The organism is Rhizobium sp. SVR5-2C (assembly GCF_056755115.1).
Map to the genome: position 1 here is coordinate 1 of NZ_JBNDHT010000014.1, position 56,806 is coordinate 56,806.

Consider the following 56,806-nt stretch of genomic DNA (forward strand, 5'->3'; position numbering starts at 1 on the left):
ATCCAGCTCATCATGCGAGGTCGCGTATGGCTTCCAGTATCCGATGTAGCGGTCAAGCTCGGCGAGCGGTCCGGCGGAGAGCAGGACGCGATGAGCCGATTCCGCCATAAGCTCTGCTAGCGCATCGCCCCGATGAGCCGCTTGAATTCGCGCTCCGGAGCGCCATAGGCGTCACCGGCAAACGCCTCCAGACCGGCCCGGTCGCGGACTGTAACCAGCCCTCTTTCAGCGACGATGAAGCGGTAACCCTCCAGCATGTGGAGTGCTGTCGTAACGCTCGGGCGCCGGACATTGAGCACCTCCGCCAGAAAATCATGCGTAAGCAGAAGACGATCCCCCACCGTGCGGTCATGCACCATCAGTATCCATCGCGCGAGGCGCTCGTCGATCCGATGCGTCGCGTTCGAAAGAGCGGTGTAGGCGGTTTGCACGAACAAGGTTTGCGCATAGCGGCTCAAAAGCTTGCGCATGGAATGGCTCTGTTTAAGCGCCTCGAACAGGTCATCATTTCTGATCCTATGGCCATATCCTGCGATTTGCATGAATACCTTGAAGGGTGCCTGGTTATCCTCAAAAAGGCTATTGGGCGGTGACATTCCCTCGGCTCCGAAAATCCCGACTTCGGCGGTTTGCCCGGAAGGAGACATACTGATGATTGAGCCTATGCCCGCCTCCAGAAAGAAGCTGTATTCTTGAGGTTGGTTGGGCTCGGAGAGGATGAAAAGGCGTGGCAGATCGACGGGCTCCAGCTTTGCCAGCAATGGTTCGCGGTCCTTCTTCTCGAGAAGACTGAGGATCCTGTTGAACATCGCCTTCCCCTCCCTGAGACTGAACAGTAAACAACTCCCTCCCGCAGGATTGAACTGCAGGAAAACCGGAAAGTTCCGCCTTCGCCGACCTGTCGATGGTACCAAAGGTTCGACAGTCCTTTCTGAGGCAGGGCCGTTCCCAGCAACAACCGCGTGAGCCGCCCCACATAAACTCGAGTAAATCCTATCGCTCCGACTACAGATGTCGTATTACTATAGTCTTTTTCACTATAAGAAAGAACGTTCGATGCGTTAAAGGCATTTGTTTCGATCGATCTCTGTGCAAAAATCGAAAACCGGGTAAAGATGCGTCGCATCTCCTTGTCCAAATATTTCTAGGATTAAGAGCGGACGATGAAAATCGGCGTGTTGATTCCGGAGTTTCCGGCGCAGACACATATCTTCTTCCGGCGCGAACTCGACGCGCTGCGCGAATTTGGGATCGATACCGAAACCATCTCCACCCGCCTGCCGCCGGCGGTCCTCATGTCGCATAGCTGGGCGAAAGAGACCGCGGAGCGTACGACATACCTCACGCCGCGCGGCATTCCGGACATCGCATCGGCCATTGCCGAGCTCGCTGCAGCCGGGCCCGTCGGGCTTGCCCGCGCCGCCGCTTCCATCGCGCGCGCGGATGGGCTCGGGCTCATGGGCAAGGCCCGCCTGATGGCGCTCGCGGCCATGGGGGCGCGGCTCAAGCGCGTCGCACACGACCGCGGCATTTCGCACGTACATGTCCACTCCTGTGCCGACTCGGCGCACCTCGCGATGTTCGCGCACCTCCTGGGCGGACCTTCGTACAGCATCACACTGCACGGCTCGCTTAGCGACTACGGTCCCAACCAGCGCGAAAAGTGGCGCCACGCTGCCTTTGCCGTGGTCATCACCGAGCGCCTTCTTGGGGAAGTTCGGCAAGAGCTCGCAGGTAGCCTGCCGCCTACCATCGAGATCGCACCGATGGGTGTAGAAACGGAACGATTCGTACGCTCCACCCCCTATCGCGCATTTTCGGGAGACAGTCCGTTGCGCGTGTTCTCATGCGGCCGGCTCAATCCGTGCAAGGGCCACAGCGATCTTATCCGCGCGATCGCTGAACTGCGCGCGCGCGGTTTCGACGCCCGTCTCGATATCGCGGGCGAAGACGAGCTTGGTGGAGGAGGCTATCACCAGGAACTCGCCGCCGAGATAAAGCGGGCGGGACTGGACCACGCCGTCACGCTGCTTGGCGCCGTGTCGGAGCAGCGCGTGCTGAAGGGGCTTGAGGAGGCGCATGTTTTCGCGCTCGCAAGCCTGGCCGAACCCTTGGGCGTCGCTATCATGGAAGCGATGGCCCTTGGCACACCCGTCGCCGTTACCGGCGCAGGCGGCGTGCCCGAGCTCGTGCGCGACGGTCAAGATGGGCTGCTCGTGCCGCCTGCTGACGCCACAGCCATGGCCGACGCCATCGAACGGATTGCACGGGACGTGAATTTGGCCTCAAGGCTTGCAAACTCGGCGAGAGCGCGCGTCGTTGGCAGCTTCGACAGCAAGCGCAGCGCGTCCCTGATCGCGACGTACGTTCACCGGCGGCCGTCCGCGAATTCTGTTTAAGCCGCTCGATGCCGACATTTGCCGCGAGCCTTATGGCGCCCAGTCCTCTGCCAGAGGTTCAGCGCGTCCTCTGTTGCGGGAGCGCCCTCCCCATCAGCCGCGCCAGCCGCTCGGCAAAAGCGCGAGGATCGATCGGCTTATCGCCGTCCAGTACGCGTGCCTGGTCGAGCAGGAGAAAGGCCGCATCTTCGCGAAGAGATGAATCGATCGTGTTCGCCGCGAGAGCTTTGATCATTGGATGATCAGGATTGATTTCCAGGATCGGCTTCGCAGCGGACTGCAATCGGCCAGCGCCCTGGAGGATTTTCTCAAGCTGGCGGTCGTAACCCTGCTCGGAGGCGACCAGACAGACAGCACTTTCCGTCAAACGATCCGATGCGCGAACATCGGAAATCTCCTGCCCCAGCTTATCCTTGGCAAAAGCGATGAAGTCCCTGATGTCGGACGGCGTTTCCTCGCTCGCAGCTGCTTCTCCATCGACCTTTTTGAATTGGGAGAGATCGGCAGAGCCTTGAGTGATCGACTTGAAGGCCTTCCCCTCGAACTCCGGCGCGTTTGTAACCCAAAAGCTGTCGACGGAGTCCGTCAGGAGCAAAACTTCGATGCCACGAGCCCTGAAGCCTTCGAGCTGCGGCGATGCCTTCAGCTGCTCAGGGCTGCTGCCCGTCCAATAATAGATAACGGTCTGGCCTTCCTTGGCATTCTTCACATAATCCGCAAGCGACCGATAACCCTCGCCGGATGCGGTGGTGCGGAAGCGAGAGAGCGCCATCAGCTGCGTACGCCGTTCGTAATCCTCGTAGATGCCTTCCTTGATAACACTGCCAAAGGCTTCCCAGAGCTTGATGAACGCGTCGCCATTGCTTTCGGCAAGCTTTTCCATGGCGGTGATGACCCGGCTGGTCACGCCCTTTCGGATGGCCGACAGGATCGGGCTTTCCTGGATCATCTCGCGAGAGACGTTGAGCGGCAAATCGGCGCTATCAACCAAGCCGCGGACGAAGCGGAGATATCGTGGCAGAAGCTCGGCCTCATCGGTGATAAAGACGCGCTTGACGTAGAGCTTCATCCGGCCCTTGCGGTCGGGATCGAAGAGATCGAAGGGTGGGGAGCCGGGAACGAAGGCAAGTGCAGTATATTCGTGCCTGCCTTCGGCACGAAAATGCACGTTAAGCGCTGGTTCATCGTATTGACCGGAGATGCCGCGATAGAAGTCCGTATACTCCTCGGGCGTGATATCGGTTTTTGACTTTGCCCAGAGGGCTGTCCCGTCGGTCAGTTGCGCCGGCTCGTCACCCGGCTTCACGACGATGCCGATGGGCACCGGCACATGACCGGACTGCTCCTTGACGATGCGCTCGACGCTCCAGCGGGACGTATAGCTCTTGGCCTCCTCCATCAGATGCAGGGTGATGCGTGTCCCCCGGGCGGGAGCATCGCCCGCATCCACGGGAGCGATCCGATAATTCCCCTTGCCTTCCGACGACCAGAGCCAGGCCTCGTCTGCGCCAGCGCGACGGGAGACGACGTCGACGTGATCAGCCACCATGAAGCAGGAATAAAAACCCACGCCGAACTGCCCGATCAGCTGAGCCCCTTCGCCAGCCCTGTCAGCTTCGATGCGCTCCATGAAGGCACGGGTCCCGGACCGAGCGATGGTGCCGAGTGCTTCGATCAGCTCGTCGCGGCTCATGCCGATGCCGTTGTCTTCGACAGTGAACTTACGGCCTTCCTCATCGAGCGAGATCGTAATCCTGCTGTCGGTATCACCGGCAAGAAGTGCCGGATTTGCAATCGCCTCGTAACGCAGCTTCTCGCAGGCATCGGCGGCGTTTGAGATCAGTTCGCGCAGAAAGACGTCCTTATCCGAATAAACGGAATGAACCATCATGTGCAGAAGGCGAGCGACGTCGGCCTCAAAGATGTGGCTCTCAGCTGGCTTTTCTGCGGTAGTCGTCATGTTTCGGAGCTCTCCTGAAGAGTGTGAAATCGCACGAAAAATGGCAAACGACGGCCCGAAATTCAAGACGACCGTCCCGGCCCTCAACAATCGTGCCCTTCACGATCTTCTGCGGCGAGCGAATGCGCCCTCTCTTCGCTACGAGGCAGAGAGATCCCCAGCGACCTAGACGGTGATGATCGCGACAGACCGCTCCATCTATCGAAGCATACGCAGATCGGCCAATCTCTCCGGCAGTTCATCGACCAAACGGCGATAGCGGCTGCGGCGAGGTACGGCTGTTGCCCGACTAACGAGAAGGGCCACTACCGAGGCGGCTGCGGCCGCAATCAGAAGCGCCGGTACCGGACGGAGTCTAACCGTTGCTTCAGTTTGCTGTGGAATTTCGGCCGCCCGCCTTGTCACCTTCTTTGCAATTTCGACAACCTTAGCCTTCAAGCTGTCGATTTCCTTGCGAAGAGCGCCTATGTCCCCCTCCGAGTCGCTTTCAGGCTGCGGAGCGCTGACAACCTTCTTGTGCTTGTCGATGATCCGCGCTCCCATCGCAGCGGTCTCGCCGGTTTTCCCCTTGCGCACTGGCATGAATTTCTCTCCTTCGCATATCTATCTGCTTCTGCGTTGGGATGCGATCAGGGCAACTGCAGCGGTGGCTATCCCGCTCAGCGAAGCATGGCGAAGCATCCGGGCAACGATCGACGTCACCGCCATCGCGCCAAAGAGCTTCAGCCAAGGATATTGGCCTAGCTGCGCATGTGCACTGTCATCGATCCATTTGGCTTCTGCCCGGACGGCGTTTTGGGACGCTTGAGCCGCCGCAGTGGCGTGCCGCCGCAGGTCTGCTACCCGCTGTCGCAGAAGCGCGACTTCCACCCTCAGATGCTTCCGCGATTGAGCAGCCGCACGACGAGCGGTCTCGAAGTCGTTTGCGCCCGTTTCCTCGACTCCGAAGACAGCCTCCCCGACCAGACCGGAGCTTGCTGCTTCCTCCGCCGACGAACGCTGCGTCCACGATTCAGGTCCGTGTCCCATTTCGTCCTCCCCTTGTATTCCTGCAAGTGTCGCGGTTCTGGCGCGACACACTTCAATTCAAACCGCGATGCCGAAACCACTCACACGGACGAAATCACCCGGCATCGCGTTGGTTGAAACCCCTTTGAAAGATAGTTGTTCCCTGTCTCGGGAAGAGCGAAATGCGATGCAGGTTACGCCAAAACTCTCGTTGTCAGCCCGCTCTGATGCTGAATTCCGACGGCGCCTCGTCAATCGCGATCGGCTGCACCTCGACGTTGGACACTGCGGCGCCGCGGGGGCCTTTCCGAAACTCGCCCAGCATGGCGGAAACCGCAGGGGTCTCGCCCGCAATCAAGGCTCTGACGGAGCCATCAGCCTCGTTGCGAACCCAACCTGTCAATCCGAGACGCCGAGCCTGGTCGCGCGCCCAGAGGCGGAAGCCTACGCCTTGTACCCTTCCGGTTATTCGCACCAACGCTGCCTGGCGATCATCCGTCATAGCCCTCTCCCTCGGCTCGTGTCCGCGTGAGTGCGGAAAGGTCGCTTCCGCCGTCCAAGCTTACGCTATTTTGGGTGGCGGATCAGCCGCCGATGAGCGCTGGCCGCGACGCACGGGCTGCCCTTCGTTGTCAGCAGTGCTCGTTGCTCAGCTCGAAGGCGGCCGAGAGCCGCGTGCCGCTTGAATTGCAGCATGGCCGCAATAGGTGTTGCTTGAGGAGGGATGTTCATGAACATCGTGACATCGGCGCTGCCATCTCGGATGAAGGCTGCGGTGGTTACGGGCGCTGGCCAGATGAGAGTCGACACCCTGCCGCTTCCCGAACCGGCCGCCGGCCAGGTGCGCGTCGCACTCGAAGGCTGCGGTGTCTGCGCTTCGAGCCTCACACCGTGGGCCGGGGCCGAATGGATGAAGTTTCCGACAGAACCTGGCGGCCTGGGACACGAAGGCTGGGGCGTCATCGACGCCGTCGGGGCAGAGGTCGAAGATCTTTTCGTCGGGGATCGCGTTGCAGCGCTGAGCGATCACGCCTATGCGACCCACGACATTGCCGATAAGAATGCCGTCATCCGACTGCCAGACCAACTGGCCGGCCAACCCTTTCCGGGAAAGCCGCTTGGCCGCTCGATGAACATCTTCAAACGCAGCCTGATCCGAACCGGCCACACCGTCGCGGTCGTCGGCATCGGCTTCCTCGGCGCACTGCTGATGCAGCTTGCGGTCTCGGCCGGGGCACGGGTGATCGCCATTTCCCCTCACCAGTTCTCGCTGGCACTGGCAAGGCGCGCGGGTGCATCCGAAACCATCCCCATGCATGACCACTCCCGGATCATCGACGAGGTCAAAGCGCTCACCGATGGCCGCTTCTGCGACTGCGTTATCGAGGCCGACGGCGGGCAGTGGCCGCTCGATCTCGCCGGCGAACTTACGAAAGAACGCGGACAGCTCATTGTTGCCGGCTATCATCAGGGCGATGCACGGCAGGGTAACATGCGGCTTTGGAACCAGCGGGGATTCGATGTCATCAATGCCCATGAACGCGACCCTGCCGTTGGTGTGCAGGACGTTCGCGATGCCGTCGAAGCCGTTCAGGAAGGGCAGCTCGATCCCTCAGGTCTTTATACGCACCACTTTCCACTGGAGCGGCTCGACGAGGCGCTCGACATGACGCGTGACCGGCCTCACGGATTTCTCAAGGCATTGATGATCTACCTCTGAGTGAGGGTTTCAAGCGCGAGAGGCCTAGTAGCCGTATTCCGGCCGCTGCAGATCAGGATCAAGCCGTCAGCTCTTCCACGCGCTTCAGGTTGAGAACCGCCTTGATGGGCAGGTGGTCGGAGGCAACGCGGGCGAGCGGAGTATCGTGTGCCTCGACCGCGGTGAGCACGCCTTTGCGATTTGACATGATGCGATCGAGTGCCAATACAGGCAGGCGTGCCGGAAAACTCGGAACGGCAGCGGGTTGCGAGTGGAAAGCGGATTGAAGCGTGTTCAGCGACGAGCGGTCGCCCAGCCGCCATTCGTTGAGGTCACCGAGCAGAACCGTCGTCACCTCCGTACGATCCGCCATCAGCTCGACCAGCATTTGCGCCTGTCGTGCACGCGAATGGTGCAAAAGCCCGAAGTGCGCGGCAATGATGCGAAGCTCTCCGCCGTTCTCCAAAACCAGTTCCGCGACCAACGCACCACGAGGCTCAAGACCGGGCAGTTTGATCTGGTGCACGTCGCGCACCAAACCTTTCTTGAAAAGCACGACATTTCCGTGCCAGCCGTGCGCCTTTGACATGCCAGAAATCGGAACCGGAATAAGCCCTGTCTCGCGCTCAAGCCGCGCCAGGTCAAGGATACCGGTGCGTTCGCCGAAACGTGTATCGGCCTCCTGGAGAGCGATCACATCCGCGCCGATCTCGTGGATTACGCGGCTTGTCCTCTCAGGATCGCGGCGCCTGTCGGCGCCTACGCATTTATGAACGTTGTACGAGGCGATCAGTGTGCCCTCGGATCGAGGCTTTGCCTCTGCAAGCACGGCATCAAGCCGCTTTTTCCGATTGCGGATCGACGTCAGAATGCTGGCGGGGAGATTGTCTTTTCGGGCATGCATCGGAGATTGCGTGTGCTCCGTTGATCCAAAATGGCTAAGCCGGGGAGTATAGGCCGAACAGAGAAACTTGCCACGGTTTAGGCTGACAAAAAATCAGAGGTAAGGCGATCCCAGCCACAGAATCTTTTCAACAAGGCGCACCGGGAAAGGCCGCGCCCGCAGGCCTTTCAAGGTGACCGGCACCGCCGATTTGAGCATCTCGTCTATATGCTCGTCGATTTCCGTCGCAAAGCCTTCGTTCAGCACTTCGAGATCCACTTCGAAATTCAGCCGAAGCGAGCGAGGGTCGAGATTGGACGAACCGACATAGGCCCAGACGCCGTCAACCGTCAAAAGCTTCGAATGGTTGAAGCTGCCGGTAGCGCGCCAAATGCGGCAGTAATTCTTGAGGATCTGGTCGAATTGCGCCGTCATCGCCCGATCGACCAGCAGGAGATTGTTGACCGCCGGCACGACGATATCGACCTCGACGCCGCGTCTGGCGGCCGTCGTCAGCGCGCTGATCAGTTCGCGGTCCGGCAGGAAATAGGGCGACATGACGCGGATCGATTTCCGCGCAACGGAAAACGCACCCATGAGCATCTTATGGTTGGTCTCCAGGCTGCGGTCCGGTCCGGACGCCACGACGCGCATGAAGACGGGATCACCCGGCCGGCGTTCCGGCGTCTCGACTCGCCACGCCTCCTCGTTCAGAACCTCGCCCGTGGTAAACCGCCAGTCTTCAGCCGCGACGTCGAAGAGATCGGCAACCGCAGAACCCGTAACCGCGAAATGCGTGTCGTGCGCAAAATCGTCACCGACAAACGCCTGAGAGAATCCTTCGCGGATATTCATGCCGCCCGTAAGCGCCAGGCGTCCATCGACGATCAGAATTTTGCGGTGGGTCCGGAGATTCGCATAGGGCAGCCGCAAGCCCATGATGACATTGCCATTGAAGACGGAAACTCTCACGCCGCCGTCGCCGAGATAGCCGAGAATGCTCGGCACGGAATATCGCGCACCGACCGCATCAATCAGCACGCGCACCTCCACTCCCCGTTTCACCGCCGTAATCAGCGCGTCGGCGATTTCGATGCCGACTTTGTCACGGTCGAAGATATAGGTCTCGAGCAGAATGCTGCGCTCGGCTGTGTCGATCGCGGCCTTCATTGCCGCGTAGGCATCGTCCCCGGTTTCCAGGACGTCGATCGTATTGCCAGTCGTCAGCGGATTGTTGGTGATGCGATCGCCGAGCGTTTGCAAGGCCGCAAAGCGCCGCCCGTAGCCGCTGATGACGGTCTCCGGCTCGGCATCGAAACTCTCAAGCTCATCGAGAGTCTCTGAAGGTAGGAGAGCATCGCGGCGCAGGCTGAGCGATTTCCGGCGAATGCGGTTGATACCGGCGATGGCGTAAAGCACCGCTCCAACAATGGGAGACAGGATGATGACGCCGACCCAGCCGATGGCCGCGCGCACCTCCTCCTTCGTCATGGCGGCATGGATCGCCGCGGCGGCGCCCATAGCAAGCGATATGACGAATAGAATATGCGGCCAGTAGGTCGATATGAGATAAAACATTGGAAGAAGATATAACGGCAAAGCGGTGGCGTTCAAATCGCCACGGCTCGACTGAAACGCGAAATTTTTTGCATCGTTATTTCCAGCAGATCAGGATCCAGGTGCCGGCTTGTTCCTGTGCCGGAACAAACCTCTTCCGGATTGGTTCAGGCCAAAGACAAAAGGAGGAAGCCTGATGAATGTCGCGCCGAAGCTCGGGCCGGCTTTCGCACTGGAGAACGCAGACGCCAAAGACCTCGACGAGCTGAAGGCCCAGGCCAAGCACTGTACTCGCTGCGACCTCTACAAGTACGCGACCCAACTCGTCTTCGGCGAAGGTCCGGCCACAGCAGAGATCGTGCTGGTGGGGGAGCAGCCCGGTGACAAGGAAGACCTCGCCGGCAAGCCTTTCGTCGGGCCAGCCGGACTTCTGCTCGACAGGTGCCTCGACGAGGCGGGGGTCGATCGGTCCCGCTGTTACGTCACCAATGCCGTCAAGCACTTCAAGTTCGAGCAGCGCGGCAAGCGGCGCCTGCATTCCAAGCCCAATGCCGGGGAGATCCAGCGATGCGCCTGGTGGCTCGGCGCAGAACTCGAGATCCTGCAGCCAAAACTTGTCGTCGCGTTGGGCGCCACGGCGCTTTATTCGCTCCTCGGTCCCAAAGTGAAGCTCACCCCCGAGCGGGGGCATGTTCTTCGGCTGGCGAACCATCCACCGGTTCTTGTGACCATCCACCCGTCCTATCTCTTGCGTATCCGCGATGAGGACGATGCCCTCGCCAACCGGAAGAAATTCGTGCTCGATTTAGAGCAGGCTGCCGCATTTCAGAGCACCTGACTGCCTATTTATGCTGCAGCGCAAAAATATACCATGCAGCGTGTCAAATTCCTCTTGAATATCACCCTTTCCTCTGGAACCATCGCAACCAGTCTAGCGTTTGATGGCAGGATGGGACTGGAGATCAGCGATGACCGAAACTCGAGAAGAGTGGATTAAAAAGCGCGCATATTCCCTCTGGGAAGAAGAGGGACATCCTACCGGGCGCGATTCAATACATTGGGAAAAAGCGAGGAAAGAGCGTGAAACGCTCGAACGCTCTGCCGCGTCCAAGGATGGGTCAGAAGTCAAGAGCAAGGCAAAGCGCAATCCGACAGCTGGCGCAAAGAACAGCGCGACAGCAGCCGCAAAGGCCAAGAGCGTTGCCACCAAGAGCGGCGAAAAGCCGGCTCCAAAACGGGCCGTCAGCCCTAAATCGGCCTGAACACATTCGATGCTGAATTCTACCCGCGCGGACGCTGCGAAGGCGGCGTCCGAGAGAGTGTCATACATTTGAATTACTTGTACTTTATGGTCGTACAACAGATGACTCAGGGGGATTGGTCAGCTGAATGAAGACGACTGCGTGGGACCTCCCGAAAAATATCGGTACATGGCGGCAAATCGTGGAACCAATTTTTGCCTCGGCGGTTGATGGCAAAAATGGGAGGCATGCCGTGAACAGAGGCTATTTCAACGCCATTCTCCTGTCCCTGATCGTAGCGGGTTGCTACATGTTTATAGCGCCGGTTTAAGAGATGCTGATCCTGTCCTTCGCTGCCTTTCTTTATCTGGCTCTCGCGCTGGGTCTCGTGCTGGCAATCGACAATCTGGTCGGCTTCGTATTTCCTGAAAACTCTGCCAAGCCAGGCCGGCTCGTTGATCTCAGCAAGTCATTCGCTATCCTGCATCGGCGCTCTGGCCGCTAGCCTCTAAGGCAACCCTCCAACGTCTCAAACTCCCTTTTCGGCATACCCGGCATTTGCGGCTGCTTCTGTTCGCCGGAACTTTTCCCGGTTTTGCAGGGTTGATCCTCTTGGCAGCCAAGAGGAGTGAGATCATGCCAAGAGGTGACAAATCAGCCTATTCGGACAAGCAGAAGCGTAAGGCCGAACACATAGAGGAAGGTTACGAGTCGCGCGGAGTTTCCGAAAAGGAAGCGGAGCGTCGAGCCTGGGCCACGGTGAACAAGGAAAGTGGCGGCGGGAACAAGTCCGGTTCGGGCCGCGGCAAGAAGGATACACACGAATCCTCTGAAAAAGGCGGCCGCAAGGGCGGCGCTGCATCCGCGTCCCGCTCGGCAACGGAACGGTCCGCATCCGCGAAAAAGGCTGCGGCAACGCGCAAGCGCCACGAGCAGCATACCCATCACTGAAACGGCATGCCGTTCTTCGATCAAGGAGTTTTTTCCATGACCAAGGCGACGAAAAAGAAATGGTCGCAAGATGTGACCGAACACAGCAACGCCATGGACCTCAAGGAAGGCGTCTTCAAGTCTAGCGATCCCAAGAAGATCGCTCACTCCGTCAAGCAATCGGCGGAAGAGAGCCACCGCCGCAAGTCGAGCCCCTTTCGCTCCGCCATGTCGATGCTGAGTTTCTACATCAATCGCGCCGGCGACCAGTTGACGAAGAAACAAAAGGGCACACTTGAAAAGGCAAAGGACGAATTGCGGAAGGATTTCGGCCGCGAGCCCAGACACTGAGGGGATGGATGGCATTCGAGCTTTATTATTGGAACGGCATCCAGGGCCGCGGCGAATTCGTCCGCCTGGCACTGGAGGAGGTCGGCGCAGCCTATATCGACGTCACGCGCGAATCCGGCCCCGGCCGCGGAACCGGCGCGATGATGCGGCTGATGCGCAGCAGCAGCGAGTCCCACATTCCATTTGCTCCGCCGTTCCTGAAGGACGGCGAGCTGATCATCTCGCATGTCGCCAATATCCTCTTCTATCTCGGCCCGAAGCTGAACCTCGCGCCGAAGGACGAGGGGCTCCGCTACGTGCTGAATGGTTTGCAGCTGACGATCACGGACTTCGTCGCCGAAGTGCATGATACGCACCACCCGATCGCCACCTCGCTCTACTACGAGGATCAGAAAGAGGAGGCAAAAGCCCGTTCTGCCGAGTTCATCAAGGAGCGCATCCCGAAATTCCTCGGCTACTTTGAACGCGTGCTGCAACAGAATCCGAAGGGCGCGAAACACGTCCTCGGTGACGCCCTCACCTATGCCGATCTCTCCCTCTTTCAGATCATCGAAGGCCTGAACTACGCCTTCCCGAAGGCGATGGACGGCTATCAGGAGAAATATCCGGTGCTGTCTGCCTTGCATGATGCCGTGGCCGCGCGCCCGAACATCGCCGCCTATCTGAAATCCGAGCGCCGCATTCCCTTTAACGAAGACGGTATTTTCCGGTACTATCCCGAACTCGACAAGGCGGCTTGAGGAGACTAGTCATGGCGCGGCAAGCATTCTGGAAAGGCTATCTCAAGCTCTCGCTCGTCACCGCGTCGGTCTCGCTGACGCCGGCTACCACGGAGAGCAACAAGGTTCGCTTCCATGTTCTGAACCGCCAGACCAGGAACCGGGTCGAGAGCCGGTATGTGGACAGCGTCACCCATCGCGCAGTCTCCGACAAGGAGCAGGCCAAGGGCTATCCGAAGGGAGAGGATGATTATGTCATCCTCGAAGACAAGGAACTCGACGAGGTCGGGCTTGAAAGCACCCGCACGATCGATATCGACACCTTTGTGCCAAGCGGCTCGATCGACTGGATCTGGTACGACAAGCCGCATTTCCTGGCGCCGGAAGACAAGGTCGGCACGGAAGCCTTCTGTGTCATTCGCGAGGCGATGAAGGCCAACAATGTCGTCGGCATCGCGAGGCTGGTTCTCTACCGTCGCGAGCGAGCCGTGCTGCTTGAGCCTCAGGGCAAGGGTATCATTCTGTGGACGCTGCACTACGGCAATGAAGTCCGGGAGCCGGCTTGGAATGTCGACCTCGACACCAAGGTCGACAGCAAAGTGCTCGCCATGATGAAAAAGCTTGTGAAGGAAGAAACCAAGGAATGGAGCCCTTCCTTGGTCCAGGATCCGATCCAGAAGCAGCTCCAGATGATGATCCGCAACAAGCTGAAGGATATGAAGAAGGTTGCACCGGCGAAGAAGCAGCCCGCCATCAAGTCCACCGGCAATGTCATCAACATCATGGATGCCTTGCAGAAGAGTTTGGCCGCGGAAAACGAAAAACCAAGGTCGCCTAAATCGCACTGAGCGCGGCGGCCGTTTCCAACCCCAAACCGTCGTAAACGGAACGGCGCGCCCTTCATTCTGCACTAATCTGTTCGAGGCAGCTCGCATCGGGAGGATGCCGTGCGCGGCTGGCAACATTTTCAATGGAGGAGATGAAAATGAGCAAGAACCGAGGCGTCGTTTATTTGGGGCCTGGCAAGGTCGATGTCCGCGACATCGACGATCCGAAAATGGAGGCACCGGATGGCCGCCGCATCGAACACGGCGTCATCCTGAAGGTAGTTTCAACGAACATCTGCGGCTCCGACCAGCATATGGTCCGCGGACGCACGACTGCCATGCCGGGCCTTGTTCTCGGCCACGAAATCACCGGCGAAATCATCGAGAAGGGCGTCGACGTCGAGATGCTTGATGTCGGCGATATTGTTTCCGTGCCGTTCAACGTCGCCTGCGGCCGCTGCCGCTGCTGCAAATCGCAGGACACCGGGGTCTGCCTGACGGTCAACCCGTCGCGCGCCGGCGGCGCCTACGGTTATGTGGACATGGGCGGCTGGGTCGGCGGACAGGCGCGCTACGTCATGATCCCTTACGCCGATTTCAATCTGCTGAAACTTCCCGATCGTGACCAGGCGATGGCGAAGATCCGCGATCTCACGATGCTCTCCGATATCCTCCCGACGGGCTTCCATGGCGCGGTGCGCGCCGGCGTCGGCGTCGGCTCGACGGTCTATGTCGCAGGCGCCGGTCCGGTCGGCTTGGCCGCTGCCGCTTCAGCCCGCATCCTCGGTGCTGCTGTCGTGATGATCGGCGATTTCAACAAGGATCGCCTGGCGCATGCCGCCAAGGTGGGCTTCGAGCCCATCGACCTTTCGAAGAGCGACCGCCTCGGCGACATGATCGCCCAGGTCGTCGGCACCAATGAGGTCGACAGCGCGATTGATGCCGTCGGCTTCGAGGCCCGCGGTCATTCCGGCGGCGAGCAGCCGGCGATCGTTCTCAACCAGATGATGGAGATAACCCGCGCCGCCGGCTCGATCGGCATTCCGGGCCTTTACGTCACCGAAGACCCCGGCGCTGTCGACAATGCCGCCAAGCACGGCAACCTGTCGCTCCGTTTCGGCCTCGGCTGGGCAAAGGCGCAGTCCTTCCACACCGGCCAGACGCCTGTCCTGAAGTACAATCGCCAGCTCATGCAGGCAATCCTCCACGACCGCCTGCCGATCGCCGACATCGTCAACGCCAAGGTGATCTCGCTCGAGGATGCCCCGCAGGGTTACGAGAGCTTCGACCACGGAGCCGCCATGAAGTTCGTGCTCGACCCGCATGGCGATGTGGCGAAGGCTGCTTGATGATCGGAGGGGGCGGATCTGATCCGCCCCTCTCTCAGAAAATCACTCAATCGCCAGTTGACCCCCTGCACGTTTGCCGGTAGCTCTAGGGCATGACAATCGCGATGTTTCTCGCAGTGGTGATAGGGCGCATGGGCACGATGGCATAGCTATCTGGCGAAAGCACCCATGCGCGGTAAGCAGGCTCCTGACGGGGCCTTTTTTATTGCCCGGATTTCAGGCCGGCCCCGTTGGAACTTTCACCCTCCTGGCAAACGAGAAACGAAACGATGACCGGCGAAACCGAATCCGAACCGTCGGCTGCACGCGCAAACGAGGCAGCCACACCACCCCGACTGGGCACCCTTATACTGCTCACGGCGCTATCCGTTCTACCCGTGAATATGATTCTGCCGTCCCTGCCCGAGATTGCCTCGGCCTTTGAGGCCGACGCTGCTTTGGTCAACCTGACGGTGGCGGCCTATGCGGCCCTCACCGCGCTGGCGGAAATCGTCGGCGGTACCCTTTCCGACCGGTATGGCCGTAGGCCGGTCGTCTTGGCGGCGTTATCCGCCTTCGTCCTGGCATCGCTCGGCTGCGCCATGGCGAACGACATATACGTCTTTCTGCTTTTTCGGACGCTGCAAGCCTCGATCGCGACATGTTTCTCGATCGCACTGGTCATCATCAAGGAAACGTCCGGCGGGCACAAAGCCGCTAGCAAATTCGGATATCTCGCCATGGGCTGGGCTATTGCGCCGATGATCGGGCCCACGATTGGCGGATCGGTGGAGGAGTTATTCGGATGGCGGGCGAACTTCGTTCTCCTTGCGGTTTTCGGCATCGCGGCACTGGCATTGGCCATCAGCGAGATAAAGGAGAGCACCACCGATCCATCGAGGCGAAGGCCCGCGTATTTCTCCTCGTACCGGCAGCTCCTGAGTTCGCAGCGTTTCTGGCTCTATGCCCTGTGCATGGCGTGCTCGATGGGGACGCTTTATGTCTTTCTGGGCGGCGCGCCACTGGTCGCGGGAGAGGCGCTCGGCGGATCGAGTGCCAGGCTTGGCCTCTGCATGGGCATGGTGCCCGCCGGCTTCATACTGGGCAGCTATCTGGCCGGACGATATGCCTCCCGAATGCGAATCGGTAGCGTTCTCGTCGCCGGGCGCTTCCTGACCTGCGTGGGCCTGTTGGCCGGCGGGGCTCTGTCGGCCGTCGGCGTTACGCCGGTTGTTGCCTTCTTTGGAGCCTGCATATTCATCGGTATAGGCAACGGGCTCATAATGCCCGCCGCCAATGCCGGTGTGCTCTCGGTGCGTCCCGATCTGGCAGGCACCGCGGCAGGGTTGGTAGCGGCGATGAGCGTCGGAGGTGGTGCAGTCATCGCCGCGATTGCCGGTCCGGTTCTTGACGGTTCGGCGAGCTTCAATGTCTTGCTCGGCGTATTGCTGGTCCCCGCGTCACTCGCGCTCGCAGCAGCAATTTGTGCGGCAACGCTCGACAGGCGCGTACCAGCCGCCATCTGACGCTGGCTCAGCGGTGCTGCCTCTCATGACCGTTTCCTCTTCTCCAGCGGCTTTGCCGCATCGAAGAAACCGGCCCACGGATCCTTCGGCACGGCGTCGACACGCGCGGGCGTGTTGGCCACGGTGAAATAGGCCGGGCCTATTTCACCGGTGAGCTCGCTCCAATCCAGCGGCATGGAGACCGGCGCTCCGGGGCGGGCGCGCGTCGAATAGGCGGCAACCGCCGTGCTGCCGCGGCCATTGCGCAGGTAGTCGATGAAGATCTTGCCGTTGCGCTCGGCTTTCGTCGCCTTGGCGATGTAGCGGTCGGGATCTTCCGCCGCCATCGAGTCCGCCAGCCGTTTGGCAAGCGCCTTTACCTCCGCCCAGCCGGCCTTCGGCTTTAGCGGCGTCACCACATGCAGCCCCTTGCCGCCTGTGGTCTTGACGAAGGCGGCAAGCCCTTCGGCTTCGAGACGCGCCTTGATCTCCTGAGCCGCTGCGATGACATTCTCCCAGGGGACCTCCTCGCCTGGATCGAGGTCCATCGTCATCGTGTCCGGCTTCTCCCAGTTGTCGGTCGTCGCACCCCAGGGATGGATCTCCAGGACGGCCGATTGCACCAGCGCCGCCATTCCATCGAAATCGGTGATGCGCAGAAGCTTCTCGCCGCTTCTATCCTTCGGGTCTGTGATCTGTTCGATATTCTGGTTCATGCCCTTCCAGGCATGCTTCTGGAAGAAACGCTGGTGCCCCTCGATGCCGTCCGGCAGGCGCACGAGCGCCAGGGGACGATTGACGACGAACGGCGCGATCGAACGCCAGACCTGCGCGTAATAATCGACGAGCCCCTCTTTGGTGACACCGACGTCCGGCCAGTAGATGCGGTCCGGATGCGTGAGAGTAACGGACGATTTCGGCAGGTCTTTTGCGGCGGTTTTTTCCCCGGTGGTCTTTTCCATCTCGCGCCCTACCTCTTTCGCATGCTTGTCCTCGCGCAACCCGCGGAAAGCGGCGTGGCGCAGGTTACCATCGGCGGACCATGCACGGAACTCCACTTCGGCGACAAGCTCCGGCTTCACATAGACGAGACCGCGCCGCTCCTCTGTTGTCAGCGTATCGTCGAAGGAATTCTCCTCCTGCTCGATCTTCGAGAGCCGCTCATAAAGCTCGTGCGCCATCGCCGCCGTATAACCGGTGCCAACCCGCCCGATGTGCTTCAGTTTGCCATTGTCGTAATAACCCATCGCCAGCGAGCCGATGGCATTCTTCATCGAGGTCGAGGGCACATGGCCGCCGATGACGAATTCCTGCCGTTGCGAGCACTTTGACTTGATCCATTCGCCGCCGCGGCCGGAAGTATAGGTGCTGTCGCGCTGCTTTGAGACGACGCCCTCAAGGCTCAGCCTGCAGGCGTGCTCCAGAACCAGACCGCCTCTCTCATTGAAATGCTGGCTGTAACGCAGTTTGTCGCTTCCGCCAGGCAGCATCTTTTCGAGCAGACGCTTGCGCTCGACAACAGCCACGCCACGCAGATCGTAGCCGTCGAGATACAGCAGATCGAAGGCATAGAAGACGAAGCGGTCGTAACGCCCTTCGCTCAGATCGCTCTGAAGTGCGGAAAAATCCGAGGCGCCGTTATCGCGCTCGACCAGGAGCTCGCCATCGACGATCGCTGATTGGATGGGCAATCCCTTGAACGCCTCGACGATGTCCGTGCCGAACTTCTTCGTCCAATCGAGCCCGGTGCGAGTGAGCATCTTCACGTCGCCGTCTTCGACCCGGATCTGCAGCCGGTAGCCATCGAACTTGATTTCGTGGATCCAGTCGTCGCCGGCGGGCGGCTTTGGCTTCAGCTTGGCAAGCGTCGGTTCCACAAAATCCGGCATGGCCGCCTTCTTGGCACTTTTTGGCCAATCGTGTGCCTGGGGCTCGGCCTTTTTCGGAGCGGCTTTCACCGGCACGGCCCTTCCGCCCTTTGGCTTGGAATTCCAGGTATCCGACGGATTCTTTGCGACCTCTTCAAGCCGCCGCCCGGTCTTTGCCGATTCCGGCCGCTGCTTCAGAATGTCCTTGCGGTCATGGCGTGCCTCGGCGTCCTCCGCCTTGATCAGCAGCCAGTTTTCGCGCTTTTCACCGGGCCGCCCGTGCATCCGCACCAGATGCCAGCGGCCCTTCAGCTTTTCACCATCGAGTTCGAATTCGAGATGGCCCTTTTGATAGCCCTTCTTCGGGTCGCCGACCGGGGTCCAGGTGCCGCGGTCCCAGACGATGACCGTCCCGCCGCCATACTGGCCTCTGGGAATGGTTCCTTCGAAATCTCCGTAGGAAAGCGGATGATCCTCGACATGAACCGCAAGCCGTTTCTCTTCCGGGTTGAGGCTCGGTCCTTTGGTCACCGCCCAGCTCTTCAGGACGCCATCCATCTCCAGGCGGAAATCGTAGTGCAGCCGTGTGGCGTCGTGCTTCTGTATGACGAAGCTGTTTCCCTTGCTCCGGCCTTTGGCACCTCTGGGCTCTGGCGTGAGCTTGAAGTTGCGCTTCGCTTGGTAAGCTTCTAGCGCCATGCTCAGCTCGCCTTCTTGCGGCGGCTAGCGGAAGGAGCAGGCGGCGCCTTCTTCCTTGCCGGCTCTTTCGTTCCGCTCATCTTGGCGCTCTGGCGCAGTGCCTCCATGAGATCGACGACCTTACCTTCCGGCTTGGGTTTCTTCTTCGGCAGCTCCCTGCCCTCGATCTTGGCCTTCACCAATTCGGTCAGCGCCGCCTCGTAGCGGTCCTCGTATTCGCTCGGATTGAACTTGCCCTTCTTCGTGTCGATGATGTGACCGGCAAGCTCGAGCATTTCCTTGTCGAACTTGATGTCGGGAATGTCCTTGAAGACGGACGAGCCGGCGCGAACCTCATAGTCGAAGTGCAGCATCGTCGCGACGATGCAATCTTCCCGGGCGCGGAGCAGCAATTTACGGTTACGCCGAAAGAGCACGGCTTCGGCAAGCGCCGCGACGTTGTTCTCCTGCATGCTTCTGGCTATCAGCCGAAGCGCCTCTTCGTCATGCTCGTCGACCGGAGCGAGATAGTAAGGCTTGTCAAAAAAGAGCTTGTCGATTTCGTCGAGGGGGATGAAGCCCTCGACATCCATCACCTTGTCGCTTTCCGGCATGATGCCGGCAATCTCGTCGCCCTCGATGACGATATACTCGCCGTTTTCCGTGCGGTATCCCTTCACCTGATCGTCGCGCTCCACGGGCTTGCCCGTTTCGCTGTCGACGAACTGGCGCTCGACACGATGGCCGGTCTTGCGGTTGACGATGTTGAATGAGAGCCGGTCTGAAGCAGAGACCGCAGAATAGATGCCGACCGCGCAGCTAAGATCGGCGATCTTCAGGTGACCTTTCCAGCTTGCTCGCGCCGCCATGCTCGTCTCCTCAGGTCAAAGCCGACTGCCGCTCTTGTCTGTCGCAAGGGGCACGAACTTCCAGCCGCCACCCGGCGCCGGGAAAGCCAAGGTCGCGTCGCCACCGCCAATCTTCTGGCGGGATGCGGCACGCTTGGCGTGATCGATCGCCTCTTCCACCGTAGCATATGTTTCCGAAAGCGTGTCGCCAAGCTTGTAAGCCCAGCCTTCGTCATGCGGCACGATCTGATAGGTGATGTCGACCATAATCCACTCCTCTCTCAGTCGTCGTCGCGCGAAGCGCGCTTGCGGCGCTCGTCGAGTGCGATGATCTTTTCGACGGAGGCGAGATCGTCGCTGGTAACGGGTCTCACGGGATCGGAAGCGATCGCTTCGAGAACCTCTTCGGAGAGCCCACCGTTGCGGATGACCCATTCCAGGGTTTCGCGCGTTTCGCGCTCCGCCTTCACCTGCGCATAAAGCGCCACGATCAGCCGATCGCGCGGATCGAGCTTTTTGGCCTTTTGACCAACTTTCCGGACATACGACATTGGAGAGCGCCCTTTGAAGATTCTCCCTGATCCAAGCCCTTTAACTGATAACGGCCCGAAAAGTTCCAATATTTCAGCGCCAAAGCGCGGTCAGTCCGCCGCTGGCCCCGGTCACGGGATCGGTTTCAGGCGCCGGCAGTTCGCGTATCCGCTTCAACTGCTCCGGCGTCGGCGCTTCGCGGCAGAGATCGTAGTCGGCTCCCGGAGGATAAGCGCCGACCACCAGAAAATCGCTGCTGGCCGATATCCGGCAATGTCCCATTCCTGCAGGCAGGATCGCAGCATCGCCAGCGTGGACCTCGACCTCGATACCCGATGGTCCGCCAAGCATCAACTTTGCGCTCCCGGTAGCAAAGCCCAGCGCCTCATGTGTTTTCGAATGGTAATGATGAAACGGATAGACGCCATTCCGCCACATATTGCCCCAGCCGTTTCGTCCGAACAGCGCTTCGAAAGCGGCTGCCCCGTCACCATTCCTCAGCACGCCTCGATAGAGCAGCAGCGAAAATGTGGGATTGTTCGGGACGAATCCGCTCGGCTCAAGCAGGATCGCTTCTGGCTCCATCTACTAGCCTCCTCTTCAGCTGGAACGATAACAGCTTCTGTCCCTGCCAAGTTCCGCCTGTTCCAAAAATGTCGGAACCAACAGCGCCACGAGCGGTTCTGCTTTCTGATCCCCAATTCAACAGACGAGGGAAAGGACATCCGCAATGCCTTCCATCGATTCCGCAAAGATCCTCATTCTGGCCACTGACGGCTACGAGCGTTCCGAGCTGCGCGTCCCGTATGAGGAACCGAAAAAGCGCGGTGCAGCGGTCAAGATCGCCTCCATCAAGGAGGGGAGCATCAGGAGTTGGGACAAGAAAGACTGGGGCGACAGCGTCGACGTCGACCTGCAGGCGAAGGACGTGAATATCGAAGATTTCGATGCCATCGTCTTGCCCGGCGGCCAGATCAATCCGGACAAGCTCAGGATCAATGACGATGCCATGCTCGTCGTCATTGAATTCGTAAGGTCCGGTAAGGTGGTCGCCGCCATATGCCACGCGCCGTGGCTGCTGATCGAAGCTGATGCGTTGCGCGGCCGGGAGGCAACCTCCTACTGGTCGATCAAGACCGATGTGAAGAATGCCGGCGCGACGTGGAAGGATGAAAAAGTCGTAACGAGCGATGGCATCATCACCTCGCGCTCGCCTGACGACTTGGAAGCATTCGTCAATAAAATCATCGAAGAGATCGAGGAAGGCCGCCACGAGAAGCGCGCCGCTTGATGGACCCTCCTGTCAGCTCAAGAGCCCGCGCACCCTCGCGGGCTTTTTTTATGAAGCCTTCCGCTCCGCCGCCTCCCAAAGTCCGGCCTCCCGCAGAAGAAAGTCACGCAACCGGTTTTCCTCGGCCCGCAATCCCCGCAGAGGTTCGCTCACCGGCGGCATCTCGCTTTCGGGCAAAGGACGGTTCTTGTCGGCGAGCGCAATGATCGACGGATGAATATAGCTCGAGCGCGAGATGGCTGGCGTGTTGTGCAACACTTCGGCCGAGGCCTCCGCCATTTCCTTCACGATCGGGCGCTCGCCCATCTCTATCGCCGCCCGTGCCGCGCCGAAGGCGGCTAGGGAACCTGCCCAGGTGCGGAAAGTCTTCGCAGTGATTTGTATGCCGGAGATTTCCGCCAAATAAGCGTTGAGGCGCCCGGATTCGACCGGCTTCAGCGCTCCCGTCTCATCCTTCCAGACGAAGAGCTGGCGGCCGGGCAGGTCGGCAATCTCTTCCAGTATTTTTTGCAGCCGCGGATGCTTGAGGCTGCGCTGCACTCGCTTTCCGCCCTTGGCGCGAAACTTGAGCTCGATCCGCCCGTCCGTCATCTTGATGTGCCGTTTCAGAAGCGTCGTTGCGCCATAGGTGCCGTTTTCCTTGACATAAGCCTGGTTGCCGACCCGAAGATGCGCTTCGTCGAGCAGCGTCGTCAGAGCCGCAAGAATGCCGCGGACATCGTCTGCGCCGGTATCAAGATCACGCAAGACCTGTCGCCGTATCTTGGGCAGCGCCTGGCCGAATTCGACGAGTTGATCGAATTTCGCAACGCTGCGGAAGGATTGCCAGTTCTTGTGATACCGATATTGCTTGCGACCGCGGGCGTCGAAGCCGGTCGCCTGCAGGTGTCCGTTTTCCTGAAGGCAGATCCAGACGTTCTCGTAGGCGGGAGGCAACCCGAGGGAGGCGATGCGGCGCCTCTGATCCTGTTCGCAGACCAGCGATCCATCCGGCAAGCGGTAGCAAAAGCCCTTGCCTTTTCTCTGTCTGCGAATACCCGGCTCGGTATCGCTTACATATATAAGGCCCAATTCGCTTATCGCTTCCGCATTCATCGCTTCGGTCGAACTCGTTACTTTTTCCTGCGGCCGAAGTTAAACCAGTGCCAGCGTTCGGCCTGGGTTGCATTCTTCGGCGGTTCCGTCGCCCCCTTAGGCGCAAAGGCGGCGATGCTTTCCCGGTAAACGATCAGCGGATTTTTCGGCTCGAGTACCTCGAACGGGTCATCGGCTCCGGTGTCCACCACACGCTGCCACTTCTTGATGCCGTTCACGCTCGGCAGCTTTACCTCGCAATCGCCGCCCGCATTGAAGATCATGAAAAGGCCGTCCATCTTTTCCGTGTCCGGCGCATCGACGCTGCGGGATATGTAGACTGTCAGCACGCGCAGTTCGGGGTCGTTCCAGGCGCCGTCGTCCATGAAATTGCCGTCCGGTTTGTACCAGGCAATTTCGATGCGCCCGTCTTCTGCGGTCTTTCCTGTCAGGAACCGCTCCTGCCGAAGCTCCGGATGCGCCTTGCGGAAGGCGACCATCCTTTGACAGAAGGTGAGGAAAGGATCGTCAAGACCGCCCCAGTCGATCCAGCCGATCTCATTATCCTGGCAATAGGCATTGTTGTTACCACCTTGGCTGTTGCCGATCTCATCGCCCGCAAGGATCATCGGCAAGCCCTGGCTGAGCATCAGCGTTGCCATCATATTGCGGCGCCGTCTCAGCCGCGCATCGTTGATGCCGGCTTCATCGGTCGCACCCTCGACTCCCATATTGTCCGAGTGATTGTCGGAATGGCCGTCAGCATTGTCCTCGCCGTTGGCCTCGTTATGCTTATCGTTGTAGGAGACCGTATCGAGCAGCGTAAAGCCGTCATGAGCCGATAGCAGGTTGACCGAGGACGTTACGCCGCGGTCCGAATGGTTGAACTGCATCGCAGAACCGGCGACGCGCTCCGCCAACTCCGAAGCCATTCCGCCGTCACCCTTCCAGAAGCGGCGGACATCATCGCGGAATTTGTCGTTCCATTCGCGGAAGGGATGCGGAAATCCGCCCACCTGATAGCCGCCTTCGCCGACATCCCAGGGTTCGGCGATCAGCTTGACGCCTGCAAGGATCGGGTCCTGCCGGATGGCGCTGAAGAAAATGCCCTGCCGGTCGAACTCCAGTTCCTGACGGCCGAGCGTGCTGGCGAGATCAAAGCGGAAGCCGTCGATATGCATGACGCCAACCCAATAGCGCAGACTGTCCAGCACCATGCGCATGACCATGGGATTGGCGACGTTCAGCGTATTGCCGGTGCCCGTCGTGTCGAAGGTGTGACGGGGATCGTCCGGCGAGAGAATGTAATAGCTGGCATTGTCAAGACCGCGGAACGAGAGCGTGGGGCCCTTTTCGCTGCCTTCGGCCGTGTGGTTGTACACCACATCCATGATGACCTCGATGCCGACCGCATGGAACTTGCGCACCATGGTCTTGATCTCGGTAATCTTGTCGGTCGACATGTAGCGCGACTGCGGCGCGAAAAAGCCAAGCGTCTGATAGCCCCAGTAGTTTGTCAGGCCCTTTTCTTCCAAATAGCGGTCATTCGGGAAAAACTGGATGGGAAGCAGTTCCACCGCCGATACGCCGAGTTTCGTCAGATGATCGATGATCGGATCGCTGCACATGCCGAGGAACGTCCCGCGCAGCCGGTCCGGTACCTTGGGGTGCGTCATGGTCATGCCACGCACATGCGCTTCATAGATGATCGTTTCCGTCCAGGGCCGGCGGATCGCCTGGTCGCCATCCCAATCGAAATCCGGATCCTGCACGACGCCCTTGATGGTGAAGGGCGCGCTATCGCGCTCGTCAAAGGAAAGATCGTCTTCGCCAATTACATAGCCGAAGAGCGCATCGTCCCATTTGAGATCGCCAACAACCTGCTTGGCATAGGGGTCGAGCAAAAGCTTGTTCGGGTTGAAGCGGTGGCCGTTCTGAGGATCATAGGGACCGCTGGCACGATAGCCGTAGACGGTGCCGGGCTTTATGCCGGCTATATAACCCGACCAGATGTCGCCCTCCCGCTTCGGCAGTGGCAGGCGATCCCGTTCCTTCTTGCCGTCCTCGGAAAAGAGGCAGAGGTCCATCTGCTCGGCATGGGCGGAGTAGACGGCGAAATGCGTGCCCGACCCGGTATATTCGGCGCCCAGTTCAGGCTTCAGGAAATCGAGTTCAGAGAAGGAATAGCTCATGTCGATTCCGTCCATCCCTTTTCCCGGTCAATTGATGAGGTCGGGCATAGCGCGAACGCGCATACCAGGCAGGGCGAGTGCGATGAGCTTGGGCTCTAACATAAAGCATCCGTTTCAGACGTTCGAAGGACAACCGGCTTTTGCCCCAAGCCTGAAACGTCAAAGGAACCCGAAGGTTCCTTTGTGCAGTGCAAAATTCCTGTAGTCGGCCGCCCGATCAGGGCATCAGCTGGCCGCCATTCACCTCGATGATCTGGCCCGTGACGTAGCCCGATAGCGTGGGCGACGCGAGGAACAGATAGGCGCCGACGCAATCTTCGGGGGTGCCGACAAAGCCCATCGGGATGGTCTTACGCTGCATCTCCATCTGTTCGTCATTGGTATAGCGCTCGTGGAATGGCGTTGCGATGACGCCGGGAGCCACGGCATTGACGCGGATGCGGTCCGCCACGAACTCCTTCGCATGGCCGTGCGTAATCGTCGAGACGAACCCCTTAGAGGCCGCATAGAGGATCGCGCCGTTGCCGCCGCCGTTTCGAGCGGCGATCGATGTCGTATTGATAATGAAGCCGCCCTGCTTCTTCAGCCAGGGATGGGCGGCGCGCGTTGCGGCGAGAACCGAGCGGGCATTCAGGTTCATCACCCGGTCATAATGCTCGTCGGTATATTCCGAAGTGGGTTTGCGACCGAGCATCCCGCCAGCATTGTTGATGAGGCCGTCCAGATGGCCGAAGGTCTTTGCCGTTTCCTCGACGACACGCTCCGTCTCGCCTTCCCTGGAAACGTCGCCCTGGATCAGATGCACGGTGGCGCCGGTTGCCCTGATCTCAACGGCAAGCTTTTCGGCGGGCTCCCGGCTCGCATTGTAGTGGATACCGACTTTCATGCCCTGCGCTGCAAAGGCGCGCGCAAGGGCCGCGCCGATGCCGGTCGACGCGCCGGTGATCAGCACCGCCTTGCCGTTCAGATCAGGTATCTTGATGGACGCCAGTGATTGAGCAAGATCCGTCATGGCAGCTAGAGCCTCCCGAAAAAGCAAATGAAATGGATAGTGAAGTTGATAGGCGAGAGCCTAGCAGGCGCGATCGCAGGTCGGCAATCCACAAAACCGGAGGAACGGTATTGTTGTGTGCACTGTCAGACTTTTTCGAGAGCGATTGGGTGCGCCAATGCATATCGTCGATCTACATTTTCACGGGGCTAAATCGGAAGCAATACGCTATGGTGCGAATGGGCCATTGGCTACAAGACAGGAAACCGGCGTGAAGATGCTTATGCTCGCAATTGTCATCGGAATGATCGGCGGGGTTCTCAGTCTCGCGTTTTTCGCCACGCCCGGATCCAAGCAAATCGCCAAGGGTCAGCCGCTCCAAACATCGCTATCGCAAGTCATGGGACCGCGCTAGTCTCCTACGCGCGGCACCTCTAAAGAACGGACATCATTTCCGCCTTCTGCGGACATCTCCGTGCACTTGTCTGCCTCAATGATGCCGCGATGTGCTATCCGAACATTTGGCAGAGTCGCAACCCTAGCATTCAATATGCGCGCAACAGGGCGGAAGGGACGTTTTATTTCCTGACATCGATCCGCCGCCAGACGGTCAATTTTCCCTTGCTTTCTAGCTGCTTGCGGACTGCCGGCGGCCGCTATGCCAGGGTCAAACAATCACAACGTGTGCCATATAAGCCAAAAGTACTAGTTCTCGGGTTGTTAAGGATGCTGCAGTGCAGTATGTCTTGGGCGGGCTGAACGTTGATGGTGGAAACATGCAGAAAACATTCGGACACGTCCTGGCGGCGCATAGAGGTCTCGGTCCAGGTTTCGATTTCCTCAGAATTGCTTTGGCTTTTTCAATCGTATTTTCACACTCGTTTTTGCTGACCGGCAACGATGATTTTTTCCGCTCGAGCCCGCTCTGGTTTGCTGAATACGCGCTGGTGCCGATGTTCTTCGCGCTCAGTGGATTTCTGATCGCCGGCAGCGCTCAGCGCCTGAGCCTGAAAAACTTTCTTCTGAACCGCGGATTGCGCATCGTCCCGGCTCTTGCCGTGGATATTGTCGTCTGCGCGTTCATTATCGGCCCGCTGGTAACAACCGTTGCCTTGCACGACTACTTTCTTGGCGCCGATTTCTACAAATACTTCCTCAACATCATGGGCTGGATTCACTACAGCCTGCCAGGCGTGTTCGAAACCAATCCGACCCATCGGGTCAACGGTGCGCTCTGGACGGTTCCCTGGGAAATCTTCTGTTACATGATCATGTCGGCGTTGATGATCACATCGATCATCAAGTCATGGCAGAAGCTGGCATTGCTGACTGTCGGCTTCATTGTTGCCGGCCTCGTCGTCCAGTTCTTCGGGCATCTGCTGCCCTATCGCGTGAACCTGGTTCTCAGCACGCTGTTCGTCAGCCGGGGCGCGCAGCTGGTTTTCGCCTTCCTGCTAGGCATACTGGCCTATCAGCTTCGAGATTTCGTCCCGCACAGCAGATCGTTGTTTGCCGCCAGCCTGGTGATTGCCGTTCTGGCGATGCTGCTGTTGAGCAGCTCTTCCATCGAGAGCGTTCCGAACAGACTGCTGGTGATCCCGGCGCTCGTCTATGTCACCACATTTATCGGCCTGACGCGCATGCCTCTGCCTTCAGTGTTTCACAAGGGGGACTACTCCTATGGCGTCTATCTCTATCACGATCCCTTCCTGCAGATTTTGATCATCCTGGCACCTGGCCTGTTCCTGATCCCCAAAACGGGAGCGATTGCGCTCTATGCCGTCGGCATCTGCGCCGCCATGGGCGTTGCCGTCATTTCCTGGCATATGATCGAGAAGCCCATCCTGGGCATGAGAAAGAAATTCTCGTTTGTTGCGAAGGCACGCGGCGTCGACGACAATCCGGACGTCAAGATTGGGGCAGTCGAGAGGCCGGCAAAGGCATAGACGGGTAAGGAGCGCCCGCCTTGTGTGGGCGCTCACCCGTTCGTTGCGTCGAAGGCCACATCGTAGGTGACCGTGCCGGAGGGCATGTCGCCATCGAAGCTCAGAGCCTGGAAATACCGCGGCGGAACGCCCGCAAATCGCAGGCGCCCGTCCGCACTGAAGCCGAAGCGACCGTAGTAGCCGGGTTCGCCAACCAGCACGCATCCTTGAGCGCCGAGCTTGCGGATGGCGGCAAGCCCCTCGCGCACCAGCGTGCTGCCAACCCCCTGACCCTGTCTTGCCGGCCTTACTGCAATCGGACCGAGACCATACCAGCCGAAATCCTCGCCATCGATCATCACCGGTGAGAATGCGATGTGGCCGATGATCACGCTCTCCTCTTCGGCGACCAGCGACACGGAGAGCATGCCGTTCCGGCGTAGCGCATCCACGATTGCCGCCTCGGTCTGGCTGCTGTAGGCCATGCCGGCAAAAGCATCGCTCACCAGCGCCCGGATTGCCGGGATATCGGCTTCGGTTTCGTTGCGGATGTGCATGATCGTTTTCCTCGCTCGGGGCCGGAAATAGCAGATTGAAGCGGCTGGCGTCAAAGCCGTGACTTGCATTGATCCGGCAACTCCATTTCAATCGGGTTCAGCAAAGAGGAGCTCCGCTTGTCCTTTCCCCTGTTCGATCTCACCGGCCGCCGCGCGCTCGTGACCGGCTCAAGCCAAGGCATCGGCTATGCGCTGGCGCTCGGCCTTGCCGAACACGGCGCATCCGTTGTCATCAATGGCCGGAATGCCAACAAGGCCTCGGAAGCGGCGGAAACGATCAGAACAAAAGGCTTCCATGCCCTCAGTGCGGCTTTCGATGTTACCGATGCTGCAGCCGCTCGCAGCGGCATTGCCTATATCGAAAGCGAGATCGGCCCGATCGACATCCTCATCAACAATGCCGGCATGCAGTTCCGTGCGCCACTGGAATCCTTTCCGGTTGAAAAGTGGGACGAGCTTTTCAAGACCAATGTCTCGAGCATCTTCTACGTCAGCCAACCGGTGGCGCAGGCGATGATTGCGCGCGGCGCCGGCAAGATCATCAATATAGCCTCCGTGCAGGCGGAGCTCGCCCGGCCCGGCATCGCGCCCTATACGGCGACCAAAGGCGCTGTCAAAAACCTGACGCGCGGCATGGCGACGGATTGGGCAAAGCATGGGTTGCAGGTGAATGCGCTCGCGCCCGGCTATTTCAAGACGCCGCTCAATCAGGCTCTGGTGGACGATGCAAAATTCACATCCTGGCTGGAGAACCGGACGCCCGCAGGTCGCTGGGGCAATGTCGAAGAGCTGGTGGGTGCCGCCGTCTTCCTGTCATCGGACGCCTCGTCCTTCGTCAACGGCCATATGCTGATGGTCGATGGCGGCATCACGGCCAGCCTTTGATCCGCAAGCATCGACCGACGGCCATCTCCGCCGGCGCGCAAGGGACATTAAAACGCGAGGATTTGCATTTTCTGGCCGGAATTGCCACTTAATAGGAATGAAATGTCCGCCACCCTGCAAGACTGCGATACTTCCGTTTACGGAAAGCAAACCATATCCGATTGCGGACCATGCAGGTGCGAGAGCCTTAGGAAAATCTAATCGTTCTCCTCTTAGTCTTGGAAAATACACGGAACAGAGCTCCCCCAATTACGCGCTTCGCATCCGGGTCAAACTATGATTACGATAGAGCCTTGCGGGAGCCCGATTTTGAAGAACCATGAGTAACGATCTTTTCCAGGTAAAATTTTGGGGCGTACGCGGCAGCATCCCGGTTTCGGGTCCCGAATTCGATCACTACGGCGGCAATACCTCCTGCATCGAGATACGCTGCGGCGACCACCGGATGATCTTCGACGCTGGCTCCGGCCTTCGCGAGGCGGGACTCGCCATGATCAATGAAGGCGTCATGGACGTCGACCTGTTCTTTACGCATTGCCACTACGACCACATCATCGGGCTGCCGTTCTTCAAGGCGATCTACTATCCTTCGATCAATGTCGATATCTGGTCCGGCCATCTCGACGGCAAGATGAGCACCAAGGAAATGGTCAATCAGTTCATCAGCCCGCCGTGGTTCCCCGTCAAGACGGATATCTGCCAGGCAACGATGAACTTCCGCGACTTTCACGCGGGTGACGCGCTTTCCCCGCGCGACGGCATCCGGATCAAGACGTACATGCTCAACCACCCCGGTGGCGCCATCGGCTATCGCATCGAGTGGGGCGGCCGCGTCGTGGCATTGGTGTTCGATGTCGAGCACGTTCCGGGCGCTTACGACCCGGTGTGCCTGGAATTGATGAAAGACGCCGATTTCGCGATCTACGATTGCACCTACAACGAAGACGAGATGCAGCGTTTCAAGGGCTTCGGCCACTCGACCTGGCAGCATGGCACTGAACTCGCCAAAATGGCCGGGACGAAGCGTTTTGCTCTCTTCCATCACGCGCCGTCGCGCACTGACGCACAGCTCGGCCAGATGGAAAAGGACGCTCAGGCGGCATTTCCCGGGGCATTCGCTGCTCGCGACAATCAGGTCGTTGAAGTCTAAGACAGGTCCTAAGCCTTCATGAGTTCTGCTGCCGGATGCCACGCGACAGCACTGTGGCGGCTAGTCTCGGCAAGCAGCGCTTCGGTGAATTCCCAGGCCATCGTGTCATGCGCCAGATGATGCGTCAGCAATCCAATCGGCTCGGGGCGTCCTTCGAACCGGTCCTGCAGTTCCGCCACCAGTTCGCTCACAAGTTCCTCATGTGGCCGCCCGATGCGCGGTTTGGTTCGGTCCGCTCCACGTCCCATGACGTCGATATGCGTGTTGAGGACCGGGATTGACGTTTTTCCATCCACACGCCCGAAAGCGGACATGCACTCGAAACCGAGTGCCGGAAGCTTGGGGATGAAGCCTCGATCAATGCGGTTCCACGGCGGCACCAGCATGGGAATGAACCGATCCGGATGCAGGCGCTGCAGTGTCAAGAACCCGTTATAGAGCTCACCCAGCGCCACTTCCGCCAATCGGTGTCCGCCAAGCTCCTGTTTTTTCTCGCCCGGCGGAGCATGGTTCTCATGCGACCATCCATGCACAGCGACGCTGACGCCGCCCGCAGCCGACAGCCGCTCGGCAAGTGCCCCACCGGTCTTTGCCGGAACGACTGCAATCGTCAACGGTGTATCATTGGCGCTGGAAAGGGCGAGCAATCTCTCCAGAGCTGCCGTTGGCTCGATGGCATCGTCATCCCGCCACCAGAACCGAGCCACTTTACCGGCTTCCTGCCAGCGCGCCAGCTCCTCGTGGAGAGGTTGCCATACCGAATTGCCGCTCATGGTCCGACTCCTGCATACACGTTCAATATCCTGCCCAGTTCCCGGGCGGCAATCTCCAGCGATCGTTCCTCCAGCACGAAACGCCGTGCTGCCGCGCCCATCGCCAGCCGCCGCTCTTGATCCTGCAACAACCCGGCAATCGCTGCTGCAAAGCGTTCGGTATCTCCCTCAGCGGTCAAGAGGCCGGTAACGCCGTCTTCGATCACCGCCGGGACTCCTCCGGTCCGCTGCGCCACGACCGGCAGGCCGGCGGCCTGCGCTTCCAGATAGGCAAGACCGTAGGCTTCGCCACAGCCGGGCCACACATAAACGCCCGATGTCCCGAGGAGGCCTGGGACGTCGGCCGGGCTCCGCTCTCCCAGCCAGTCGATGCGGCCGGGTGCGAAATCCGAAAACAGCATCTCGACCTGCGCCCGCATCGGCCCGTCGCCGATAATGGCAAGCGTCCAAGGCTTGTCTTCGATCAGCCGCAACGAGCGGGCAAGCATTGCATAGCTGTCCATCTTGTCGCCGGGCCGCATCATAGCGACTGTCACGAGACGTTGGGAATCCGGCTGCAGCAGGACATTTCCGAAAGGCGCCGTGTCGATGAAGGGCTTGATCGAAGTAAACCGAGCTTCAGGGACAGCCTGCTCGACGCCGGCCCTGTCCCGTTCGGTCAGCGCGATGTTGACTGCTGCCTGCCGTATTGCCGCAACGACCGATGCCTGCGACGCCGCCCAGCCGGTGGCATTGCGTTTCGGGGAATAGGACGTTTCGGCCGTGACATAGGAGATGCCGAATTCCGCAGCCAGAATGGGACCGAAGGGATCCGGCGATTTATAGTAGGGATGATAACAGAACCAGAGATGCGGCCTTGGCTCTTGACGCCATTTGTCTTTCAATCGCGAAAGCTCCGCCTGCCGCTCGCCCTCAAGGGCCATAGCTGCCTCGGGCGTCGGCGCGAAGTTTCGGAAGTCGGATACGATCTCGACAGAATGACCGGAGAGTTCCAGCGCTCTTAAAAGCAGCCGTCCCATAAGGCGGTCGCCCGAGGGGATGGGATGATTGGGAGATTTCAGCGGCGCGTAAAATGCAATCCGCATCAGCGCGCTCCTTCCTGAACGCACTGTATCTGACCGGCCATCCAGCCTATTGCGAAAATTTCCCCTATTGTAGGCTCCTTAAAAGTTACTGATAAACATATAGAATGTGATCATGGATGGTGAAGGCGGCATTCCGCTTTTATCCAAACATCTCTAGAGTATGACGCCGAAAACTGTGAAGCCGTTTTCAGCTGATCGTGCTCCGGCGTTTCGATTGAGAGCGGATCTGGTTTAGGTCGAGTCGATCTAGGATCATCCGGGTTCGGCATCCAAGATTCGAACGTTCAGAACGGGAATGAATGGCGAGCATCGCAGACACAAGGTTTTTTTCGGAGCGCGACATCCGGCGCGCCCGGCTGGGCTCAGGCCTCGTCCTGTTCACTTTCGTGGCCCTCCATCTGTCGAACCACGCGCTCGGCCTCGTTTCCATTGACGCAGCCGATGATGGCCGTCGGCTGTTTCTCGCGATCTGGCGCAATCCGCTGGGCACGCTGATCTTCTACGGCGCCGTTTTCGTTCACATCTCACTCGTGCTTCGCTCGCTTTACATGCGCCGGAGCCTGGTCATGCCAGTCGGGGAGATGGCCCAGATCGTGCTCGGCCTCGCGATCCCGCTGCTCCTGATCGATCATGTCGTCGGAACGCGGATTGTTCACGAACTCTATAGATACATCGACAACTATGAGACGATCGTACGCCTCCTCTGGATCACCTCGTTTGGAACCGGCATCCGGCAGGCGGTTACCCTGGTTGTCGTCTGGGCCCACGGCTGTATCGGTCTGCGTTTCTGGCTGCGTTACCGGGCGTGGTACCCAGGGTTTGCGCCGCTGCTTTTGGCGTTCGCCATTCTCCTGCCGGTACTTGCGCTGCTTGGTTTCATCGAGATGGGCCGCACCATCGCCGAGCCGGACTACGAAGGACTGGTCGATACCGGCCGCTACCAGGAAAACCTGAACAGCCGCTACCAAACCGATCCGGAAGCGCTGCAGCAGATCGCCTTGATCCGGGCCGGGCTCTACGGCAGCTTTTCGCTGGCATTGCTTTCCGTCGTCGCAGCACGTGCGCGCCGCAAGTGGAAAGAGCGCACCGATCAGATCGCCGTGCATTATCCGGGAGGCGAGATAATCAAGGTGCCGCGCGGCTTCACCGTTCTGGAGGCAAGCCGCCTCGGCGGGCTGCCGCACTATTCCGCCTGCGGAGGCAAAGGGCAGTGCTCCACCTGCCGGGTACAGATTCTCGGCAATTACCAACGCCTGCCGCCGCCTGGCGAGTTGGAGCAGAGAACGCTCAAGCGCATCAACGCGGCGCCAGATGTGCGACTGGCCTGTCAGCTTCGGCCGGACCACGACGTCACGGTCGCACCGCTGCTGATCCCAGCGACGGAAACCGCCCTTCCCGCCAATGCGCAGGAGACAAGCCCCGGCCGGGAGCGGGAAATCGCCGTGCTCTTCTGCGATATCCGTAATTTCACGACACTGACGGAAACCCGGCTACCCTTCGACATTGTTTTTCTGCTCAACCGATACTTCGCTGTTGCCGGCAAGGCGGTGGAACAGGCCGGCGGGCGGATCGACAAATTCATCGGCGACGGCGCCATGGCGCTTTTCGGCATCAACACTTCGCCGGAGAATGCCTGCCGGCAGGCGCTGTCGGCCGCGGCAACGATTTCGTCCGAAATCGAAAAGCTGGGCGCCGAGTTCGCAGAGGAGCTGACGATCCCCCTTCAGATTGCAATCGGCATCCATTTCGGCCCAGCGGTCGTCGGGACCATGGGCTATGGCAGGGTGAGAAACCTTACCGCCGTAGGCGACACGGTAAACGTCGCGAGCCGCCTGGAGGGTGCTGCAAAGGAATTCGGCGCGGCGATCGTCATTTCCGAACCGGTCGCAGAACTTTCCGGCGCTGATATGAGCGGCATCGAAAGCCGCGAGATCAGCGTCCGTGGCCGCGCACTGCCCTTGAAAGTCTACGTGATCGGCAAGGAAAAAGCGGGCGAACCGCTCGAAGGAAAAGCCTGATGTCCGGTTTTGGATGGCGCTCAAGGAAATTCTGGCAAAAGCGCCTGCGCAAGATGCGCAATGTCATGGCAAGCCGCTTCTTCAATACCCGCTTCGGCCGCCGCCTGCTGATCGAGAATATCGGCCAGCGCGTTGTTTCCATGACCGTCGATGCCGGTGACCATCTGATGACCTTCTCGCCGTCGGATTATGTCGGCCGCAAGGTCTTCCGCAAGGGTCACTTCGAGCGCGAGAACGTCGACCGGCTGCTGGCGGTGCTTCGCGAACGGGGCTTGCTGCGGAAGGAAGGCACCCTGCTCGAACTCGGCGCCAATATCGGCACGCAAACTGTTTATTTCGCGCTGAGCGACACCTATTCGCACATCATCAGCGTCGAGCCGGATCCTCGCAATTTTCCGCTGCTGGAGATGAACATCCATCAGAACCGGCTCGAGAAGAAAGTAACGCTCGTCAATTGCGCCGCCGGCGAGATTGCAGGCGAGATCGACTTCTTCCTCAACGCGAACAATCACGGAAAGAGCAGCGCCATTCGCCAGAGTCTGTCGGATACGAAGATCAGCGTACCGGTCAGGCCGGTGGCCGATATTCTCAGTGACGCCGGCCTGGACCAAAGCGATGTCGCCCTCGTCTGGATGGATATCGAAGGCTATGAGCCTGTCGCGTGCCGCTCGATGGTGCCGCTGATGACGCGGCGCGTGCCGCTTTACATGGAGTTCACGCCTCTCTTCTATGGGCCTGAACAGACGCGCGAGTTCATAGAATCGCTTTCCGGCTTCTACGAGGATTGCATCGTTTTCTTCGAAGACGGCGAACAGGACATGAAGGTTCGCGACCTGCCGCGCGATATCGATCAATATGACGTGCTCTTTTTGCCCTGATCACGTGCGCCGGTAGAGAAAGTATCGTCCTTCCTTGATCCCCGTCGGCAGCGATAGCGGTTCCAACCCGCGCCAGTCGAGTGGCAGGCCGCTGACAGCGATGCCGTCCCTTGCTAGAACGCCGGCCACCAGCTGCGGCAACCAGGTCAGGGTCACCGCATCGATCTCATCGTGACCGGTCCCAATATCGGCATGGGCAAGTGCCGCACCGATGCCGACAAACGCCTGGCCGCTTACTCGGATATCGCCTGTCACCATGTCTTCCGCTGGCGGAGTCGAGGCGGAGTAGGAGCGCACTTCGCGGTCGAAGGCGATGATGCGACGATTCGGGAATAGCTCGCGCAAATGATCGTAGGTGCGGCCGTTCCCCAGACCGAATTCCAGAACCGGACCTTCCGTATCCTTCACCAGATCGCCGATGGCGTTGAGGATGTCGCGCTGAGCCGTCAAACGGCGGATGAAGCTGTCGAGGCGGCTCATCTATGTCCTTGTCTGTCATTCTTTTTTGCAATCCGGTGCTATCACATGAAACTGCGCGAAGTCGATCACCGTAGATCAAAATGCCGTTGCTGCGGCGATGTGGGTCTGTGATAAGGTCGAATCATGAGTGGCGTTTCAGATCGAGAATTCTTCGCGACCGTCCCGGTCTTCACCGATTTCGAGGGCGTGGCCGATACCGGTAACTATCGGCCGCTGCCGGATGGCTGGATTCTGGCGCTTGCCGATATCGTCGGCTCGACACAGGCGATTGAAGGGGGCCGCTACAAGGACGTCAACATGGCGGGTGCCTCCGTCATCTCCGCCGTGCTGAATGCGGTTGGCAAAGGTGATTATCCTTTCGTCTTCGGCGGTGACGGAGCGCTCATTGCGCTTCCGGGATCACTGGAAAAGGTGGCGCGCGAGGCGCTTGCGGCTGTCCAAGTCTGGGTCGCAGAGGATCTGGGCTTTACGCTGCGCACAGCTGTCGTGCCGCTTGCGGATATTCGCCGCGAAGGTCACGATGTGCTGATCGCCCGATATGCCGCAAGCCCTTACGTCACCTACGCGATGTTCTCGGGAGGCGGCAACAGCTGGGCTGAACGGCAGATGAAGGCCGGCAATTACACCGTTGCGCCCGCAGCGCCGGGCACCCGCCCGGACCTCGCCGGCCTCTCCTGCCGCTGGAGTCCGATCGAATCGCGTCATGGAGAGATTGTTTCGATCATTGCCGTCCCCGGCACAGCCGGCCCAGGCGCGGCGTTTCAGCAACTGGTGACGGCAATCGTCGCGATCTCTGGGGAGCAGGGTCGCAACGGCCATCCGATACCGCCCGAAGGTCCGAAGCTGTCTTTCTCGATGAGAGGCATCGATCGTGAAGCAAAAGTGAAGGCGCCAAAGGGAAAACGCCTCATGATGAAGCTCTTCATCATGCTGCAGCTCGGCCTGCTGGTCGTGCTCTACAAGCTTGGCCTGCCGTTCGGCAAGTTCGACGCCCACCGCTACAAGAAGGACCTTGCCGGAAACTCGGATTTCCGCAAATTCGACGACGGGCTGAAAATGACCATCGATGTCGATGCCGCGCGGCTGAAACGGATCGAAAATCTGCTCGAAGAAGCGCAGGCCGAGGGCATTGCCCGGTATGGCTTGCACCGCCAGCAATCGGCACTCATGACCTGTTTCGTGCCGACGCCTCTCTCACGCGACCATATGCATTTCATCGATGGCGCAAGCGGCGGTTATGCGGTTGCCGCCAGCAAGATCACAGGCAAGACGCTGTCAGCGATAGATGTCACGCCTTGACGACGTGATCCCCCGACAGGCCGAGCCGGTTGAAGACGTTGCGGGTATCGACAATCAGCGGCGCGTTCCGGGCAAGCATGGCATAGTCGATCTGGTCGTGATCGGTTGCGACCAGCACCGCATCGTAATCCGCTACAGCTTCCGGTGACAGTGCCACGGATGTCCTGCCTTTCAGCGCCTGATGTTCGCGGGTAGGCGGAATTTCGCTGACGAACGGGTCGTGATATTCCGCTTTGCCGCCGCGCTCCTCGATGATCTCGATCAGCCGCAGCGAGGGGCTCTCGCGGATATCCGCGACGTTCTTTTTGTAGGCAAGGCCGAGAACCAGAATTTTGCTGCGGCTGAGCGCTTTCCCTGACCGGACATCCAGCGCTTCGGCGAGTTTGCCGACGACATAGCGCGGCATCGCGGAGTTGATCTCACCCGCAAGTTCGATAAAGCGCGTCGGCAACTCGTATTCGCGCGATTTCCACGTCAGATAGAACGGATCGATCGGAATGCAGTGGCCGCCGAGGCCGGGACCCGGATAGAAGGGCATGTAGCCGAAAGGCTTGGTCTTGGCCGCATCGATCACCTCCCAGACGTCGATGCCCATCGCCGCATAGACGGTCTTCAATTCGTTGACGAGCGCGATATTGACCGAGCGGAATATGTTTTCGGTGAGCTTCACGGCCTCGGCCGTCGCGTTGGAAGAGACAGGTACAATGGTTTTCACCACCGCACCATAGAACGCCTTCATCAGCTCCAGCGCATGTGCGCCGTCTCCGGCGACGATCTTCGGAATGGTTGCCGTATGATAGTGCTGGTTGCCCGGATCCTCGCGCTCCGGCGAAAAGCCGACAAAGAAATCAACGCCGGATTTCAGCCCCGTCGTTTCAAGAATCACCTTCACGACATCGTCGGTGGTGCCGGGATAGGTCGTCGATTCGAGTACGACAAGCTGTCCGGGGCGGAGATGGTCGGCGATCGAACGCGAGGTCGCCTCGACGTAAGAAAGATCCGGATCGCGATGCTTCGTGAGCGGCGTCGGCACGCAAATGACGATCACGTCACAGGCCTTGAGGCCCGCGAAGTCGGTCGTCGCAGAAAAGCGGCCGGCCTCCGCCTCCGCGGTCAACGCCTCCGTCGTGACCGCGTCGATATACGATCTGCGAGCGTCCAGGGCGACGATCTTGTTCGGATCGATATCGAAGCCACTGACAGCAAAGCCGCTCCTTGCAATTGCGATGGCCAGCGGCAGGCCGACATAGCCAAGTCCGATGACGCCAGCGCGGGCGGAGCGGCTTTCGAGTTTTGCGGAAAGCACAGAGAAGGAGGATGGGCTGGCCAAGGCAGATCTCGTGAAAGGAGGAAAGCTAGCCTGTGAGATAATGCAAGATCAAAGGGATTGAAACCCGCCGCCTCGTCCTGACGCCGATGTGAGTGAGGAGTGATCGGCAGGCCTGAGGGGCGCCGCATTCGGCAAGCACCGTCGCCAGTGTGACCGAAAGGACTCGCAACCCATTTGAGTGATCGCGCAGGAGGATAATTTATGTGAATGCCATTGTTTCGCGTTCGCAGCACGCCTATCTGAACAGGATAAGTGAATTGCAGAAAGGATAGCCCGTCCGCGGATTTTTGCGGGTTGGGTGTGTCTGCCGGGCTCCTCGGCAGATCGTTGACAAATAATTCCGCTCGTCCATCCTGAATTTCCGCCTGCGCACCGACGGTGCCGCGGGTCGGGTACTTTATCGTTTCAGGAGCGGACGTGCTTGATGAGGATAATACCAGGCATGAGCACGATCGATTCCAGCGTGTCCTCGATTCTTCTGGACCGCGTCGCCGAATGGCTGACCAACTCTTCCCTCGCAGGTGATGATCTCGAAAACATCGTTCGCGGTTTCTGTGAGCGGATTGCGGCTGCCGGCCTGCCGATCGCGCGCGTGCACCTGACTTTTTCGATGCTGCATCCGCTCTATGATGCCCTGGGTTTCACCTGGCGGCGTGGCAGCGGCGTCACGATCGAAGGTTATCGCCATTCCGTGGGTGCAAAGCCGGACCGCTTTCTCCAGAGCCCCTATTACTATTTGCTCGACAACAACCTCCAGCACATCCGCCGTCGCATCTCGCACGATGGCCCGGCCGAATTCCCGATCTTCGAGGACCTGCGCGCCGAGAAGATGACCGACTACCTTGCTTTCGTACAGCCCTTCGGTGACGGCTCCGTACAGGGCATGATGGGCTCATGGTCGACGGACAATCATTCCGGTTTCTCTGACGACATGGTCGATGCGCTGCTTCGCATGCAAAATCATCTGGCGGTTGCCGCCAAGATGGCCGTGCTCGGAAAGCTCGCCAACAACATGCTGACGACCTATCTCGGTGGCGACGCAGGCAAGCGCGTGCTGAACGGCCAGATTCGCCGCGGCGATGGAGAAACGATCCGCGCCGCTTTGGTGATGGGTGACATGCGTCAATCCACTGTCTATGCCGAAAAGGAAGGCCGCCAGGCCTATATCGATACCCTGAACGAATTCTTCGACGCGATTGCGGCGCCGTTCAATCGCAACGGCGGCGAGATCCTGAGCTTCCTGGGCGATGGCTTTCTCGCCGTATATCCCTGTGGCCGCCATAAGGACCCGTCGAAGATTGCTTCGCAGGCAGCCCTTTCGGCCGTCTACCAGGCACAGGCCCGGGTTGCCAAACTCAACAACGACCGGGCTGAGAAGGGTCTCGGCGCGGTCCGTTACGGGATCGGCCTGCATATCGGCAATGTGATGTTCGGCAATGTCGGGCTTAAGGACCGGCTGACATTCTCGGCCTTCGGTTCGGCCGTCAACGAAGTCCAGCGCCTACAGTCGCTGACGAAGAAGTACAATCGCGAAGTCGTGGCCAGCCAGGCTTTTGCCGGCTATTGCGGCGGCGAATGGACGACGCTCGGCGAAGAGAAGCTGCGCGGCATCCGTCAGAAGGTGACGATCCTTCAGCCCCGTGCACCCGCCCCGGCGCTCTCCATTGAAGGCAGTTTCCGCGAGGCCGCTCAGAACCTTCTTTCCGAAGCCGAACAGGTCATCCTGCTTCATCGCGATGCGAAAAAGCAGGCGAACTCGCCGACAGTCGAAAAATTCGTCCAGTAAGGCCGAGCAAAAAGGCCCTTGTTTGCTGGTGGAACTCAGGTAACCAAGCCCAGTCTCTGATCTGTGTCATCAACTGGACACCCCGTTTGCGGTACGATAGTGTGCCTTAACGGGAACACAAAAGAGACTGGGGTATATCATTGGTATGGCGTCTACTTCCGACCTGTTGCGTATCGAGAATCTAGACGTCTCGTTCTCGGTGTTCGGGGACAAGCTACGCGTTGTAAGAAATGCCGAACTACGCATTCTCCCAGGAAAAGTAACCGCCCTTGTTGGAGAGTCCGGCTCCGGCAAATCGGTGATCAGCCAGTCGATCATGGGTATCCTGCCGAACGCAGCGCAGGCGACAGGCAGCATCCTTTTTAACGATCCGCTGAACGGCGAGACCACCGACATTCTTCAGTTCGGCCGCGACAGCGAGGAAATGCGCGATTTGCGCGGCAAGCGCATGGCGACCATCTTCCAGGAGCCGATGACGTCGCTCTCGCCGCTCCACACGGTCGGCAACCAGATCAGCGAGGTGCTGCTGATCCATACGGATATCGACAAGAAGGAGGCGCGCGCTAGAACCGAAGAGATGCTCGGCCTCGTCGGATTTGCCAATCCGAAGCGCACCTATGACATGTATCCGTTCGAGCTTTCAGGTGGCATGCGCCAGCGCGCGATGATCGCCATGGCGCTGATTTGCAAGCCGGCACTCCTGATCGCCGACGAGCCGACAACTGCGCTCGACGTGACAATCCAGGCGCAAATTCTCGAGCTGCTGCGCGACCTTCAGCACAAGCTCGGCATGGCAATGCTGCTCATTACCCACGACCTCGGCGTGGTTGCCAATATGGCGGATGAGGTGGTCGTGATCTATCACGGTGAAATCATGGAAGCTGGCCCGGTGAATGCGATTTTCCGCAACTCGCAGCACCCCTACCTCAAGGGCTTGATGGCCGCCGTGCCGCATTTCGACATGAAGCCGGGCGAACGGTTGAAGGCCGTGCGCGACGTACCGGTCAATCTGGAATCGCTCATCGGCAAAAAGCAAACGGTCGATACGAACGCGCCGAAGGTGCTGCTTTCGGTCAATAATCTGTCCAAGACCTACAAGACGCGCAACCGCGGCCTTTTCGGCAGGGGGGAAGCCGCAGTCGTGCGCGCCGTGGACGATGTCACCTTCGATATCCGGCGCGGCGAATGTCTCGGGCTGGTTGGCGAATCCGGCTGCGGCAAGACCACCGTCAGCAAGATCCTGATGCGCGCCATTACGCCCGACACCGGCTCGGTGGTCTTCAATGACGGAAACGAAGTGATCGACGTGCTTTCCGTCAAGGGCGATGACCTGCAGGAATTGCGCACCAAGATCCAGATGGTGTTCCAGGATCCGGTCTCATCGCTGTCGCCGCGCATGACGGTGCGCAATATCCTGAGTGAGCCACTGGAAATCCACGACCGCGGCGACAGTTCCGAGCGCAAGCACAAGGTCGAGGCGCTGATGGGCGCGATCGGCCTCGACCGGCGATACCTGAACCGCTACCCCCACAGTTTCTCGGGCGGGCAGCGCCAGCGCATCGGTATCGCGCGCGCCCTTGCGCTCAATCCCAAACTCATCATTCTCGATGAGCCGGTTTCGGCGCTCGATGTTTCCGTGCAGGCGCAGATTCTCAATCTGCTGAAGGACTTGCAGAAGGAGCTCGGCCTTACCTACCTGTTTATCTCGCACAACCTTGCGGTCGTCGATTACATGGCTGATCGTATCGCCGTGATGTGCAAAGGGCGCATTGTCGAGATCGCGCCGCGTGAGGTCATTTTGCGTGATCCGGTGCATCCCTATACGAAGTCTCTGCTTGCCGCGGTCCCCTTCCCCGATCTGGATCGTCCGCTCGATTTCGAAGAGCTGCGCAAGAGTGGTGCGGCCGACAAGCAGAATTGGGGCGTGACCTTCACCGCCGAACATGACGACGCATCCGAGCTCGACTACGCCGATCTCGGCAACGGCCATCTCGTGCGGGCGCGAAAGGGTGCCGACGCGAAGGAACTGCGCGCATGGTAACCCGCCGAACATTTCTGGGCGGCCTCATCGGCTCGGCCATCGGACCCTCTCTCGCAAACGCTGTCGGCGAACGCGATATCGAACCAGAATTCCTGAGCGACCTGCTGAGAGCAGATCGTATTCCGCTGATGGCCGATCGGCTGCCGAAACACCCCCGCATCGTCAACATGAAGGAGGCCGGGCTGACGCCAGGCGTCTATGGCGGATCCGTGCGCACGATCATCGGCAGCGCCCGCGACATCCGCTACATGACGGTCTATGGCTACTCGCGCCTTGTCGGCTACGACAAGCACCTGCGTTTCCAGCCGGATATCCTGGGCGGCTACACCTCGGAAAACGACAGCGTCTTCACCTTTCACCTTCGCAAAGGCCACAAGTGGTCCGACGGTCATCCGTTTACAGCCGATGATTTCCGCTACTGGTGGGAAGACGTCATCCTGAACAAGTTTCTGACGCCTGGCGGCGGCGCACTGGAGCTACGACCTCACGGCGAGCTGCCCCGTTTCGAGGTGCTGGACGAACTCGTTGTCCGCTACAGCTGGGATATACCCAATCCGAATTTCCTGCCGTCGCTCGCCGGGCCGCTGCCGCTCGTGATCTTCGGCCCGGCGCATTACCTCAAGCAGTTCCATCAGAAATATCAGGATGACTTCCGGCTTTCAGCCTTGATGCGGGAAAACCGGGTGAAGAAGTGGGCCGACCTGCACATCAAGATGTCGCGAGCCTCGCGCCCGGAAAACCCTGAACTGCCGACGCTTGATCCCTGGCGCAACACGACGGCCCCGCCGGCCGATCAGTTTGTCTTCGTGCGCAACCCGTTCTTCCATCGCGTCGATGAGAACGGCATGCAATTGCCTTATATCGATCGCTTCATCCTGAATGTCAGTTCGTCCTCGATCATCGCGGCGAAGGCCGGCGCTGGCGAGTCCGACCTGCAGGCGACCGGCATCGATTTCAACGACTACACCTTCCTGAAGGAAGCCGAGAAGCGTTTTCCGGTAAAGGTCAACCTCTGGAAGCAGGCGCGCGGTTCGCGTCTGGCGCTCTACCCGAACCTCAATTGCGCAGATGAGACCTGGCGCAACCTCTTCCGCGACGTACGTTTCCGCCGGGCACTCTCGCTTGGCGTCGACCGGCACGAGATCAACATGGTCGCCTTTTATGGCCTCGGGAGGCCTAGCGCCGATACCGTTCTGCCGGATAGCCCGCTATTCAAGCAGGAATATGCCGATGCCTTTGTGCAGTTCGATCCCGATCAGGCGAACAAGCTGCTCGACGAACTCGGTCTCGCAAACCGCGACAGCGACGACATACGCCTGCTGCCGGACGGGCGGCGGGCGGAAATCACTGTCGAGACCGCAGGCGAAAGCACGCTCGATACCGATGTGCTCGAGCTCGTGCGCGATCACTGGAAGAATATCGGGCTGGCGCTTTTCACGCGAACCTCCCAACGCGAAGTTTTCCAGAGCCGCGCCATGAGTGGCACGACCACGATGTCGATATGGTTCGGAATCGAAAATGGCGTACCCACGGCCGACATGGCGCCAAGCCAGCTGGCCCCGACTATGGACGACCAACTACAATGGCCGATCTGGGGCATGCACTTTCTTTCCGCCGGCCAGGAAGGCAGTCCGCCCGACCTACCCGAGGCCGCTGAGCTGGTCGACCTCCTCAACCAGTGGGGCTCCACGTCCAACTTCCACGAGCGCGAAGAGATCTGGCACAAGATGCTGTCGATCTACACTCAGCAGGTGTTCTCGATCGGTCTTATCAACGGCGCACTGCAGCCCATCCTGCGTTCGGCGAAGATGCAGAACGTGCCGGAGAGCGCGCTCTACGGCTTCGATCCGACCTCCTATCTCGGAATCTACATGCCGGATACGTTCTGGCTGAAGGAGGCGTGAGGTGCTGAGATATATCCTCTGGCGGATTGCCGCCATGGTGCCGACGCTGATCGTGATTTCAGCGCTCGTTTTCACGATTATCGAACTTCCGCCTGGCGATTTCTTCGAGAGCCAGATCGCCGAACTGAGGGCGCAGGGCGAGACTGCGAACCTGCAGGAAATCGAAGAGCTCCGAAAGCAATACGGTTTCGACAAGCCCGAGATCGTTCGTTACCTTTATTGGGTCGGCGGCATGCTACAGGGGGATTTTGGCTATTCGTTCGAATACCAGCTGCCTGTTTCCGAAGTCGTCGGCGAGCGCCTGTGGCTGACGATCCTCGTTTCCTTCTCGACGATCCTGGTCACCTGGCTGATCGCCTTCCCGATCGGGATCTATTCCGCTACACATCAATATAGCTGGGGCGACTACGGGCTCACTTTCCTCGGCCTGCTTGGAATTGCCATTCCGAACTTCATGCTGGCATTGATCCTGATGTATTTCGCCAACGTCTGGTTCGGGGTCTCGATCGGCCATCTGATGGATCAGAGATATCTCAATGAGCCCATGAGTTGGGAAAAGGCGCGATCTATCCTCTCGCATCTCTGGATTCCCGTCATCATTGTCGGCACGGCGGGAACGGCAGGCATGATCCGCCGCCTGCGCGCCAATCTGCTGGACGAGATGCAGAAGCAATATGTGACGACGGCGCGCGCCAAAGGTCTTCATCCTACCCGCGCCCTCATCAAATATCCGCTGCGCATGGCACTCAACTTCTTCGTCGCCGACATCGGTTCGATCCTGCCGTCGATCATCTCCGGCGCCGAGATCGTCGCCATCGTGCTGTCGCTCGAAACGACCGGCCCGATGCTCATCAAAGCGCTCCAGAGCCAGGACATGTATCTTGCCGGTTCCTTCCTGATGTTCCTTGCCTTTCTCAACGTCATCGGTGTGCTTATATCGGATATCGCACTGGGCTTCCTTGATCCGCGCATCCGTCTGCAGGGCAGGAGCACCAAATAATGTCCTCTTTGCCGCCGCCTGGCGCTCCATTGCCGCACTACGTTTCGACCGCGCCTTTCGACCCGATCGCTACGGAGACCATGACGGCAGCAAATTCGCGTATTCACCTTGCTTCCCAGAAGCAGCTGATGTGGTGGAAGTTCAAGCAGCACCGATTGGCGCTGGCGTCCGGCATCTTCCTGGTGGCCGTCTATCTGATGATCCTGGTCGTGGAATTCCTTGCGCCCTACGGTCTGCACACGCGCAATGTGGACTACATCCACTCCCCGCCCCAGCGGGTGCACTTCTTCGACAAGGGCCAGTTCGTCGGTCCGTTCGTCTATGGCCGCACGATGCAGCTCGATCTCGACACGCTGCGGCGAATCTATACCGACAACCCGAACGATGTTCAACCGATCCGCTTTTTCTGCCGCGGTGACCCATACAAGTTCTGGGGCATCATCCCGTCCAATCTCCACCTCGTCTGCCCGGCAGAAGGCGGCCAGATGTTCCTGCTCGGTACCGATCGGCTTGGACGCGACGTGCTTTCCCGCATTCTTTACGGCGCGCGGATTTCGCTGACGATCGGCCTGATCGGCATCACGATCAGCTTCGTACTCGGCATCGTCATCGGCGGTCTTGCGGGTTATTGGGGCGGCATTTTCGACCTTGTCGTCCAGCGCCTGATCGAAGTTCTACAGTCGCTGCCGAGCCTGCCACTCTGGATGGCGCTTGCGGCCATCATGCCGGTGACGTGGAGCCCGATCGTCATCTATTTCGGCATCACCGTCATTCTCGGTATCATCGACTGGACCGGACTTGCGCGTGCGGTGCGCTCGAAGCTCCTGGCATTGCGTGAAGAAGACTACGTGCAGGCCGCCCAGTTGATGGGCGCGAGCACCCCCCGCATTATCGGGCGGCACCTGGTTCCCGGCTTCATGTCGCATCTGATTGCCTCTGCGACAATCTCGATCCCGGGCATGATCCTTGGTGAAACCGCGCTGTCATTCCTCGGTCTCGGTCTTCGTCCTCCGATCACGAGCTGGGGCGTCCTGCTTACCGAGGCCAAGAGCGTCAGCGTCATCGCTTTTTATCCATGGCTGCTTTTTCCGATCATACCGGTCGTCCTCGTGATTTTAGCCTTCAACTTTCTGGGAGACGGATTGCGCGATGCGGCTGATCCCTACAAATAGTAGAACGCCCGGCGGAGACATCGCGCTCCGTTGCTTTTCAACCTCCGGTAAACGGAGGGGCTAAGATGTCGTTCACTCCAAAGGAAATATCCATGGCCAGACGCGTGGAAGATGCTCGGATCCTGATGTACAGCCACGACACGTTTGGGCTCGGCCACCTGCGCCGCTGCCGAACAATCGCCCATGCGCTGGTCGAGGATTATCGCGGGCTAAACGTGCTGATCATCTCCGGCGCGACCATCGCCGGCGCCTTCGATTACCGGGCTCGCGTCGATTTCGTGAAGATCCCGAGCGTGATCAAGCTGCACAACGGTGAATACACATCGATGGCGAGCCATATAGACCTGCACGAAACGCTGAAGATGCGGGAATCGAGCATCCGCCATACGGCCGAGACCTTTCAGCCGGACATCTTCATCGTCGACAAGGAGCCGATGGGCCTCAAGGGCGAAGTCGAGGATACGCTTGCCTATCTCAAGGCCCAGGGTACCACGCTGGTCCTCGGCCTCCGCGAAATCATGGACGCGCCGCACCTGCTCGATGCCGAGTGGAAGAGAAACGGCATCATGAAAAAGATCGAACAATACTATGACAGCGTCTGGGTTTACGGGCCGCCGGATTTTTACGATCCCTTGATCGGTCTCGACGTCCCGCAAAGTCTGCGCCGGAAGATGGATTTCGTCGGCTTTCTCCAGCGGAGCGTCTCGAAGGACAAGAAGTCGATCAACGCCCGTAAGGATGATTATATCCTCATCACCACAGGCGGCGGCGGAGATGGTTCCGATCTCGTTCACGACGTGATGAACGCCTACGAGCATGATGCGACGTTGGAGCAAAAAGCGCTGGTCGTCCTCGGACCTTACATGCCGTCAGCCGAACGGGCGAAACTTGTCGAGAAGGGCGAGAAGATTCCCTATATCGAGGTGATCGAGTTCGACAACCACATGGAAGAGCTCATCGCGGGTGCCACGGGCGTCGTCGCCATGGGCGGCTACAATACCTATTGCGAAATCCTCTCCTTCGACAAACCTGCCCTCATCGTGCCGCGGGTCAAGCCTCGCGAGGAGCAGTTGCTGCGTGCCCAGCGTGCCAGCGAACTCGGTCTTGTCGACATGCTACTTCCTGACCAATCGGCTGATCCTGCCGTCATGGCGGAGGCGCTGAAGCGTCTGCGGGAACGACAACCACCATCGAAGGGTGGATGCGATATGCAACTCGAGGGGCTGAACCATATTTCGCAAACTGTCGGGCACTGGCTCGACAATCGACGCAATCGTCTCGCCCTTGTCGGCGCAGAATAAAGAACAAACCCTTGCCAGAACGCCGGAAGATCCTTGTCGTGCTGAAAGGCTATCCACGCCTTTCGGAGACCTTCATTGCACAGGAGCTGCTTGGGCTCGAGAAAGCAGGCTTCGATCTGACGCTGATTTCAATGAGGCGTCCGACCGACAAGAAGCGCCATCCGGTGCATGACGAAATCAAGGCACGTATCGTCTACCTGCCGGAATACTTGCACGAGGAGCCGCTCCGCGTGCTGAAAGGGCTTTTTTCCGGCTTCGGAAGGCCGGGTTTTATAGCGCTGTTGAAACGCTTCCTGATGGATCTGCCGCGTGACATGTCGCGCAACCGCTTCCGCCGCCTTGGTCAGGCGCTCGTCCTGGCGCGTGAATGGCCGGACAACGGGCAGTGGCTGCACGCACATTTCATCCACACGCCCGCATCTGTCACTGAATATGCAAGCATTCTGACCGGCGTGCCCTGGACCGTCTCGGCACATGCCAAGGACATTTGGACTTCGCCCGACTGGGATCTGAGCGTGAAGCTCGACAGCGCGCGCTGGGCCGTCACATGCACCAGGACCGGTTACGAGCATATGCGCGAGCTGAGCAGCCGCCCGGATACAGTGCATCTTAGCTATCACGGACTCGATCTTGCCCGGTTCGCCCCTTTCGAAGGGCTGCGCTCAAAGCGGGATGGCACCGACCCTGCCGACCCCGTTTTTCTCTTGAGTGTCGGCCGTGCGGTCGAAAAGAAGGGCTACGACGTCCTGCTGCGCGCCCTCGCCTTGCTTCCTAAATCCCTGCAATGGCGCCTCGAGCACATCGGCGGCGGCGAGGAGCTTGCGAAACTCAAGGCGCTCGCTTCGGAACTTGGCCTCGCTGGCAAGATCACCTGGAAAGGCGCGCTGGCCCAGGAGGATGTGCTCGACCACTACCGCCGCGCCGATGTCTTCGCACTTGCCTGCCGCATTGCGGCCAACGGTGATCGCGACGGCCTGCCGAACGTCCTCGTCGAGGCATCGAGCCAGCGTCTGGTGTGTATTTCCACCGAGGTGTCAGGCGTTCCGGAACTTCTGACGAATGGCGAGGACGGTTTTACCGTTCCACCGGAGGACCCCCGGGCACTGGCCGACGCGCTTGAAACAGCGATCTGTGATCCTGCGCTCCGAAGCCGCCTCGGCGACGCAGCTGAAAAACGCGTGCGCGAGCGTTTCGACTATCAGTCGAGCATAAAGCAGCTGGCCTACCTCTTTGAAGACGAATGGCAGAAGTCCTGATGACGGCAAAGAACATTTTCTTTTATGTTCAACACCTGCTCGGCATCGGCCATATCGCCCGTGCAAGCCGCATCGCCAGCGCTCTGGCAAGGGACGGCTTCGACGTGACCGTCGTCACCGGGGGCTTGCCTGTTCCGGGTTTTCCGGGCGAAGGGGTGAAAACCCTGGCGCTGCCGCCTGTCGTCGCAAGCAATGCCGGCTTCTCAGGCCTGGCGGACGCCGAGGGCAATGTAGCCGGCGAAGAGTTTCTTTCAGCGCGTCGCGATCTGCTGCTTGCTGCTTTTGAAAAGGCAAGGCCGGATGCTGTCATCGTTGAGGCCTTCCCATTCGGCAGGCGCCAGATGCGCTTCGAACTGCTGCCTTTGCTCGATTTAATCGAAAGGAGCAATCCACGGCCGAAGCTCTTCAGTTCCGTACGCGACATCCTGCAGGAAAACCGCAAGCCAGGGCGCGACGCAGAAACCGCCGGGCTTGTGAAGCGGCACTTCGATGCCGTGCTCGTTCATGGTGATCCCGATTTCGTGCGGCTTGAAGACACCTTTCCGCTGGCGGCCGAGATCGCCGACAAGGTACGCTACACCGGCCTGGTTACGCCGCCGCCGGCCGCCGAGCCGAGCGAGACCTTTGATATTATTGCCTCTGCCGGCGGCGGAGCCGTTGGCCTCGAGCTGATCCGCGCAGCGCGCGATGCGGCCGCAATGCTTCCCGGAGGCCACCGCTGGCTGCTCGTCACCGGGCCCAATCTGCCGGAATCCGACTTCGTTTCATTGGGCCGGGAAGCCCCTGCCAACGTAACGCTTGCGCGCTTCCGAAAGGATTTCCCCTCGCTCTTGCGTGGCGCGAAAGTCTCGATTTCACAGGCGGGCTACAATACGGTCGGCGATCTCCTGCGAACGGATTGCCGCGCGATCCTCATCCCCTTTGTTGCCGGCGGCGAGACGGAACAGACCGTGCGGGCCGAGCGCCTGCTGGCGATGGGCCTTGCTGCCATCCTCCCGGAACAGGGATTGACCGCCGAGCGGGTGGCTGCGGCGGTCACGGAGGCGCTTTCGGCGCCAGCGAGAAAGGAAGCGGAACTCGATCTGACCGGCGCCGAGACAACCGCTTCGATCATTCGCTCGATGCTCGGTTGAATTGCTCGCCTATTACGAAAGTCCTATGATATAAGTGAGCTCTGGGGAGAATCGGCATTCAACAGTAATCCGCTTCGCCTTGATTTCATTTCGACATCGGGGGCCGGTTGCATGAATCTGTTTTCTGCATCTCCTCTTCCGAACGGCCCTACTCTCGGCCTCACTCCTTCCCAACTGGCTGACGGTTAGCAATGGAAAAAAGCCTCGCCCGCTACATCTGGTCGAACACGCGGCTGCAACAACTTTGGATCCTGGCTGTCGTTGCCGTTTCGATGATCCCCTACTTCTTGTCCTTCGATCTGCCGAAACAGATCGTCAACGGACCGATTCAAGGTGATGGCTTCGACAACGCAAACGCGACGCAGACCTTCATGCATATTGCCTATGACATCCCGCTGATCGGGCATGTCGAATTCTTCGAGGGTATCCAGCTCAACCGGCTGCAGATGTTGATGGCGCTCAGCCTGGTCTTCCTGGCGCTCGTGGTTCTGAACGGTCTCTTCAAATTCTATATCAACACTTACAAGGGCCGGCTGGGCGAACGGATGCTGCGGCGTATCCGATTCGAGTTGATCGACAGGGTTCTTAGATTTCCGCCCGCTCATTTCAAGCGCGTGAAATCCGCTGAAGTTGCCACGATGATCAAGGATGAGGTGGAGCCGATGGGCGGCTTCACGGGCGATGCTTTCGTCGCGCCTGCCCTTCTCGGCGGCCAGGCGCTGACGGCACTCGCGTTCATCATTGTCCAGAATTTCTGGCTGGGCATGATCGCGGCAGGGATCGTTGGCGTTCAGGCGGTCATCATTCCCCGGATGAGGAAGCGCCTGCTCGAGCTCGGCCGCCAGCGCCAGCTCACCGCCCGAGAGCTTTCCGGCCGCGTCGGCGAAATTGTCGATGGCATAGGTACGATTCACTCCAACGATACCTCGAACCTTGAACGAGCGGACATCGCCTCCCGCCTCGGCCTGATCTTCTCGATCCGCTACGATCTTTATCAGTGGAAGTTCCTGGTGAAGTTCCTGAACAACTTCCTCGCTCAGGTGACGCCCTTCCTCTTTTACGCGATCGGCGGCTATCTGGCGCTGCAGGGACGCCTCGATATCGGCCAGCTCGTCGCCGTCATCAGCGCCTATAAGGATCTTCCGGGACCACTGAAGGAACTGATCGACTGGGACCAGATGCGCCAGGACGTTCAGGTGAAATACCAGCAGGTTTATGAGCAGTTCAATGTCGAACCGCTTATCGAGAGCCGTATCCAGGAAATCCCGACGGACACGATCGTTCCGCTGACGGCGGCGCTCATCGTCAGCAATCTTGCCATCAGCGACGATAGCGGCGCGCGCCTGGTCGATCACGTCTCGGCCGAGATCAAGCCGAACGAGACGGTAGCGGTCGTCGGCCCGAATGGCAGCGGCGCGGAAGCCTTTGCAGACGCGCTTGGCCGCATCGTCTGGCCGGACGCCGGCCGGATCACCATCGACGGTCGCGACCTGCTGGAGCTTCCGGAGTCGATTACGGGCCGACGGATTTCCTATGCCTCTGCCGATACGTATTTCTTCCACGGCACGCTGCGCGACAATCTTGTCTACGGTCTAAAGCATGCGCCGCTGACCGACCCCGGATACGAGGACCAGGCCGCGCAGGAATTCAAATGGCATGCGGCCGAGGCGCTCAAGGCAGGCAACCCGGTGCTCGATCTCAATAGCGACTGGGTGGACTATAGCGCGGCCGGGGCAACCGGGCCGGAAGACCTGCTCAAGGCGATCCGTCCGGTGCTCGATGCCGTCCTGATCTCGCAGGACATCCTGGACCTTGCACTCCGCTCGACGGTCAACACCGCCGCCCATGTGGCGCTGGCCGACCGCATCGTCGATCTGCGTCGGTCGTTGCGAGAACGCATGAAAGAGGAGAGCCTCGACAACATCGTCGTGCCCTTTGACTTCGACAGCTATAATTCCCAGGCGACAGTCGGCGAGAACCTGCTTTTCGGCACGATGAAGCGGCCGATGATGACGAATCGCAGACTTGCAGCACACCCCTATTTCCAGCAGCTTTTCCGCGAAACCGGGCTCAGCAACGACCTCTATGCGATGGGTCTGGAGATCGCCGAGAACGCCGTCGAACTCTTCCACGATCTGCCGCCGGATCACCCCTTCTTCCAGCAGCTGACCTTCATGACGGCGGATGATATTCCGACCTATCAGGCATTGCTGCAAAAATTGCAGAGCCGCAGGTTCGAGGATGCGACCGCGGACGAGCGCTCGATGATTATCCGGCTGAGCTTTGCCTATATCGAGCCGCGCCACCGCTTCGGCTTGCTGACCGATGAGCTGATGGCAAAGATCGTGGGCGCCCGCAAACAGTTTCACGAGCATATTCCGGCCGATCTCGCTGCACTCATCGAGCGCTATGATCCCGAACGCTTCACGTCGTCAGCGTCGCTGATGGACAATGTGCTGTTCGGCCGCATTGCCTATCAGCAGGCAGACGCCTCCGACCGCATCCGCACCATCATGGCTGATCTCTTCGATGCGCTCGATCTTTTTGACGACGTGCTTTCGATCGGCCTTGAATTCGACGTCGGCTCCGGCGGTAAGCGATTGACGATGGTCCAGCGCCAGAAGCTCAACCTTGCCCGTGCTCTCCTGAAACGTTCGGACTACTTCATCTTCAACCGGCCGCTTCCAGCGCTCGATCAGCGTTTGCAGGACCAGATCATTCGCAATGTCATCCAGGACTTGCACGAGGAGGGCAAGCGCCCAGCGATCGTCTGGGTGCTTTCGAATGCAAGACTTGCGGAAATCTTCGACCGGATTTTTCTATTCGATCGTGGTGACCTGGTGGAGGCCGGAATCTATCCGGAACTTTCCGAGAAAAACGGTATGTTCAAGGAACTGTTATCGTAATATTCTAATGGGGCGGCATAGAACGGCATTCTTGCGAGGGAATGTCCGTAGAGTTTTTGAAAGCGCATTCTCCTACGGCAGGAGAAGCGGTAAGGGGTAAAACACTCATGCTGTTGAGAGATGAAGTCGAAATGCTGCGTCGGGTGCCGATCTTTTCAAGGATTGCCCCGGCCAAACTCAAGCTTTTGGCTTTCACCTCGGACCGGATGACCTACAAGTCCGGCCAAGATCTTTTCCAGCAAGGCGATCCCGGCGACGCCGCCTATGTCGTGCTTTCCGGCACGGCCGACATTCTGGTGCACTCGCCGGCGGGCGACATAAAGGTCGCCGATGTAGAGGTTAATTCCATCGTCGGCGAAATCGCTATTCTCTGCGACGTATCGCGCACCGCAACCGTGCGTGCGACCTCGCCGCTCGAAGTGCTGCGTATCAGCAAGGAACATTTCCTGAAGCTGCTCAGCGATTTTCCCGAGATCGCAGTCGAGATCATGCGCGTCCTTGCCGATCGGCTGAACCATACGACCGCAGAGTTGACGGCAGCCCGTGCCAAACAGCCGCAAGCGGCCTTCCAGTAAATTTCGATAGATTCCAGCCCAAAAACCCACACGGCTTTCGCCGGCAAGCGGGTGCCAGCGCCCAGCTTCTGCGCGCGATCAGCAAGGCCGGCATGAATCGCGGATCATCAGGCGTCCTGCCAGCACGATCTTCCGGCTCGGCGGCTCATTGCGCCCGGCAATTCTTTCAAGGATCAACTGTGCCGCCTGCTCCCCGATGGCATGGACCGGCTGGGCAATCACCGTCAGGTTTGGTTGGAAAACATCTGCCCAGGGGAAGTCGTCGAAGCTCGAGACCGAAATGTCGTCGGGGCAGCGCAGGCCCATGTCGCGGATCGCCCTCATAACGCCGATCACCATGAGGTTGTTGGCGGAGAAGAGCGCGCTTGGCCGCTCGGGCTGTACCAGGAGCTGCATGGCGGCATTATAAGCGTCGCGTTCCCGGAAGTTGCCGAACCGGATCAGTTCATCACTCAACGGGATGCCCGCGGCTTCGAGAGCTGCTTTGTAGCCGGCAAGACGGCTCCGACCGGTCCAGGTGTCGGGCGAGCCGGAAATATATCCGATCCGGCGGTGACCGAGGCCTATGAGATAGTTGATGGCGTCATGCACCGCACGCTGATTGTCGAGCACGACGGCATCGGCATCGATGCCGTTGCAAATCCGGTCGATGAGCACGGTCGGGATGTCGGTTTTTGCGAGCGAACGTTCGAGGGCATGGTCGTCGCCGGCCGGCGCGATTATGAGGCCATCCACCATGCGGTCGAGCAGGAGTGAAATCTGTTCGTCCTGCAAAACGGGATCCTCGTCGGTGCAGCAGAGCATGACCGCATAGCCCGACCGGTGAAGGACATCCTGGATCACCGAAGTCACATCGGTGAAGAAGGGGTTGGTGATGTCGGCGATGACGAGGCCAACCGTCTTGGTCGTGCCTATCTTCAGGCTGCGGGCGATGGCATTGCGCTTGTAGCCGATCGACTGGATTGCGTGCTCAATCCTGCCGCGCAGCTCAGTGCTGACCGGTGCCGTGCCGTTGACGAAGGCGGAGACGGTCGCAACCGAGACTCGCGCTGTCGCCGCGACGTCGAGCATCGTCGGTGCCGATTTTCTTCGCTTTGACGAAACCGGGTCCATTTTCGAAACGTTTAGAATGCCAATTTCGCTAATACTTACGATATTGGCATCTTTTGGGCAATATCGCAAAATCGCCATCCTCGGAATCGCTTGACAGAATCTAAACGTTTAGATTAGCTTTCTTTCTTCGCTTGTAGCCGCCGCGAGACAGAGATGGGGGGAGGCCGTCATTGTCATGCAGGACGACGCGAATGCTTTTCCCGGGGGCGTCGTTGCGCCTCATCTCCCTGGCGCGCCATTGCTGGCTGCTAGGGAGATTTTCAAGACATTTGGCGGCATCACGGCGCTTGGCGGCGTGAGCTTCGACCTTGTGTCCGGCGAGATACACTCGCTGATGGGGGAGAACGGCGCCGGCAAGTCGACACTGATGAAGATCCTGTCCGGCGTTTATTCCGACTATGACGGAACGATCGAGATCGACGGCAGAAGGATCCGCTTTGCCAGCGTGCGAGATGCCGAGGCGGCCGGTGTGGCAATCATCCACCAGGAGCTCAATCTCGTCCCCGAACTGACGATCGCAGAGAACATGTTCCTCGGGCGCGAGCCGCTGATCGGCGGCCTTTTCGTTGACCGCAAGACCTGCCTTCGTGAAGCGCAGACGCTGCTTGCCCGCCTCGGAATCCAACTCGACCCGGAGGCGAGGATCAGCACGCTGAGGGTTGGCGAGCAGCAACTCGTCGAGATCGCGAAAGCGCTCTCGCTCGATGCTCGCGTTCTGATCATGGACGAGCCGACGTCTGCTCTGTCGCCGGGGGAATGCGAGCGATTGTTCGCGATCATGCGGCAGCTCGCCGCCTCAGGGGTCGGCATCATTTATATATCCCACCGCATCGACGAAGTGATGCAGTTGAGCGATCGCGTGACGGTGTTCCGCGACGGCCGTCACGTTTGGACCAGGGCGATGGCTGACATTGACGAGGATCAGATCATCTCCGCCATGGTGGGTCGCAATCTCCACCGGTCCGAACACGCCCGGGACGGCGCCGATGTGGGTCGTGCGGCCGTGCTTTCGGTCCGCGACCTCACGCTCGCGATTTCGGATCGCCGCGGCTGGAAGCAGGTGCTGCGGGGCGTCACCTTCGATGTTGCAGCCGGTGAAATTCTCGGGATCGGCGGCTTGCTCGGCGCAGGCCGGACGGAAATCCTGCAGGCGATTACGGGCGCGACGGAGGGTCAGGTCGGCGGGCAGATTCTCATCGAAGATAGGCCGGTTGCCGTGACCTCGCCGGTCGATGCGCGTCGCCTCGGCATTGCCTATGTCACCGAGGATCGTAAGGTGCAGGGACTGCATCTTCATGACACGATCACCGATAATGTCGCCCTTCCGCGCGTCGGCCGGCTGGCGCGCTTCGGCATCCGCGACCTTTCGGGCGAGGAAGCGCTGGCGGCGAACGCCGTCCGCACCCTCGGCATCCGGGCGTCCGGCACGGATCAGGTGACCGGTACGCTGTCGGGCGGCAATCAGCAGAAAGTGGTGATCGGCAAATGCCTTGCCGCCAATCCTCGGATCCTGCTTCTCGACGAGCCGACCCGCGGCATCGATGTTGGCGCCAAGAGTGAGATCTACGAGCTGATCTTCCGGCTCGCAGGCGAAGGCATGGCAATCGTCGTGGTAAGTTCGGAAATGCCGGAGCTGCTGCATCTGGCGGACCGCATCCTCGTTATGTCGGAGGGCCGGCAGACCGGCATCCTCGACCGGGGCATGGCGAGTGAGGAGCGCATCATGCAGCTCGCAGCGCCGCGTGCGCTGAGAAGGCAGGGAAAGGTGACTGCATGACGGTCATGAAACTCGTTTCACGCACGAAGCTTTACTGGGGGCTGATCGCCATCTTCCTGATCGGCGTGACCTTGTCGCCCGTGACCTCGTCAGGAAGGAACATCTTCCTTTCGAGCGGCAACCTGCTCGATGTGCTTCGGCAGGTTTCCACGACCGGGCTGATCGCCACCGGCATGACGGCCGTCATCATCACCGGCGGTATCGATCTCTCGGTCGGTTCGCTGATGGCAATCTGCAGCGTCATCTGCGCCATGCTGCTTACCGTGCCGGGCGATACGCCCGCCTTCTTCGTCGGCGTTCCTGCCACGCTGCTCGCAGCCCTCGTGATCGGTGCGGCGGTGACGCGCTTCGTCTTCCTGAACATCGAGAAGAGCCGCACCGGCGTCGCCCATGGCCGCGACCTCACGCTCGATGCGACACGCGGCATCTATGTTCCGGCTTTCGTTGGTCTCGGCATCGCAGCACTTCTGCTTTTCTTCCTGCTGCCGCAGAGCGAGAGCAAGTTCGGCGTGCTCGGCGTACTCTTGGTCGTGCCGGCGGTCGGGCTGCTCTTCGGCGCTATCAACGGCGTGATCATCGTGG

Annotated in this window: 52 protein-coding genes (1 of these 52 cut by a window edge); 31 read left to right on the forward strand and 21 right to left on the reverse strand. The window is 59.6% G+C overall.

Annotated features, from left to right (window positions below; translation table 11 throughout):
• Positions 1–116: 116 nt before the first annotated feature.
• On the reverse strand, positions 117–761 hold the full coding sequence (locus ACPYOI_RS06190) for a Crp/Fnr family transcriptional regulator (protein ID WP_481422674.1): 645 nt from the start codon (positions 759–761) through the stop codon (positions 117–119).
• 402 nt (positions 762–1,163) lie between these two features.
• On the opposite strand from ACPYOI_RS06190, the gene epsE reads away from it, so the two are divergent.
• Positions 1,164–2,399 (forward strand): exopolysaccharide biosynthesis GT4 family glycosyltransferase EpsE, encoded by a 1,236-nt coding sequence (gene epsE, locus ACPYOI_RS06195; RefSeq protein WP_481414411.1) that lies wholly within the window; start codon positions 1,164–1,166, stop codon positions 2,397–2,399.
• 58 nt (positions 2,400–2,457) lie between these two features.
• Here the strand turns inward: epsE and htpG are convergent, their stop codons facing one another.
• From htpG to ACPYOI_RS06215, 4 genes are all read right to left on the reverse strand, one after another.
• Positions 2,458–4,359: a molecular chaperone HtpG gene (htpG, locus tag ACPYOI_RS06200; protein ID WP_481414412.1), complete on the reverse strand. Its 1,902-nt coding sequence runs from the start codon at positions 4,357–4,359 to the stop codon at positions 2,458–2,460.
• A 198-nt stretch (positions 4,360–4,557) separates the two neighbouring features.
• Entirely contained in the window at positions 4,558–4,941 is a 384-nt protein-coding gene (locus ACPYOI_RS06205; protein ID WP_481414413.1) for a hypothetical protein, read from the reverse strand.
• A 21-nt stretch (positions 4,942–4,962) separates the two neighbouring features.
• Positions 4,963–5,388: a hypothetical protein gene (locus ACPYOI_RS06210; protein WP_481414414.1), complete on the reverse strand. Its 426-nt coding sequence runs from the start codon at positions 5,386–5,388 to the stop codon at positions 4,963–4,965.
• A gap of 193 nt (positions 5,389–5,581) precedes the next feature.
• The gene (locus ACPYOI_RS06215) at positions 5,582–5,869 is read right to left on the reverse strand and encodes an acylphosphatase (RefSeq protein ID WP_481414415.1); all 288 of its coding nucleotides are present in this window, start codon (positions 5,867–5,869) and stop codon (positions 5,582–5,584) included.
• 228 nt (positions 5,870–6,097) lie between these two features.
• On the opposite strand from ACPYOI_RS06215, the gene ACPYOI_RS06220 reads away from it, so the two are divergent.
• Complete coding sequence (locus ACPYOI_RS06220) at positions 6,098–7,087, forward strand: MDR/zinc-dependent alcohol dehydrogenase-like family protein (RefSeq protein WP_481414416.1); 990 nt, start codon at positions 6,098–6,100, stop codon at positions 7,085–7,087.
• A 58-nt stretch (positions 7,088–7,145) separates the two neighbouring features.
• Here the strand turns inward: ACPYOI_RS06220 and ACPYOI_RS06225 are convergent, their stop codons facing one another.
• Both ACPYOI_RS06225 and ACPYOI_RS06230 read right to left on the reverse strand, forming a co-directional pair.
• Positions 7,146–7,970, reverse strand: coding sequence for an endonuclease/exonuclease/phosphatase family protein (locus ACPYOI_RS06225; protein ID WP_481414417.1), 825 nt, complete (start codon positions 7,968–7,970; stop codon positions 7,146–7,148).
• Positions 7,971–8,063: 93 nt separating this feature from the next.
• On the reverse strand, positions 8,064–9,527 hold the full coding sequence (locus ACPYOI_RS06230) for a phospholipase D-like domain-containing protein (protein ID WP_481414418.1): 1,464 nt from the start codon (positions 9,525–9,527) through the stop codon (positions 8,064–8,066).
• Between the two features lie 175 nt (positions 9,528–9,702).
• Between ACPYOI_RS06230 and ACPYOI_RS06235 the strand changes: the two genes are divergently transcribed.
• The 9 genes from ACPYOI_RS06235 (at position 9,703) to ACPYOI_RS06275 (ending at position 16,428) form a co-directional block, all read left to right on the forward strand.
• The gene (locus ACPYOI_RS06235; RefSeq protein ID WP_481414419.1) at positions 9,703–10,344 is read left to right on the forward strand and encodes a UdgX family uracil-DNA binding protein; all 642 of its coding nucleotides are present in this window, start codon (positions 9,703–9,705) and stop codon (positions 10,342–10,344) included.
• A 130-nt stretch (positions 10,345–10,474) separates the two neighbouring features.
• Positions 10,475–10,768: a DUF2934 domain-containing protein gene (locus ACPYOI_RS06240; RefSeq protein WP_481414621.1), complete on the forward strand. Its 294-nt coding sequence runs from the start codon at positions 10,475–10,477 to the stop codon at positions 10,766–10,768.
• A gap of 313 nt (positions 10,769–11,081) precedes the next feature.
• Positions 11,082–11,252 (forward strand): hypothetical protein, encoded by a 171-nt coding sequence (locus tag ACPYOI_RS06245; RefSeq protein WP_481414420.1) that lies wholly within the window; start codon positions 11,082–11,084, stop codon positions 11,250–11,252.
• 131 nt (positions 11,253–11,383) lie between these two features.
• On the forward strand, positions 11,384–11,698 hold the full coding sequence (locus tag ACPYOI_RS06250) for a plasmid stabilization protein (RefSeq protein WP_481414421.1): 315 nt from the start codon (positions 11,384–11,386) through the stop codon (positions 11,696–11,698).
• A 36-nt stretch (positions 11,699–11,734) separates the two neighbouring features.
• Positions 11,735–12,028, forward strand: a complete 294-nt coding sequence (locus ACPYOI_RS06255) for a DUF3175 domain-containing protein (protein WP_481414422.1) — start codon at positions 11,735–11,737, stop codon at positions 12,026–12,028.
• An 8-nt stretch (positions 12,029–12,036) separates the two neighbouring features.
• Positions 12,037–12,768 (forward strand): glutathione S-transferase, encoded by a 732-nt coding sequence (locus tag ACPYOI_RS06260; RefSeq protein WP_481414423.1) that lies wholly within the window; start codon positions 12,037–12,039, stop codon positions 12,766–12,768.
• Positions 12,769–12,779: 11 nt separating this feature from the next.
• Positions 12,780–13,595, forward strand: a complete 816-nt coding sequence (gene ku / locus ACPYOI_RS06265) for a non-homologous end joining protein Ku (protein ID WP_168830002.1) — start codon at positions 12,780–12,782, stop codon at positions 13,593–13,595.
• A gap of 137 nt (positions 13,596–13,732) precedes the next feature.
• A complete protein-coding gene (gene fdhA, locus ACPYOI_RS06270; protein WP_168830001.1) occupies positions 13,733–14,923 on the forward strand; it encodes a formaldehyde dehydrogenase, glutathione-independent in 1,191 nt (396 codons plus the stop codon).
• A 269-nt stretch (positions 14,924–15,192) separates the two neighbouring features.
• On the forward strand, positions 15,193–16,428 hold the full coding sequence (locus tag ACPYOI_RS06275) for a multidrug effflux MFS transporter (protein WP_481414424.1): 1,236 nt from the start codon (positions 15,193–15,195) through the stop codon (positions 16,426–16,428).
• 23 nt (positions 16,429–16,451) lie between these two features.
• Here ACPYOI_RS06275 and ligD read toward each other — a convergent pair whose 3' ends face one another.
• From ligD to ACPYOI_RS06300, 5 genes are all read right to left on the reverse strand, one after another.
• Complete coding sequence (ligD, locus tag ACPYOI_RS06280; RefSeq protein WP_481414425.1) at positions 16,452–18,974, reverse strand: DNA ligase D; 2,523 nt, start codon at positions 18,972–18,974, stop codon at positions 16,452–16,454.
• A 2-nt stretch (positions 18,975–18,976) separates the two neighbouring features.
• Positions 18,977–19,822 (reverse strand): non-homologous end joining protein Ku, encoded by an 846-nt coding sequence (gene ku, locus ACPYOI_RS06285; RefSeq protein WP_481414426.1) that lies wholly within the window; start codon positions 19,820–19,822, stop codon positions 18,977–18,979.
• A gap of 15 nt (positions 19,823–19,837) precedes the next feature.
• The gene (locus tag ACPYOI_RS06290; RefSeq protein WP_168829997.1) at positions 19,838–20,068 is read right to left on the reverse strand and encodes a DUF2188 domain-containing protein; all 231 of its coding nucleotides are present in this window, start codon (positions 20,066–20,068) and stop codon (positions 19,838–19,840) included.
• Between the two features lie 14 nt (positions 20,069–20,082).
• Entirely contained in the window at positions 20,083–20,352 is a 270-nt protein-coding gene (locus ACPYOI_RS06295; RefSeq protein WP_481414427.1) for a hypothetical protein, read from the reverse strand.
• A 73-nt stretch (positions 20,353–20,425) separates the two neighbouring features.
• Positions 20,426–20,917: a cupin gene (locus tag ACPYOI_RS06300; protein WP_481414428.1), complete on the reverse strand. Its 492-nt coding sequence runs from the start codon at positions 20,915–20,917 to the stop codon at positions 20,426–20,428.
• A 145-nt stretch (positions 20,918–21,062) separates the two neighbouring features.
• On the opposite strand from ACPYOI_RS06300, the gene ACPYOI_RS06305 reads away from it, so the two are divergent.
• Positions 21,063–21,623: a type 1 glutamine amidotransferase domain-containing protein gene (locus ACPYOI_RS06305; RefSeq protein ID WP_481422675.1), complete on the forward strand. Its 561-nt coding sequence runs from the start codon at positions 21,063–21,065 to the stop codon at positions 21,621–21,623.
• Between the two features lie 48 nt (positions 21,624–21,671).
• On the opposite strand, the gene ACPYOI_RS06310 is transcribed toward ACPYOI_RS06305, so the two are convergent.
• The 3 genes from ACPYOI_RS06310 to ACPYOI_RS06320 form a co-directional block, all read right to left on the reverse strand.
• Positions 21,672–22,718 carry a DNA topoisomerase IB gene (locus ACPYOI_RS06310; protein ID WP_481414429.1) on the reverse strand — a complete coding sequence of 349 codons (1,047 nt, stop codon included), beginning with the start codon at positions 22,716–22,718 and terminating at the stop codon, positions 21,672–21,674.
• Positions 22,719–22,735: 17 nt separating this feature from the next.
• Positions 22,736–24,889, reverse strand: a complete 2,154-nt coding sequence (gene glgX, locus ACPYOI_RS06315; protein ID WP_481414622.1) for a glycogen debranching protein GlgX — start codon at positions 24,887–24,889, stop codon at positions 22,736–22,738.
• A gap of 217 nt (positions 24,890–25,106) precedes the next feature.
• Positions 25,107–25,901 (reverse strand): SDR family NAD(P)-dependent oxidoreductase, encoded by a 795-nt coding sequence (locus ACPYOI_RS06320; protein WP_481414430.1) that lies wholly within the window; start codon positions 25,899–25,901, stop codon positions 25,107–25,109.
• A gap of 157 nt (positions 25,902–26,058) precedes the next feature.
• On the opposite strand from ACPYOI_RS06320, the gene ACPYOI_RS06325 reads away from it, so the two are divergent.
• The gene (locus tag ACPYOI_RS06325; RefSeq protein WP_481422676.1) at positions 26,059–26,295 is read left to right on the forward strand and encodes a hypothetical protein; all 237 of its coding nucleotides are present in this window, start codon (positions 26,059–26,061) and stop codon (positions 26,293–26,295) included.
• A 361-nt stretch (positions 26,296–26,656) separates the two neighbouring features.
• Positions 26,657–27,826 (forward strand): acyltransferase family protein, encoded by a 1,170-nt coding sequence (locus tag ACPYOI_RS06330; RefSeq protein ID WP_481422681.1) that lies wholly within the window; start codon positions 26,657–26,659, stop codon positions 27,824–27,826.
• Between the two features lie 32 nt (positions 27,827–27,858).
• Here the strand turns inward: ACPYOI_RS06330 and ACPYOI_RS06335 are convergent, their stop codons facing one another.
• The gene (locus tag ACPYOI_RS06335) at positions 27,859–28,362 is read right to left on the reverse strand and encodes a GNAT family N-acetyltransferase (protein WP_481414431.1); all 504 of its coding nucleotides are present in this window, start codon (positions 28,360–28,362) and stop codon (positions 27,859–27,861) included.
• Between the two features lie 117 nt (positions 28,363–28,479).
• Between ACPYOI_RS06335 and ACPYOI_RS06340 the strand changes: the two genes are divergently transcribed.
• A complete protein-coding gene (locus tag ACPYOI_RS06340) occupies positions 28,480–29,247 on the forward strand; it encodes an SDR family oxidoreductase (RefSeq protein ID WP_481414432.1) in 768 nt (255 codons plus the stop codon).
• A 319-nt stretch (positions 29,248–29,566) separates the two neighbouring features.
• The gene (locus tag ACPYOI_RS06345; protein ID WP_481414433.1) at positions 29,567–30,397 is read left to right on the forward strand and encodes an MBL fold metallo-hydrolase; all 831 of its coding nucleotides are present in this window, start codon (positions 29,567–29,569) and stop codon (positions 30,395–30,397) included.
• 8 nt (positions 30,398–30,405) lie between these two features.
• Here the strand turns inward: ACPYOI_RS06345 and ACPYOI_RS06350 are convergent, their stop codons facing one another.
• Together ACPYOI_RS06350 and ACPYOI_RS06355 are read right to left on the reverse strand one after the other, a co-directional pair.
• On the reverse strand, positions 30,406–31,170 hold the full coding sequence (locus ACPYOI_RS06350; RefSeq protein ID WP_481414434.1) for a polysaccharide deacetylase family protein: 765 nt from the start codon (positions 31,168–31,170) through the stop codon (positions 30,406–30,408).
• Positions 31,167–32,255 (reverse strand): glycosyltransferase family 4 protein, encoded by a 1,089-nt coding sequence (locus tag ACPYOI_RS06355; protein ID WP_481414435.1) that lies wholly within the window; start codon positions 32,253–32,255, stop codon positions 31,167–31,169. Before ACPYOI_RS06355 ends, ACPYOI_RS06350 begins: the two co-directional genes overlap by 4 nt.
• A 299-nt stretch (positions 32,256–32,554) precedes the next feature.
• On the opposite strand from ACPYOI_RS06355, the gene ACPYOI_RS06360 reads away from it, so the two are divergent.
• A complete protein-coding gene (locus ACPYOI_RS06360) occupies positions 32,555–34,273 on the forward strand; it encodes an adenylate/guanylate cyclase domain-containing protein (RefSeq protein ID WP_481414436.1) in 1,719 nt (572 codons plus the stop codon).
• Entirely contained in the window at positions 34,273–35,151 is an 879-nt protein-coding gene (locus ACPYOI_RS06365; RefSeq protein WP_481414437.1) for an FkbM family methyltransferase, read from the forward strand. Before ACPYOI_RS06360 ends, ACPYOI_RS06365 begins: the two co-directional genes overlap by 1 nt.
• Here ACPYOI_RS06365 and ACPYOI_RS06370 read toward each other — a convergent pair whose 3' ends face one another.
• The gene (locus ACPYOI_RS06370) at positions 35,152–35,631 is read right to left on the reverse strand and encodes a class I SAM-dependent methyltransferase (RefSeq protein ID WP_481414438.1); all 480 of its coding nucleotides are present in this window, start codon (positions 35,629–35,631) and stop codon (positions 35,152–35,154) included.
• A 123-nt stretch (positions 35,632–35,754) separates the two neighbouring features.
• On the opposite strand from ACPYOI_RS06370, the gene ACPYOI_RS06375 reads away from it, so the two are divergent.
• Complete coding sequence (locus ACPYOI_RS06375; protein WP_481414439.1) at positions 35,755–36,930, forward strand: DUF3095 domain-containing protein; 1,176 nt, start codon at positions 35,755–35,757, stop codon at positions 36,928–36,930.
• Here the strand turns inward: ACPYOI_RS06375 and ACPYOI_RS06380 are convergent.
• A complete protein-coding gene (locus ACPYOI_RS06380; protein WP_481414440.1) occupies positions 36,920–38,260 on the reverse strand; it encodes a nucleotide sugar dehydrogenase in 1,341 nt (446 codons plus the stop codon). The genes ACPYOI_RS06375 and ACPYOI_RS06380 overlap by 11 nt on opposite strands.
• Positions 38,261–38,702: 442 nt before the next feature.
• Between ACPYOI_RS06380 and ACPYOI_RS06385 the strand changes: the two genes are divergently transcribed.
• The 10 genes from ACPYOI_RS06385 to ACPYOI_RS06430 all read left to right on the forward strand — a co-directional run bounded on the left by ACPYOI_RS06385 (position 38,703) and on the right by ACPYOI_RS06430 (position 53,334).
• A complete protein-coding gene (locus ACPYOI_RS06385) occupies positions 38,703–40,046 on the forward strand; it encodes an adenylate/guanylate cyclase domain-containing protein (RefSeq protein WP_481414624.1) in 1,344 nt (447 codons plus the stop codon).
• A gap of 145 nt (positions 40,047–40,191) precedes the next feature.
• Entirely contained in the window at positions 40,192–42,087 is a 1,896-nt protein-coding gene (locus ACPYOI_RS06390; RefSeq protein ID WP_481422677.1) for an ABC transporter ATP-binding protein, read from the forward strand.
• Positions 42,081–43,991 (forward strand): ABC transporter substrate-binding protein, encoded by a 1,911-nt coding sequence (locus tag ACPYOI_RS06395; protein WP_481414442.1) that lies wholly within the window; start codon positions 42,081–42,083, stop codon positions 43,989–43,991. Before ACPYOI_RS06390 ends, ACPYOI_RS06395 begins: the two co-directional genes overlap by 7 nt.
• Before the next feature lies 1 nt (position 43,992).
• Positions 43,993–44,991, forward strand: a complete 999-nt coding sequence (locus tag ACPYOI_RS06400; RefSeq protein ID WP_168829978.1) for an ABC transporter permease — start codon at positions 43,993–43,995, stop codon at positions 44,989–44,991.
• Complete coding sequence (locus ACPYOI_RS06405; RefSeq protein ID WP_481414443.1) at positions 44,991–46,163, forward strand: ABC transporter permease; 1,173 nt, start codon at positions 44,991–44,993, stop codon at positions 46,161–46,163. Before ACPYOI_RS06400 ends, ACPYOI_RS06405 begins: the two co-directional genes overlap by 1 nt.
• A gap of 92 nt (positions 46,164–46,255) precedes the next feature.
• Positions 46,256–47,464, forward strand: a complete 1,209-nt coding sequence (locus tag ACPYOI_RS06410) for a glycosyltransferase family protein (protein WP_168829976.1) — start codon at positions 46,256–46,258, stop codon at positions 47,462–47,464.
• 11 nt (positions 47,465–47,475) lie between these two features.
• Complete coding sequence (locus ACPYOI_RS06415; RefSeq protein ID WP_481414444.1) at positions 47,476–48,720, forward strand: glycosyltransferase; 1,245 nt, start codon at positions 47,476–47,478, stop codon at positions 48,718–48,720.
• Positions 48,720–49,853 carry a glycosyltransferase family protein gene (locus ACPYOI_RS06420; protein ID WP_481414445.1) on the forward strand — a complete coding sequence of 378 codons (1,134 nt, stop codon included), beginning with the start codon at positions 48,720–48,722 and terminating at the stop codon, positions 49,851–49,853. Before ACPYOI_RS06415 ends, ACPYOI_RS06420 begins: the two co-directional genes overlap by 1 nt.
• 191 nt (positions 49,854–50,044) lie before the next feature.
• Positions 50,045–52,759 carry an ABC transporter transmembrane domain-containing protein gene (locus tag ACPYOI_RS06425; RefSeq protein WP_481414446.1) on the forward strand — a complete coding sequence of 905 codons (2,715 nt, stop codon included), beginning with the start codon at positions 50,045–50,047 and terminating at the stop codon, positions 52,757–52,759.
• A gap of 107 nt (positions 52,760–52,866) precedes the next feature.
• The gene (locus tag ACPYOI_RS06430) at positions 52,867–53,334 is read left to right on the forward strand and encodes a Crp/Fnr family transcriptional regulator (RefSeq protein WP_481414447.1); all 468 of its coding nucleotides are present in this window, start codon (positions 52,867–52,869) and stop codon (positions 53,332–53,334) included.
• 78 nt (positions 53,335–53,412) lie between these two features.
• On the opposite strand, the gene ACPYOI_RS06435 is transcribed toward ACPYOI_RS06430, so the two are convergent.
• Entirely contained in the window at positions 53,413–54,405 is a 993-nt protein-coding gene (locus ACPYOI_RS06435) for a LacI family DNA-binding transcriptional regulator (protein WP_481414448.1), read from the reverse strand.
• A 217-nt stretch (positions 54,406–54,622) separates the two neighbouring features.
• Here ACPYOI_RS06435 and ACPYOI_RS06440 point away from each other — a divergent pair, with 217 nt between their 5' ends.
• On the forward strand, positions 54,623–56,224 hold the full coding sequence (locus ACPYOI_RS06440) for a sugar ABC transporter ATP-binding protein (RefSeq protein ID WP_481414449.1): 1,602 nt from the start codon (positions 54,623–54,625) through the stop codon (positions 56,222–56,224).
• A protein-coding gene (locus tag ACPYOI_RS06445; protein ID WP_481414450.1) for an ABC transporter permease crosses the window boundary here: on the forward strand, positions 56,221–56,806 show its start. The gene runs 740 nt beyond the window's last position; the window shows 586 of its 1,326 coding nt (coding positions 1–586); it begins with the start codon at positions 56,221–56,223; its stop codon lies off the right edge, out of view. The genes ACPYOI_RS06440 and ACPYOI_RS06445 overlap by 4 nt, the downstream gene beginning before the upstream one ends.

Coding starts and splice junctions, on each gene's coding strand:
- ACPYOI_RS06300 (WP_481414428.1), bottom strand. CDS start 20,917: ATGGAGCCAGAAGCGATCCTGCTTGAGCCGAGCGGATTCGTCCCGAAC.
- ACPYOI_RS06260 (WP_481414423.1), top strand. CDS start 12,037: ATGGCATTCGAGCTTTATTATTGGAACGGCATCCAGGGCCGCGGCGAA.
- ACPYOI_RS06375 (WP_481414439.1), top strand. CDS start 35,755: ATGAGTGGCGTTTCAGATCGAGAATTCTTCGCGACCGTCCCGGTCTTC.
- ACPYOI_RS06405 (WP_481414443.1), top strand. CDS start 44,991: ATGTCCTCTTTGCCGCCGCCTGGCGCTCCATTGCCGCACTACGTTTCG.
- ACPYOI_RS06290 (WP_168829997.1), bottom strand. CDS start 20,068: ATGGTCGACATCACCTATCAGATCGTGCCGCATGACGAAGGCTGGGCT.
- ACPYOI_RS06355 (WP_481414435.1), bottom strand. CDS start 32,255: ATGCGGATTGCATTTTACGCGCCGCTGAAATCTCCCAATCATCCCATC.
- htpG (WP_481414412.1), bottom strand. CDS start 4,359: ATGACGACTACCGCAGAAAAGCCAGCTGAGAGCCACATCTTTGAGGCC.
- ACPYOI_RS06420 (WP_481414445.1), top strand. CDS start 48,720: ATGACGGCAAAGAACATTTTCTTTTATGTTCAACACCTGCTCGGCATC.
- ACPYOI_RS06440 (WP_481414449.1), top strand. CDS start 54,623: ATGCAGGACGACGCGAATGCTTTTCCCGGGGGCGTCGTTGCGCCTCAT.
- ACPYOI_RS06430 (WP_481414447.1), top strand. CDS start 52,867: ATGCTGTTGAGAGATGAAGTCGAAATGCTGCGTCGGGTGCCGATCTTT.
- ACPYOI_RS06335 (WP_481414431.1), bottom strand. CDS start 28,362: ATGCACATCCGCAACGAAACCGAAGCCGATATCCCGGCAATCCGGGCG.
- ACPYOI_RS06360 (WP_481414436.1), top strand. CDS start 32,555: ATGGCGAGCATCGCAGACACAAGGTTTTTTTCGGAGCGCGACATCCGG.
- ACPYOI_RS06225 (WP_481414417.1), bottom strand. CDS start 7,970: ATGCATGCCCGAAAAGACAATCTCCCCGCCAGCATTCTGACGTCGATC.
- ACPYOI_RS06220 (WP_481414416.1), top strand. CDS start 6,098: ATGAACATCGTGACATCGGCGCTGCCATCTCGGATGAAGGCTGCGGTG.
- ACPYOI_RS06235 (WP_481414419.1), top strand. CDS start 9,703: ATGAATGTCGCGCCGAAGCTCGGGCCGGCTTTCGCACTGGAGAACGCA.
- ACPYOI_RS06435 (WP_481414448.1), bottom strand. CDS start 54,405: ATGCTCGACGTCGCGGCGACAGCGCGAGTCTCGGTTGCGACCGTCTCC.
- ACPYOI_RS06305 (WP_481422675.1), top strand. CDS start 21,063: ATGCCTTCCATCGATTCCGCAAAGATCCTCATTCTGGCCACTGACGGC.
- ACPYOI_RS06295 (WP_481414427.1), bottom strand. CDS start 20,352: ATGTCGTATGTCCGGAAAGTTGGTCAAAAGGCCAAAAAGCTCGATCCG.
- ACPYOI_RS06255 (WP_481414422.1), top strand. CDS start 11,735: ATGACCAAGGCGACGAAAAAGAAATGGTCGCAAGATGTGACCGAACAC.
- ACPYOI_RS06205 (WP_481414413.1), bottom strand. CDS start 4,941: ATGCCAGTGCGCAAGGGGAAAACCGGCGAGACCGCTGCGATGGGAGCG.
- ACPYOI_RS06320 (WP_481414430.1), bottom strand. CDS start 25,901: ATGACGGATCTTGCTCAATCACTGGCGTCCATCAAGATACCTGATCTG.
- ACPYOI_RS06250 (WP_481414421.1), top strand. CDS start 11,384: ATGCCAAGAGGTGACAAATCAGCCTATTCGGACAAGCAGAAGCGTAAG.
- ACPYOI_RS06345 (WP_481414433.1), top strand. CDS start 29,567: ATGAGTAACGATCTTTTCCAGGTAAAATTTTGGGGCGTACGCGGCAGC.
- ACPYOI_RS06240 (WP_481414621.1), top strand. CDS start 10,475: ATGACCGAAACTCGAGAAGAGTGGATTAAAAAGCGCGCATATTCCCTC.
- ACPYOI_RS06275 (WP_481414424.1), top strand. CDS start 15,193: ATGACCGGCGAAACCGAATCCGAACCGTCGGCTGCACGCGCAAACGAG.
- fdhA (WP_168830001.1), top strand. CDS start 13,733: ATGAGCAAGAACCGAGGCGTCGTTTATTTGGGGCCTGGCAAGGTCGAT.
- ACPYOI_RS06310 (WP_481414429.1), bottom strand. CDS start 22,718: ATGAATGCGGAAGCGATAAGCGAATTGGGCCTTATATATGTAAGCGAT.
- ACPYOI_RS06230 (WP_481414418.1), bottom strand. CDS start 9,527: ATGTTTTATCTCATATCGACCTACTGGCCGCATATTCTATTCGTCATA.
- ku (WP_168830002.1), top strand. CDS start 12,780: ATGGCGCGGCAAGCATTCTGGAAAGGCTATCTCAAGCTCTCGCTCGTC.
- ACPYOI_RS06365 (WP_481414437.1), top strand. CDS start 34,273: ATGTCCGGTTTTGGATGGCGCTCAAGGAAATTCTGGCAAAAGCGCCTG.
- ACPYOI_RS06245 (WP_481414420.1), top strand. CDS start 11,082: ATGCTGATCCTGTCCTTCGCTGCCTTTCTTTATCTGGCTCTCGCGCTG.
- ku (WP_481414426.1), bottom strand. CDS start 19,822: ATGGCGGCGCGAGCAAGCTGGAAAGGTCACCTGAAGATCGCCGATCTT.
- ACPYOI_RS06385 (WP_481414624.1), top strand. CDS start 38,703: ATGAGCACGATCGATTCCAGCGTGTCCTCGATTCTTCTGGACCGCGTC.
- ACPYOI_RS06210 (WP_481414414.1), bottom strand. CDS start 5,388: ATGGGACACGGACCTGAATCGTGGACGCAGCGTTCGTCGGCGGAGGAA.
- ACPYOI_RS06215 (WP_481414415.1), bottom strand. CDS start 5,869: ATGACGGATGATCGCCAGGCAGCGTTGGTGCGAATAACCGGAAGGGTA.
- ACPYOI_RS06325 (WP_481422676.1), top strand. CDS start 26,059: ATGCATATCGTCGATCTACATTTTCACGGGGCTAAATCGGAAGCAATA.
- ACPYOI_RS06425 (WP_481414446.1), top strand. CDS start 50,045: ATGGAAAAAAGCCTCGCCCGCTACATCTGGTCGAACACGCGGCTGCAA.
- glgX (WP_481414622.1), bottom strand. CDS start 24,889: ATGAGCTATTCCTTCTCTGAACTCGATTTCCTGAAGCCTGAACTGGGC.
- ACPYOI_RS06350 (WP_481414434.1), bottom strand. CDS start 31,170: ATGAGCGGCAATTCGGTATGGCAACCTCTCCACGAGGAGCTGGCGCGC.
- ligD (WP_481414425.1), bottom strand. CDS start 18,974: ATGGCGCTAGAAGCTTACCAAGCGAAGCGCAACTTCAAGCTCACGCCA.
- ACPYOI_RS06370 (WP_481414438.1), bottom strand. CDS start 35,631: ATGAGCCGCCTCGACAGCTTCATCCGCCGTTTGACGGCTCAGCGCGAC.
- ACPYOI_RS06330 (WP_481422681.1), top strand. CDS start 26,657: ATGCAGAAAACATTCGGACACGTCCTGGCGGCGCATAGAGGTCTCGGT.
- ACPYOI_RS06390 (WP_481422677.1), top strand. CDS start 40,192: ATGGCGTCTACTTCCGACCTGTTGCGTATCGAGAATCTAGACGTCTCG.
- epsE (WP_481414411.1), top strand. CDS start 1,164: ATGAAAATCGGCGTGTTGATTCCGGAGTTTCCGGCGCAGACACATATC.
- ACPYOI_RS06395 (WP_481414442.1), top strand. CDS start 42,081: ATGGTAACCCGCCGAACATTTCTGGGCGGCCTCATCGGCTCGGCCATC.
- ACPYOI_RS06410 (WP_168829976.1), top strand. CDS start 46,256: ATGGCCAGACGCGTGGAAGATGCTCGGATCCTGATGTACAGCCACGAC.